The 57,671-nt window shown below is 32.0% G+C and carries 61 protein-coding genes and 2 tRNA genes (2 of these 63 cut by a window edge); 34 read left to right on the top strand and 29 right to left on the bottom strand.

Going from position 1 to position 57,671, the window contains the following annotated elements; translation table 11 throughout:
* Window positions 1–739 carry the 3' end of a Na+/H+ antiporter NhaC gene (gene nhaC, locus Q0829_RS00570; RefSeq protein WP_298538727.1) on the top strand. 746 nt of this gene lie to the left of the window's left edge, so the window shows 739 of its 1,485 coding nt (coding positions 747–1,485); its start codon lies beyond the left edge, outside the window; it ends in the stop codon at window positions 737–739.
* 58 nt (window positions 740–797) lie between these two features.
* On the opposite strand, the gene Q0829_RS00565 is transcribed toward nhaC, so the two are convergent.
* The gene (locus Q0829_RS00565; protein ID WP_298538725.1) at window positions 798–1,193 is read right to left on the bottom strand and encodes an acyl-CoA thioesterase; all 396 of its coding nucleotides are present in this window, start codon (window positions 1,191–1,193) and stop codon (window positions 798–800) included.
* A gap of 90 nt (window positions 1,194–1,283) precedes the next feature.
* Here Q0829_RS00565 and Q0829_RS00560 point away from each other — a divergent pair, with 90 nt between their 5' ends.
* The 3 genes from Q0829_RS00560 to Q0829_RS00550 all read left to right on the top strand — a co-directional run bounded on the left by Q0829_RS00560 (window position 1,284) and on the right by Q0829_RS00550 (window position 3,714).
* The gene (locus tag Q0829_RS00560) at window positions 1,284–1,913 is read left to right on the top strand and encodes an NAD(P)H-dependent oxidoreductase (protein ID WP_298538723.1); all 630 of its coding nucleotides are present in this window, start codon (window positions 1,284–1,286) and stop codon (window positions 1,911–1,913) included.
* Window positions 1,914–1,982: 69 nt separating this feature from the next.
* A complete protein-coding gene (locus Q0829_RS00555; RefSeq protein WP_298538721.1) occupies window positions 1,983–2,438 on the top strand; it encodes a thioredoxin family protein in 456 nt (151 codons plus the stop codon).
* A gap of 85 nt (window positions 2,439–2,523) precedes the next feature.
* Window positions 2,524–3,714 (top strand): DegT/DnrJ/EryC1/StrS family aminotransferase, encoded by a 1,191-nt coding sequence (locus Q0829_RS00550; RefSeq protein ID WP_298538719.1) that lies wholly within the window; start codon window positions 2,524–2,526, stop codon window positions 3,712–3,714.
* Between the two features lie 11 nt (window positions 3,715–3,725).
* Here the strand turns inward: Q0829_RS00550 and ribB are convergent, their stop codons facing one another.
* From ribB to Q0829_RS00505, 9 genes are all read right to left on the bottom strand, one after another.
* On the bottom strand, window positions 3,726–4,877 hold the full coding sequence (ribB, locus tag Q0829_RS00545; protein WP_298538717.1) for a 3,4-dihydroxy-2-butanone-4-phosphate synthase: 1,152 nt from the start codon (window positions 4,875–4,877) through the stop codon (window positions 3,726–3,728).
* Between the two features lie 69 nt (window positions 4,878–4,946).
* The gene (locus Q0829_RS00540; protein WP_298538714.1) at window positions 4,947–6,794 is read right to left on the bottom strand and encodes an LptF/LptG family permease; all 1,848 of its coding nucleotides are present in this window, start codon (window positions 6,792–6,794) and stop codon (window positions 4,947–4,949) included.
* Window positions 6,795–6,867: 73 nt separating this feature from the next.
* Window positions 6,868–7,503 (bottom strand): outer membrane lipoprotein carrier protein LolA, encoded by a 636-nt coding sequence (locus Q0829_RS00535; protein ID WP_298538713.1) that lies wholly within the window; start codon window positions 7,501–7,503, stop codon window positions 6,868–6,870.
* A gap of 53 nt (window positions 7,504–7,556) precedes the next feature.
* On the bottom strand, window positions 7,557–10,046 hold the full coding sequence (locus Q0829_RS00530) for a DNA translocase FtsK (RefSeq protein WP_298538711.1): 2,490 nt from the start codon (window positions 10,044–10,046) through the stop codon (window positions 7,557–7,559).
* Window positions 10,047–10,113: 67 nt separating this feature from the next.
* On the bottom strand, window positions 10,114–10,482 hold the full coding sequence (locus Q0829_RS00525; protein ID WP_298538709.1) for a diacylglycerol kinase family protein: 369 nt from the start codon (window positions 10,480–10,482) through the stop codon (window positions 10,114–10,116).
* A 9-nt stretch (window positions 10,483–10,491) separates the two neighbouring features.
* Window positions 10,492–10,992, bottom strand: coding sequence for a thiol peroxidase (tpx, locus tag Q0829_RS00520; protein ID WP_298538706.1), 501 nt, complete (start codon window positions 10,990–10,992; stop codon window positions 10,492–10,494).
* A 127-nt stretch (window positions 10,993–11,119) separates the two neighbouring features.
* Window positions 11,120–11,377: a hypothetical protein gene (locus Q0829_RS00515; RefSeq protein WP_298538704.1), complete on the bottom strand. Its 258-nt coding sequence runs from the start codon at window positions 11,375–11,377 to the stop codon at window positions 11,120–11,122.
* Entirely contained in the window at window positions 11,358–11,672 is a 315-nt protein-coding gene (locus Q0829_RS00510) for a thioredoxin family protein (protein ID WP_298538702.1), read from the bottom strand. Before Q0829_RS00510 ends, Q0829_RS00515 begins: the two co-directional genes overlap by 20 nt.
* 87 nt (window positions 11,673–11,759) lie before the next feature.
* Complete coding sequence (locus Q0829_RS00505; protein WP_298538700.1) at window positions 11,760–12,398, bottom strand: peroxiredoxin; 639 nt, start codon at window positions 12,396–12,398, stop codon at window positions 11,760–11,762.
* Between the two features lie 273 nt (window positions 12,399–12,671).
* Here Q0829_RS00505 and Q0829_RS00500 point away from each other — a divergent pair, with 273 nt between their 5' ends.
* From Q0829_RS00500 to Q0829_RS00485, 4 genes are all read left to right on the top strand, one after another.
* The gene (locus Q0829_RS00500) at window positions 12,672–14,915 is read left to right on the top strand and encodes a response regulator (RefSeq protein WP_298538697.1); all 2,244 of its coding nucleotides are present in this window, start codon (window positions 12,672–12,674) and stop codon (window positions 14,913–14,915) included.
* Between the two features lie 103 nt (window positions 14,916–15,018).
* Window positions 15,019–16,188 (top strand): PLP-dependent aspartate aminotransferase family protein, encoded by a 1,170-nt coding sequence (locus Q0829_RS00495; protein ID WP_298538696.1) that lies wholly within the window; start codon window positions 15,019–15,021, stop codon window positions 16,186–16,188.
* A 1-nt stretch (window position 16,189) separates the two neighbouring features.
* Entirely contained in the window at window positions 16,190–16,906 is a 717-nt protein-coding gene (bshB1, locus tag Q0829_RS00490) for a bacillithiol biosynthesis deacetylase BshB1 (RefSeq protein ID WP_298538694.1), read from the top strand.
* Between the two features lie 59 nt (window positions 16,907–16,965).
* Window positions 16,966–17,041, top strand: a tRNA-His gene (locus Q0829_RS00485).
* A gap of 95 nt (window positions 17,042–17,136) precedes the next feature.
* Here the strand turns inward: Q0829_RS00485 and Q0829_RS00480 are convergent.
* Entirely contained in the window at window positions 17,137–18,189 is a 1,053-nt protein-coding gene (locus Q0829_RS00480; RefSeq protein ID WP_298538692.1) for a M28 family metallopeptidase, read from the bottom strand.
* A 171-nt stretch (window positions 18,190–18,360) separates the two neighbouring features.
* Between Q0829_RS00480 and Q0829_RS00475 the strand changes: the two genes are divergently transcribed.
* Window positions 18,361–18,445 (top strand) — tRNA-Ser (locus Q0829_RS00475).
* Between the two features lie 99 nt (window positions 18,446–18,544).
* On the opposite strand, the gene Q0829_RS00470 is transcribed toward Q0829_RS00475, so the two are convergent.
* The 9 genes from Q0829_RS00470 to Q0829_RS00430 form a co-directional block, all read right to left on the bottom strand.
* The gene (locus tag Q0829_RS00470) at window positions 18,545–18,685 is read right to left on the bottom strand and encodes a hypothetical protein (RefSeq protein ID WP_298538690.1); all 141 of its coding nucleotides are present in this window, start codon (window positions 18,683–18,685) and stop codon (window positions 18,545–18,547) included.
* A gap of 50 nt (window positions 18,686–18,735) precedes the next feature.
* The gene (locus tag Q0829_RS00465) at window positions 18,736–19,575 is read right to left on the bottom strand and encodes an NAD(P)H-binding protein (RefSeq protein WP_298538688.1); all 840 of its coding nucleotides are present in this window, start codon (window positions 19,573–19,575) and stop codon (window positions 18,736–18,738) included.
* Between the two features lie 86 nt (window positions 19,576–19,661).
* Window positions 19,662–20,066 carry a DUF5367 family protein gene (locus Q0829_RS00460; RefSeq protein ID WP_298538686.1) on the bottom strand — a complete coding sequence of 135 codons (405 nt, stop codon included), beginning with the start codon at window positions 20,064–20,066 and terminating at the stop codon, window positions 19,662–19,664.
* Window positions 20,067–20,153: 87 nt separating this feature from the next.
* The gene (locus tag Q0829_RS00455) at window positions 20,154–20,648 is read right to left on the bottom strand and encodes a DUF1772 domain-containing protein (RefSeq protein ID WP_298538684.1); all 495 of its coding nucleotides are present in this window, start codon (window positions 20,646–20,648) and stop codon (window positions 20,154–20,156) included.
* Complete coding sequence (locus tag Q0829_RS00450; RefSeq protein WP_298538683.1) at window positions 20,632–20,922, bottom strand: hypothetical protein; 291 nt, start codon at window positions 20,920–20,922, stop codon at window positions 20,632–20,634. Before Q0829_RS00450 ends, Q0829_RS00455 begins: the two co-directional genes overlap by 17 nt.
* A gap of 181 nt (window positions 20,923–21,103) precedes the next feature.
* Window positions 21,104–21,958 (bottom strand): AraC family transcriptional regulator, encoded by an 855-nt coding sequence (locus Q0829_RS00445; RefSeq protein WP_298538680.1) that lies wholly within the window; start codon window positions 21,956–21,958, stop codon window positions 21,104–21,106.
* A 445-nt stretch (window positions 21,959–22,403) separates the two neighbouring features.
* Window positions 22,404–23,258 carry a cupin domain-containing protein gene (locus Q0829_RS00440; RefSeq protein WP_298538679.1) on the bottom strand — a complete coding sequence of 285 codons (855 nt, stop codon included), beginning with the start codon at window positions 23,256–23,258 and terminating at the stop codon, window positions 22,404–22,406.
* Between the two features lie 93 nt (window positions 23,259–23,351).
* Window positions 23,352–24,170, bottom strand: coding sequence for a LytTR family transcriptional regulator DNA-binding domain-containing protein (locus Q0829_RS00435; RefSeq protein ID WP_298538678.1), 819 nt, complete (start codon window positions 24,168–24,170; stop codon window positions 23,352–23,354).
* Window positions 24,171–24,384: 214 nt separating this feature from the next.
* Window positions 24,385–24,645: a DUF2452 domain-containing protein gene (locus Q0829_RS00430; RefSeq protein WP_298538676.1), complete on the bottom strand. Its 261-nt coding sequence runs from the start codon at window positions 24,643–24,645 to the stop codon at window positions 24,385–24,387.
* A gap of 243 nt (window positions 24,646–24,888) precedes the next feature.
* On the opposite strand from Q0829_RS00430, the gene Q0829_RS00425 reads away from it, so the two are divergent.
* From Q0829_RS00425 to Q0829_RS00410, 4 genes are read left to right on the top strand one after another with little or no spacing between them, the layout of a single operon-like run.
* Window positions 24,889–25,215 (top strand): DUF6249 domain-containing protein, encoded by a 327-nt coding sequence (locus Q0829_RS00425; RefSeq protein WP_298538674.1) that lies wholly within the window; start codon window positions 24,889–24,891, stop codon window positions 25,213–25,215.
* A gap of 8 nt (window positions 25,216–25,223) precedes the next feature.
* The gene (locus Q0829_RS00420; protein ID WP_298538672.1) at window positions 25,224–25,736 is read left to right on the top strand and encodes a sigma-70 family RNA polymerase sigma factor; all 513 of its coding nucleotides are present in this window, start codon (window positions 25,224–25,226) and stop codon (window positions 25,734–25,736) included.
* Entirely contained in the window at window positions 25,720–26,031 is a 312-nt protein-coding gene (locus tag Q0829_RS00415; protein ID WP_298538670.1) for a hypothetical protein, read from the top strand. Before Q0829_RS00420 ends, Q0829_RS00415 begins: the two co-directional genes overlap by 17 nt.
* Window positions 26,028–27,668 (top strand): DUF4932 domain-containing protein, encoded by a 1,641-nt coding sequence (locus Q0829_RS00410; RefSeq protein WP_298538667.1) that lies wholly within the window; start codon window positions 26,028–26,030, stop codon window positions 27,666–27,668. Before Q0829_RS00415 ends, Q0829_RS00410 begins: the two co-directional genes overlap by 4 nt.
* Window positions 27,669–27,952: 284 nt before the next feature.
* On the opposite strand, the gene Q0829_RS00405 is transcribed toward Q0829_RS00410, so the two are convergent.
* The 3 genes from Q0829_RS00405 to folE all read right to left on the bottom strand — a co-directional run bounded on the left by Q0829_RS00405 (window position 27,953) and on the right by folE (window position 29,883).
* On the bottom strand, window positions 27,953–28,354 hold the full coding sequence (locus Q0829_RS00405; protein WP_298538666.1) for a DUF2452 domain-containing protein: 402 nt from the start codon (window positions 28,352–28,354) through the stop codon (window positions 27,953–27,955).
* Between the two features lie 166 nt (window positions 28,355–28,520).
* Window positions 28,521–29,150, bottom strand: coding sequence for a flavin reductase (locus Q0829_RS00400; protein WP_298538664.1), 630 nt, complete (start codon window positions 29,148–29,150; stop codon window positions 28,521–28,523).
* Window positions 29,151–29,184: 34 nt separating this feature from the next.
* Window positions 29,185–29,883, bottom strand: a complete 699-nt coding sequence (gene folE, locus Q0829_RS00395) for a GTP cyclohydrolase I FolE (RefSeq protein ID WP_298538662.1) — start codon at window positions 29,881–29,883, stop codon at window positions 29,185–29,187.
* A 401-nt stretch (window positions 29,884–30,284) separates the two neighbouring features.
* Here folE and Q0829_RS00390 point away from each other — a divergent pair, with 401 nt between their 5' ends.
* Window positions 30,285–32,093, top strand: a complete 1,809-nt coding sequence (locus Q0829_RS00390; protein ID WP_298538660.1) for a PDZ domain-containing protein — start codon at window positions 30,285–30,287, stop codon at window positions 32,091–32,093.
* A gap of 97 nt (window positions 32,094–32,190) precedes the next feature.
* Here Q0829_RS00390 and tssO read toward each other — a convergent pair whose 3' ends face one another.
* The 5 genes from tssO to Q0829_RS00365 are packed head-to-tail and all read right to left on the bottom strand — an operon-like array spanning window position 32,191 to window position 37,187.
* Window positions 32,191–32,709 (bottom strand): type VI secretion system TssO, encoded by a 519-nt coding sequence (gene tssO / locus Q0829_RS00385; RefSeq protein WP_298538658.1) that lies wholly within the window; start codon window positions 32,707–32,709, stop codon window positions 32,191–32,193.
* Window positions 32,710–32,736: 27 nt separating this feature from the next.
* Window positions 32,737–33,894, bottom strand: a complete 1,158-nt coding sequence (locus Q0829_RS00380) for a hypothetical protein (protein ID WP_298538657.1) — start codon at window positions 33,892–33,894, stop codon at window positions 32,737–32,739.
* Between the two features lie 4 nt (window positions 33,895–33,898).
* Window positions 33,899–34,888, bottom strand: coding sequence for a PKD domain-containing protein (locus Q0829_RS00375; protein ID WP_298538655.1), 990 nt, complete (start codon window positions 34,886–34,888; stop codon window positions 33,899–33,901).
* A 23-nt stretch (window positions 34,889–34,911) separates the two neighbouring features.
* Window positions 34,912–36,747, bottom strand: coding sequence for a type VI secretion system baseplate subunit TssF (locus Q0829_RS00370; RefSeq protein WP_298538653.1), 1,836 nt, complete (start codon window positions 36,745–36,747; stop codon window positions 34,912–34,914).
* An 8-nt stretch (window positions 36,748–36,755) separates the two neighbouring features.
* Window positions 36,756–37,187 carry a GPW/gp25 family protein gene (locus Q0829_RS00365; protein ID WP_298538651.1) on the bottom strand — a complete coding sequence of 144 codons (432 nt, stop codon included), beginning with the start codon at window positions 37,185–37,187 and terminating at the stop codon, window positions 36,756–36,758.
* Window positions 37,188–37,389: 202 nt separating this feature from the next.
* Here Q0829_RS00365 and Q0829_RS00360 point away from each other — a divergent pair, with 202 nt between their 5' ends.
* The 18 genes from Q0829_RS00360 to Q0829_RS00275 all read left to right on the top strand — a co-directional run bounded on the left by Q0829_RS00360 (window position 37,390) and on the right by Q0829_RS00275 (window position 54,328).
* On the top strand, window positions 37,390–38,013 hold the full coding sequence (locus Q0829_RS00360; protein WP_298538649.1) for a C40 family peptidase: 624 nt from the start codon (window positions 37,390–37,392) through the stop codon (window positions 38,011–38,013).
* 32 nt (window positions 38,014–38,045) lie between these two features.
* Entirely contained in the window at window positions 38,046–38,969 is a 924-nt protein-coding gene (locus tag Q0829_RS00355) for a hypothetical protein (RefSeq protein ID WP_298538646.1), read from the top strand.
* Entirely contained in the window at window positions 38,966–39,841 is an 876-nt protein-coding gene (locus Q0829_RS00350) for a TssN family type VI secretion system protein (protein WP_298538644.1), read from the top strand. The genes Q0829_RS00355 and Q0829_RS00350 overlap by 4 nt, the downstream gene beginning before the upstream one ends.
* A gap of 248 nt (window positions 39,842–40,089) precedes the next feature.
* The gene (gene tssD / locus Q0829_RS00345) at window positions 40,090–40,476 is read left to right on the top strand and encodes a type VI secretion system tube protein TssD (RefSeq protein WP_298538641.1); all 387 of its coding nucleotides are present in this window, start codon (window positions 40,090–40,092) and stop codon (window positions 40,474–40,476) included.
* Window positions 40,477–40,620: 144 nt separating this feature from the next.
* Window positions 40,621–41,016: a type VI secretion system tube protein TssD gene (gene tssD / locus Q0829_RS00340; protein WP_298538639.1), complete on the top strand. Its 396-nt coding sequence runs from the start codon at window positions 40,621–40,623 to the stop codon at window positions 41,014–41,016.
* A 410-nt stretch (window positions 41,017–41,426) separates the two neighbouring features.
* On the top strand, window positions 41,427–43,211 hold the full coding sequence (locus tag Q0829_RS00335; protein WP_298538637.1) for a phage baseplate assembly protein V: 1,785 nt from the start codon (window positions 41,427–41,429) through the stop codon (window positions 43,209–43,211).
* A 15-nt stretch (window positions 43,212–43,226) separates the two neighbouring features.
* Window positions 43,227–44,216 carry a hypothetical protein gene (locus Q0829_RS00330; protein WP_298538635.1) on the top strand — a complete coding sequence of 330 codons (990 nt, stop codon included), beginning with the start codon at window positions 43,227–43,229 and terminating at the stop codon, window positions 44,214–44,216.
* A gap of 32 nt (window positions 44,217–44,248) precedes the next feature.
* Complete coding sequence (locus tag Q0829_RS00325; protein WP_298538633.1) at window positions 44,249–44,734, top strand: DUF4280 domain-containing protein; 486 nt, start codon at window positions 44,249–44,251, stop codon at window positions 44,732–44,734.
* Window positions 44,735–44,758: 24 nt separating this feature from the next.
* Window positions 44,759–47,812, top strand: a complete 3,054-nt coding sequence (locus Q0829_RS00320) for a hypothetical protein (RefSeq protein WP_298538631.1) — start codon at window positions 44,759–44,761, stop codon at window positions 47,810–47,812.
* Between the two features lie 4 nt (window positions 47,813–47,816).
* Window positions 47,817–48,806: a hypothetical protein gene (locus Q0829_RS00315; protein WP_298538629.1), complete on the top strand. Its 990-nt coding sequence runs from the start codon at window positions 47,817–47,819 to the stop codon at window positions 48,804–48,806.
* 73 nt (window positions 48,807–48,879) lie between these two features.
* Window positions 48,880–49,272 (top strand): hypothetical protein, encoded by a 393-nt coding sequence (locus tag Q0829_RS00310; protein WP_298538627.1) that lies wholly within the window; start codon window positions 48,880–48,882, stop codon window positions 49,270–49,272.
* 14 nt (window positions 49,273–49,286) lie between these two features.
* A complete protein-coding gene (locus Q0829_RS00305; protein ID WP_298538625.1) occupies window positions 49,287–49,979 on the top strand; it encodes a hypothetical protein in 693 nt (230 codons plus the stop codon).
* A gap of 190 nt (window positions 49,980–50,169) precedes the next feature.
* Entirely contained in the window at window positions 50,170–50,781 is a 612-nt protein-coding gene (locus tag Q0829_RS00300; RefSeq protein WP_298538623.1) for a hypothetical protein, read from the top strand.
* A gap of 5 nt (window positions 50,782–50,786) precedes the next feature.
* Window positions 50,787–51,050 (top strand): hypothetical protein, encoded by a 264-nt coding sequence (locus Q0829_RS00295; protein WP_298538621.1) that lies wholly within the window; start codon window positions 50,787–50,789, stop codon window positions 51,048–51,050.
* A 10-nt stretch (window positions 51,051–51,060) separates the two neighbouring features.
* Window positions 51,061–51,720 carry a hypothetical protein gene (locus Q0829_RS00290; protein WP_298538619.1) on the top strand — a complete coding sequence of 220 codons (660 nt, stop codon included), beginning with the start codon at window positions 51,061–51,063 and terminating at the stop codon, window positions 51,718–51,720.
* A gap of 71 nt (window positions 51,721–51,791) precedes the next feature.
* Window positions 51,792–52,481 (top strand): hypothetical protein, encoded by a 690-nt coding sequence (locus tag Q0829_RS00285; RefSeq protein ID WP_298538617.1) that lies wholly within the window; start codon window positions 51,792–51,794, stop codon window positions 52,479–52,481.
* Between the two features lie 76 nt (window positions 52,482–52,557).
* A complete protein-coding gene (locus Q0829_RS00280; protein ID WP_298538615.1) occupies window positions 52,558–53,181 on the top strand; it encodes a hypothetical protein in 624 nt (207 codons plus the stop codon).
* Between the two features lie 52 nt (window positions 53,182–53,233).
* Complete coding sequence (locus Q0829_RS00275; protein ID WP_298538612.1) at window positions 53,234–54,328, top strand: WG repeat-containing protein; 1,095 nt, start codon at window positions 53,234–53,236, stop codon at window positions 54,326–54,328.
* 90 nt (window positions 54,329–54,418) lie between these two features.
* On the opposite strand, the gene Q0829_RS00270 is transcribed toward Q0829_RS00275, so the two are convergent.
* On the bottom strand, window positions 54,419–55,282 hold the full coding sequence (locus tag Q0829_RS00270; RefSeq protein WP_298538610.1) for a hypothetical protein: 864 nt from the start codon (window positions 55,280–55,282) through the stop codon (window positions 54,419–54,421).
* Window positions 55,283–55,802: 520 nt separating this feature from the next.
* Here Q0829_RS00270 and Q0829_RS00265 point away from each other — a divergent pair.
* The gene (locus Q0829_RS00265; RefSeq protein ID WP_298538608.1) at window positions 55,803–57,590 is read left to right on the top strand and encodes a phage baseplate assembly protein V; all 1,788 of its coding nucleotides are present in this window, start codon (window positions 55,803–55,805) and stop codon (window positions 57,588–57,590) included.
* A 6-nt stretch (window positions 57,591–57,596) separates the two neighbouring features.
* A protein-coding gene (locus tag Q0829_RS00260) for a hypothetical protein (RefSeq protein ID WP_298538606.1) crosses the window boundary here: on the top strand, window positions 57,597–57,671 show its beginning. Its footprint extends 1,287 nt past the window's final position; the window shows 75 of its 1,362 coding nt (coding positions 1–75); the start codon lies at window positions 57,597–57,599; its stop codon lies beyond the right edge, outside the window.

Raw genomic sequence — 57,671 nt, 5'->3', positions numbered from 1 at the left:
CAAAAGTGCGTTTACGATATCACCTTGGTTATTTATCGTTCCAATAATTGTTATTGGGCTTATTATCAAAAAAACACCTCCTTTAATTGCTTTGTTAGCTGGAACATTATTAGGTGCTATTGCCGCAATTATAGCTCAACCAGATATTGTAATGAATATTGCTGGTAGTGAAACACTGAATTTTAAATCTGCGTATATAGGTGTTATGAAAGCAATGACCGTGGACACTGCTGTAGAGACCTCTAGTAAAGAATTGAATGACCTATTTACAGCTGGTGGAATGTCTGGAATGTTGGGCACTATTTGGTTAATCGTATGTGCAATGGTCTTTGGCGGTGTTATGGATGCTATTGGAGCACTAGCCAGAATCAGTAAAGCTCTATTAAGTATGTTTGATTCTGTATTTGGATTATTTGCCAGTACCGTTGCCAGTTGTCTTGCATTAAATGTTACTGCTTCAGATCAATATTTAGCGATCGTAGTACCTGGTAGAATGTATGCAAAAGCGTTTAGGGATAAAGGGCTTGCTCCTGAAAATTTAAGTAGAACCTTGGAAGATTCGGGAACAGTAACTTCCGTTTTGGTTCCGTGGAATACTTGCGGAGCTTATCAAAGTGGTGTTTTAGGTGTTCCCGTGGTAGATTATTTCTTTTTTGCAGTCTTCAATTGGCTAAGTCCTTTTACTACATTACTTTTTGCAGCTTTTAGAATAAAAATCAAACAGTTAGGAGATAAATAACAAAAGCTTTATCACTATAAAAAATCGTATTCTTTAAAAGAATACGATTTTTTAATTTTCAGCTTTTATCAATAATTGGAATAGGTTTTTTATCATTATCAATAGCTACAAACTTGAACATTCCGGAAACGGCTATTTCACGATCATAATTATACATATCTTCTTTATAAATATCTACTTGTACTGTACAACTAGTTGTTCCTACCTCACTTACCTTAGCTACTAATTCTATAATCGTTCCTTGTGGAATTGGTTTTTCAAAATCAATTTTACCTGTAGAAATCGTTACTACTTTTTTTCTACTAAAACGAGTAGCGCATATAAAAGAGACCTCATCCATAAATTGTAAGGCAGTTCCACCAAACAAAGTCTCATAGTGATTGGTCGTATTAGGAAAAACAGCTTTAAAGATTCTAGTCTCAGATTTTTGGATCAATTCATCTATAGTATTCATATAATGTGATATAGTTTTTTCTTATCAGTTTGATGAATAAAGATACTTGTTATACCTGTATCTTTGTGGTATAATTTTTAAAAAATTAGAATGGAAATTATCGAAAGCCTACAATGGCGATATGCTACAAAAAAATTTGATAACACACGTATACTCCCTCAAGAGAAAATAGATATACTTACAGAAGCTTTTAATCTTACTGCTACTTCTTATGGATTACAGCCATTAAAATTGGTTGTGCTACATAATAGAGAAATTCAGAAAGAACTTACTGAACATTCTTGGAATCAACAACAAGTTGCAGATGCATCTCATGTATTGGTCTTTTGCATCGAAAATACTGTTGGAGAAGAATACATTACTAAGTATTTTGATAACGTAAAAGCGATAAGAAACACTTCTGATGAGATACTTAAACCCTTTAAGGAACAACTCGTTGATTCTTTTAAGAACAAACCTGCTGATGAGATTACCAATTGGGCCGCTAAACAGGCTTATTTAGCAATGGGTAATTTATTAACTGTATGCGCTACTGAAAAAATAGATGCTTGTCCGATGGAAGGTTTTATTCCTGAAAAATATGACGAAGTTCTTAATCTTACACAACGTGGTCTTACTTCGGTCTTAGTACTACCAGTTGGTTATCGTGCTGATGATGATATGTTTGCAGAGTTTAAAAAAGTAAGACGTTCCATTAATGAAACAGTAATTATTTTATAAACAATTACTTGGCAAGATATTTGGAGTATAAAAAATGTTATATTTTTGTCATACCCAAAACTTGATAATATGAAAAAAGTAGTGCTGTTTGTGTCATTGATAATTACCTCAGCTGTATTTGCGCAAGAGGATGATTTACATTGGTTAACAGATTTTGAAACTGCAAAACAAGTTTCTAAAGATACCAAAAAACCTATTCTTATGTATTTCACAGGTAGTGACTGGTGCGCTCCTTGTATCATGCTTCATGAAGATTTCTTTTCGACTCAGAAATTTAAAAATCAATCACAAAAAGTAGTTTTACTTAAAGTAGATATCCCTAGAAGAATGGATATAATTTCTGAAGAACAACTAAAAGCAAATAAAAAATTATTAAGTAAATACAACAAACAAGGTGGTTTCCCAAATATTATTGCACTTGATGATAAAGGCAAAATACTTGGTTCTCAAGGTTCTTATAGTTCTTCTTTACGAGACCCCAGTAGATACTTTAGTTTTGTAACCATGATTATCGATAACTATTAATTAAAAAGATAAGTTACACATTATATTATCAAAACTCTTTTCGGTATTTTTGCCGAAGAGAGTTTTTTAATTTAACACTGTACCTATGCCAGGATTCGAGCTATTTGGAACTGAAGAAAAGAAAGAAGTTCAAGATGTATTAGACAATGGAGTTTTAATGCGCTACGGTTTTGATGGTAATCGAAATGGACATCACAAAGCCTTAGAACTAGAAAGAGATCTAGCTTCCAGAATGCAAACGGAATTCGCTCAGGTGGTATCAAGTGGAACAGCAGCCCTAACTGTTGCATTAGCTTCTGCAGGTGTTGGATCTGGAGATGAAGTAATTATGCCGACTTTTACATTTGTTGCTAGTTTCGAAGCTATATTATCGGTTGGTGCTACTCCTATTTTGTGTGATATTGACGATACTTTGACTTTAGACCCTAAAGCAGTAAAAGAAGCGATTACATCAAAAACCAAAGTGGTAATGCCAGTACATATGTGCGGTTCTATGGCTGACCTTAAAGCTTTAAAAACTATCTGTGACGAACATAATCTGATTTTATTAGAAGATGCTTGTCAAGCTATCGGTGGAACTTTTGATAGTAAACCTTTAGGTAGTTACGGAGACTTGGGATGTTTTTCTTTTGATTATGTAAAAACAGTTACTTGTGGAGAAGGCGGTGGTCTGATCACAAATTCTAAAAAGTACGCTGAAAATGCCCATAAGTATCAAGATCATGGACATGATCATATTGGGAATGATCGAGGTGCAGAAACACATCCATTTTTAGGATACAACTACAGACTATCTGAATTAAATGCGGCTGTAGGAATTGCTCAATTAAGAAAGCTAGATCATACTTTAGATCTACAGAAAAAAAACTATACTATTCTTAGAGATGCGCTAACCGCTATTCCTGAAGTTACGTTTAGAAGAGTTCCAGAAACTGGAGTAGAAAGTTATGCTTTTTTAAACCTATTCCTTCCCACTGAAGATTTAGCGAGAAAAGGACACAAAATCCTTGGTGAACACGGAGTAGACGCCTGTTTTTATTGGTTTGATAACAACTGGCATTATTATAAGAAGTGGGAACACTTATTAGAGCCAAAATCTTTAAATAAACTTTCTGAAGAACAACAAACTGGACTTCAAAAAAATAATCGCTCTTTTAATGCGAGCGATGCCTGGATGGGTAGAACTATTTCATGCTTGATAAAAGTAAGTTGGTCTGAAAGTGATGTAAAAGAAAGAGCCTCAAAAATGATTGAAGCTCTACAAAGTATTTTATAAAAAATGACTTTCTAATAATTTACATATTCTACTATTTCTAGTCCGTATCCTATCATACCTACACGTTTTTGTTGCACGGTATTAGATACCAATCGTAATTTATGAATATTAAGGTCGTGTAAAATCTGAGCGCCGATACCAAAATCTTTAGTATCCATAACTATTTTTGGTGCTTTTACTACTTCTTCTCCTGTTTGGACTTCTTTTAAAGCCTTTAAGCGATTAATCAGATTAAAAGATTGACTTTCTTGATTAATAAAAACAATAGCCCCTTTTCCTTCTTTATTAATTCGGGTAAACATAGCATCTAATCGCTTATCTGCATTATTAGTTAGTGTTCCCAAAATATCATTATTAAACAGTGTCGAATTAATACGTGTCAACACTGATTCATTATCGGTCCAACTCCCTTTTGTTAATGCTATATGAATTTGATTATTCGTGGTTTGTTTATACGCTCTCAGTCTGTATTTACCAAAACGAGTAACTATATCAAAATCTTCTTTCTTTTCGATTAGTGAATCGTGTTGCATTCTATATGCTACCAGATCTTCGATAGAAACTAACTTAAGATCATATTTCTTAGCCACTTCTACCAATTGCGGGAGACGTGCCATCGTACCATCCTCATTCATTATTTCTACAATCACTCCTGCTGGCTGTAGACCTGCTAATCTGGCAAAATCTATTGCTGCTTCGGTATGGCCTGTTCTTCTTAGAACACCACCTTCTTTTGCTTTTAATGGAAAAATATGACCTGGTCTAGCTAACTCATGAGATTTCGTTTCTGAGTCAATCAGTGCACGAACAGTCTTAGCACGATCACTAGCAGAAATACCAGTAGTAACACCATTACCTTTTAGATCCACAGAAATTGTAAAGGCTGTTTCCATGGGATCCGTATTGTTATCAACCATCATATTCAGTTTCAGGTCTTCACAACGTTGTTCTGTAATAGGAGTACAAATTAGTCCTCGTCCGTGTGTCGCCATAAAATTGATCATTTCTGGAGTTACCTTTTCGGCTGCAGCCAAAAAATCTCCTTCATTCTCTCTATCTTCATCATCAACGACTATAATCACCTTCCCCTGACGAATATCGTCAATAGCTTCTTGTATGGTGTTCAATTTCAATTTGTTTTTGGTCTCCGTAACCTGTGACATAATGATAGAATTCTTAATTTGACAACAAAGGTAATTGATATAATTCTTAAATGGAACAGTATCCTCTAATTATCTGATTTTGTTCAAATCTTTGTTCATTTTATTTTTATAATAGAAATAAACAAATGGATACAATGGAATGCCAAGTATAAAAAATAACAATAATGAAGGTTTATTTATAATTCCTTTAAAATGAGCATAAAAACTTCTATGACTAACATAAGATTTAAAGTAAAACACTAGGTATGCTATAATCCCTAAACAATTAAAAAGCAAAAGCATAATTTTACTATCACCAGTACCTTTTGATATTAAAGTAATAGCGGTATTCACTAACACTAAGAGTATAAACAATGAAATTACTAATATTGAGTTTTCCTGAAAATCACTTTTATCCTTTTCAGCTTGTAACAAAATGTTTTCATCAATAACCACATCAATCTCTTCATCAACTAATGAATTTTCAACTTTGTTTTCTTTTGATTTACTGAATTTCTTCTCAAAAAAATCTCTAATAGGTTGAATTAGAATATCGAAGCTAACAAACCCTCTATCCCTAGTTGCTCGATACGTTAAAAATATACTCAGAGGAAATATGATGAATGTAGAAAGCCAAGAACCAACAAATGGTGGAACTCCTCCTTCTTCTGCCCCATTTTTTGCAAAAATTCCGATAAAATGATACGTAAGAAAAAGTACTACTCCGATCACAATTGGCAATCCTAATCCTCCTTTACGAATAATTGCACCTAACGGAGCTCCTACAAAAAATAACAGAACACAAGCAATACCCAATGCATATTTATCATGCAATGACATCTCGTACTTATTAAGCGCTCTTTTTTTTACTTCTAATGTTCTTTTGGATGTTTGTATTCTTCTAATAACCCCATCTACATTAGAAAATGCAAGGTTATAGATTTGTGATTTCTGTCTTACATTAAAGCGATCATTTATCAAATCTAATGTATCAACAGTTGCTTTTTTTAGTGTATCTATTTTTAGATTTCTATTTAGCTCTTTAAATCCATTTCTTCTATTTACATCTTCTTGTGTAGATACAACCTCATCATTTACTTGGATCGATAATGTATCTATTTCATTTTTAAGCCCACTTACATTTAGCATGTTATACCCTTTACTATATTGCTGAGCATCCATATCCACATTATCTAAAGAAGACAAGTCCATATTAAGAACATACTGCTTAAAATAGGTTTTAGCAAATGGCAGTTTTTTTCTTTGTTTAGGAGATTTCTGTTGGATTTCATCGTAATAATTTCCATCATTAAGTACCAACGTAATTAAGTCAGAATCAATGCTTCCCTTTAATTCACCGTCAGTGGCTTTTATTACTGTAAAATTACCTGCTCTAACTCCTTTTTTATGAATAATTACATCCTTAATAAATTGATCATTATCTCCATATTTTTCAGATACTCGTATGTTTATGTCTCCCAAATCATTGAATTGATTGGGAGTAATTACCATAGCAGGTTTGACTTTTACTATATTTTTCCTAAGGTTAACAAACTTTCTTTCTGAATTGGGAATTACTGTATTGGAAAATAAAAATGCTCCAATCCCAACAAAAAAGATAAACACCGATAAGGTTCTCATTGCTCTCTGTAAAGAAATACCTGATGATTTCATTGCAGCGAACTCATAGTTCTCTGCAAAATTACCAAAGATCATGATAGAAGTAAGCAATATAGTAAGTGGTAATACCATCGGTATTAACCTAGGCGTAGCGTATGTCAAAAACTTTATTATCACTGAAAAATCTAAATCTTTTCCTGCTAACTCTGAGATAAACAACCAGATTGTTTGCAATAAAAGGATAAACATGATAATAATAAAGAGTGGGAAAAAAGTCTTTAAAAACGTCGTTAGAATATATCTGTCAAGTATTTTCACCTATTCGCTACTAAAATAAATCCCGAAATCTTCGGGATGGGTATTGATTATAAATTAATGTCTAAATATATTACTAATCTAAACGATTGATGTAATAATTGCTATATTTTGATTCGTTAAAAACAAATAAGGTTTTAGAAAGCGGCTGATTTGTCTTAAAACTATTCACCGTTATCGTAATATTTGTTCCATTATTCTGCATAAGAATAAGTTTATAAATATGCTTTGTTTGCTTATCAATTCCTAATAAAATCTCTTTTAATTCACTCTTAGAATCGATTGGAATTAATTTTACAAACTGAATTTTTCTTCCTTGTACGTTTTGAACTATATCTAATTTAGAAGTATATCCATCTTCATAAAACGTAAGCATTTTAGAAGGTGTAACACTCGCATCATCTTCTGCACTTTGAGAAGAAATATTTATCTCCTCATCTTCAGGAATAATAATATGTAATTTCTTACCGTCATACATTTGTTCAGTCCCCATTAGATTCAATAAGTATTTATCTCCTAATAGAGTAACATCTCCTCTTGTCTCCTGAGAAACATTCTCTGCAGGGTTATTCAGGGCATATTTAAATCCTATAACAATATTATCATAACTTCTAACCTTAGTAGACACTTCATCTAAAAGTTGTTTTGCATCTTGCGCCTGAGCAGTAGCAATAAAAAGGGTAATAACTAAAAAAAATATTCTCTTTATCATCTATTTATGTCTATGTATTTAAAAATCTCTTTTATTCTACAAATTTACTATAATTACTCTGAGTCTAATAACTGTTTCAGAGCTATTAAATCAGTTATTAAAACTTGTCTGGCTTTACTTCCTTCAAAAGGACCTACAATACCAGCAGCTTCTAACTGATCAATCAATCTTCCGGCTCTGTTATAACCCAGTTTAAGCTTTCTCTGCAATAAAGACGCCGAACCTTGCTGCGCTGTGACAATAACTTCTGCCGCTTCATTAAAAAGTTTATCTCTATCTTTCTTATCTATATCAAGACTTGTGCCACTTTCCTCTCCTGAATATTCTGGTAATAGGTGTGCATCAGGATATGCTTTTTGACTACCTATATAATCAGTTATCCGCTCTACTTCTGGAGTATCCACAAAAGCACATTGAATTCTAACAAGATCATTACCTTGTGTATATAACATATCTCCACGACCAATTAACTGGTCTGCTCCTCCCGTGTCTAAAATAGTACGAGAATCAATTTTAGAAGTTACTCTAAATGCAATTCTGGCTGGAAAATTCGCTTTGATCATACCTGTTATCACATTAACAGAAGGTCGCTGTGTTGCAATAATAAGATGTATTCCTATTGCTCTCGCCAATTGCGCTAATCTAGCGATCGGTGTTTCTACTTCTTTACCGGCTGTCATTATCAAATCGGCAAACTCATCTACTACTAAAACAATATAAGGTAAAAACTTATGTCCATTTTCTGGATTTAGCTTCCGTGCTCGGAATTTGGTGTTATACTCCTTTATATTTCGAACCATTGCATTTTTCAACAAATCATATCGAGCATCCATCTCTATACAAAGAGAGTTCAGTGTGTTAATCACTTTATTATTATCCGTTATAATAGCTTCATCTGTATCCGGTAGTTTGGCAAGATAATGACGTTCTATTTTATTGAATAATGTTAATTCTACCTTTTTAGGATCCACTAACACAAACTTTACTTCTGCAGGATGTTTTTTATATAACAAAGAAGTCAAAATTGCGTTTAGCCCAACAGATTTACCCTGTCCTGTAGCTCCTGCCATTAATAAGTGCGGCATTTTTGCCAAGTCAACCACAAAAGTTTCATTAGAAATTGTTTTACCAAGAGATAAAGGAAGTTCCATTTCTGCTTCCTGAAACTTCGATGAGGCAATTGCCGATCGCATAGAAACTATTGTAGATTTTTTGTTAGGAACTTCGATACCAATGGTTCCTTTACCAGGAATTGGTGCTATAATCCTAATTCCCAATGCAGCCAATGACAATGCTATATCATCTTCAAGGTTTTTAATTTTCGAAATACGAATTCCTGCTTCTGGTACAATTTCATATAAAGTTACTGTAGGACCAACAGTTGCCTTAATCTGAGCAATTTCTATCTTATAGTTTTTCAGCGTCTCTACTATACGATTTTTATTTTCTTCGAGTTCTCCCTGATCAATAGTTATTCCTCCGTTTTGTATTGAGTAATCCTTGAGTAAATCAATAGCTGGAAATTTATAATTCCCTAATTCTAATTTTGGATCAAATTCTCCAAAATCCTTTACTAATTTAGCACTAAGATTTTCTACTTCTTCTTCTTCGACGATAGTCTCTACTTCCATCGCTATATCCTCTGGATTATCCTCTGACTTGATAATCAATTTTTCTGGAATCTCATCAGACTGATTCTCAGGATTTCCATAAAACTCGTTTACAGTTGTTTTTGTAGTCTCAGCAGATTTCTTACTTCCGAAAAGAGAGGTTTTTTCTTTAATTTTTTCTGTAACGGTATTCAATGAAAGATCCTTCGTGTCACCAAGAGATAAACTTTCTTTCTCTGCATCTTCCTTTTTGTCTTCTTTTTTATCTTCTTTTGGTAAACTCTTCGTACCATTAATCTTTTTACCTGACTGATAGTCTTTTGTGATTTCCGTTTGTGTCTTTTTTAAAGAAGCAGATATCTTTTCTGGAGTATATCTTAAACGAACTACGATATAGACAATAGCAAAAAAGGCTAATACCAATACGGTTCCGATAAACCCTATATAGTCCTGCATAAAGTCATTAACTTCATATCCTATGACCCCTGCAAGTAAACCGCTTTCTTTTTGTACAAATCCAAAAATCACTGAAATCCATAACATTACCAGTGTTCCCCAAAACCAGAACCCAGCTAGTTTCTTTCTGTTTAAGTCAAAAAACAAGTAGACCCCTGTAAGTGAAATAAGAACCGGAAGAATCAAAGCTGAAATACCAAAACCTCTAAAAATGAAAAAGTCACTTACTTTAGCACCCGAAATGCTAAGCCAATTTTTTGCCGAAGAAGTTCTATTTGGAAATTGAGAAATTTCACTTTGATCTATTTTCCAATTAAAGAAAAAAGATACAAATGCAAAGAATAATGCTATCCCCAAAAAAAATAAGAAACTACCCAAAACAACTTTTTGCTGTCTTGATAAAGTAAATCTTTCTTTTAAAGGAGTTTTAGGTTTTTTTGTGGTTTTCCTTTTTGTTGTTGCTTTTTTTTTTGCCATTTTTTGGGTGTGTTATCGCAAAAATACGAATATCTATATTGGAACGTAAAAATGGAAAAAAAATTTTCTATAATAAATAAGGAAGATAAATAATACAGCCTACAATAACCGCTATTACTGCAGCTATAAATACTGCTCCTGCTGCAATATCTTTAATGAAACCTATTTTATCGTGAAAATCAGGATGAATAAAATCCGCAATTGCTTCTACGGTAGTATTTAGCCCTTCGATACTCATCACAAGCCCAATGGCAAAAGTTTGTAAAATCCACTCAGTAGCAGTTATATTCATATAAAAACCTAAGGCTGTCATAATAATCGCTATGACAGCCTGTACTTGTATACTTGGTTCGGTTCTAAGTAATATCAATGCTCCTTTTAATGCATATCCACAACCTCGTATCCTACCCGTAATAAAATTAGAAATTTTACTCATATAAGAGAATTATGCCAACGTCTTTATGGCTTCAGCATAATTAGGCTCTTGCACAATCTCTGGTACTTGTTCAGTATGCACAATTGTGCCTTCTTCATTAACTACGATGACTGCTCTAGAGTGAAGTCCTTGCATAGGACCATCAATAATTTCTAAGCCGTAATCTTTTCCAAATTTCCCATCTCTGAAATCCGAATGATTCACTACATTTTCCAAACCTTCTGCTCCACAAAATCTAGCTTGAGCAAATGGCAAATCTCTGGATACACAAAGAACTTTGGTATTTGATAAGTTACTTGCCTCTTTATTAAATTGTCTAACCGAAGCAGCACAAACTCCTGTATCTACCGACGGAAAAATATTCAAAACAACTCTTGAGCCTTTATAATCAGAAAGTTTTGACAATGATAAATCTGTATTTACCAATTCAAAATCGGGAGCTTTTTCACCTACCTTAGGTAATTCTCCATTTGTATGTATTGCGTTTCCGCCTAGTGTTATTGCCGCCATAATAATTATTTGTGTTTTTTTTAGAGCTATAAAATTAGTAAGATTATATGGTATTTTACGTAAAGTTTTATGAAAATAAAAAAACCTTCTACTACAGAAGGCTTTTTTGCTTATATCAAGAAGTTTTTTAGGAATCAATAGACCCCATCACACGTTGCATAAAACTATTTAAGGCTTCTTTTTTAGAAGTACCATCTTTAATCATTTTATTCACTTCGATAGCTCCGTACATATTAGAAATTAATTCTCCTATTACATCTAATTCATCATCTTTTAATGAAGGAACTTCGGTTAATGATTCTAAAGTCTCGATGGTCTCTACAAGAAAATCCTCATCGTTTTCTTCTACAAAAGAAGTAAGATGTTTAATTATTGGTAACTTCATCTACTAATTCTTTTAAAACATCAAATTTATTAGTCTGTACCTGATTTACAAAAGTTCCATTTTTAAAAGTGGCAAAAGTAGGAAGATTATCTACTGTAGCCATTTTTCTGGATTCAGGATTTTTTTCTGCATCAACGATAATAAAAGTAGTATCATTTTTTTCTGAAGCTAGTTTCTTAAACTTAGGTTTCATTATTCTACAATTACCACACCAAGTAGCAGAATACTGAACTACCACTGTGGTATTATCATTTACAACTTCAGAAAGATTATCCGTAGTTAACTCTTGGATCATAATTTATATAATTATAAGGTTAAGAATAAACTTCTCTGAAGCGTACTTCAGAGAAGTTTTATAAAATCAAATCAAAAGATCTTCTTTTTAATGAGCAGCTAAGTAAGAAGCTACTCCATCTCTATTAGCAGACATTGCATCTTTACCTTCTTCCCAGTTTGCTGGGCATACTTCTCCATTTTTCTGAACGTGAGCGTATGCATCAATTAATCTTAAAAACTCAGCTACATTTCTTCCAACAGGCATATGATTTACGCCTTCATGGAAAACGGTACCTTCTTCATCAATTAAATAAGTCGCTCTATAGGTAACGTTATCACCTTCTACTGTAACAACACCAGTTTCTTCGTTATATGTTTCATTTGTGATATCTAAAATCCCTAACGTATTTGAAAGATTACGATTAGAATCTGCCAATATAGGATATGTAACACCTTCTATACCTCCATTATCTTTAGATGTATTTAACCACGCGAAATGAACTTCAGGAGTATCACAAGAAGCACCAATAACTATAGTATTTCTTTTTTCGAATTCAGCTAAAGCTTCTTGAAACGCATGTAATTCTGTTGGACACACAAAAGTAAAATCTTTTGGGTACCAAAATAGTAATACTTTTTTGTTGTTATTTTTTGCTTCTTCCAACACATTAAGTTTGAAAGTATCCCCCATATCATTCATTGCATCAACACTAAGATTTGGAAATTTTTTACCTACAAATGCCATTTTTTTTTATTTAAAAGTGTAATTAATTAATTTTTGAAGTGGCAAATATACACCTCCTAACCGAACCTTAACACAAGGATAATTTTAATTTTCTATATATTGATAGTTTTTGCCAATACATTAAAATTCCTTCAGTTATTTAAAATATTCTTACAAGAAAATGAAATACCTTACATAAATTACGGATAAATTGTTCTTTTTACACGATGATTAACACTTCATACAATCTATTTTTGTATTTTCGCTTTAACCATTGACTAAAAACTTAACAAGTTGAGAAACTTTCTTAATCAAGTAGTTATAATTTTTATAGTATTTATTTCGCTAAATACTTTGGCCCAAACTTCATTGGATGGAAATGATATTCAATCATATATTGAGGAAGCCGAAGTTCTATTAGAAGAATATAAATATGAGCAAGCTTTAGAAAAGGCTCAAATAGCATATAAAACTGCAAAATATAATGATGACGAAAAAAATCTAGCTAAGATTCATGATGTTATTGCGCGAGTACACGAATTGAATAATCAAGAAAGTATTGCTATTACTAATTATAGAACTGCACTTACTTATGCTTCCAGCTCAAAGACTACTTATCTAAAAGCTAAGCTATATAATAATCTAGGAAACCTTTTTATAAAATCAGATTCTACATTATATAAAGGAATTGAACATTACAATAAAGGTTACCAAATCGCCAAAGAGATCAAGGACACTACTAAGATGGTGAAACCTTTATTAAATCTTGCGGAACATTATATTAATAATGATGACTACAAGACCAGTGATGGGTACCTAACTAAGGTAAGAGCCTTGATTGGTTCGGACATGAATATATCTAGTCCTCAAAAAACCAAATTAAGCAACTTGCTTGGTAAATATTTTTTAAGAGTAAGAAGATATGAAAGAGCTAATGAACACGTAGAAAATGCGATAGCCTTTGCTGCTGAAGAAATTACTAACACCAATAACAACAAAATATTAATTTCTACTTATCATAAGGAGTTAGCGACTTCTTACATGACAAAATATAAAATTCACAAAAGCCAAAAAGAGTTCGAATTAGCAACTCCTTTTCTAGAAAAACACTATGAAAGTCTCTCTAAATCAAAAGATCTAACAAAAGAAATTGAGTTACTCAAAGCTACTATTGAGTTTGGAGTAGATCAGATGAAAGATCAAGTAGAACAAGCTAATAAGAAAGATGATGAAAACTATTCTAAAGAGATTAAATGGCAGATCAGTATTATTCTTGGTGTTGTATTAATTTTAATTTCTCTTGCATTTTTAATTAGTGCTTACAAAAATAATCTACAAAAGAAGAAACTAAACAACGATCTTATAGAAAAAAATAAGGAACTTGTAAATGCTAAGGAAACTGCTGAGCAGGTTTCCACTCTTAAATCACAATTTATATCCACTGTAAGCCACGAATTAAGAACACCTCTTTACGGAGTTATAGGTCTTACCTCTCTGCTTATGGAGAACCCAGAAGAGAAAAAGAAGAATGAATATCTGGAATCTCTAAAATTCTCTGGAGACTACTTACTCGCCTTAATTAATGATGTATTACAATTAAGTAAAATTGAAACTAATGAGGTTAAACTAGAAAAAGTTTCTTTTGACCTAAGATCACTTATTGAAGGGATTGTAAATTCGCTTCATTCTAAGCAAAAACACAATAGTAATACGGTACATATTGATATCGATCGCAATATAAAAACCACACTACTTGGTGATTCAGTGAGATTGTCACAAATATTAATCAACCTAATTGGTAACGCTCTTAAATTTACAAATAACGGAAACATCTGGATAAAAGTAAATTGTCTTGACTATCAAGATGACAACTACAAATTACGTTTTATTATAAAAGATGATGGTATTGGTATTCCTAAAAGTAAGCAGGAGACTATTTTTGATAATTTTGCACAAGTAAAGAATCAAAACCAGGAATATGAAGGTACCGGACTCGGTTTAGCTATTGTAAAAAAATTAATTCATCTTCATAACAGTGAGATTTTTATTAATAGTGAGGATGGAGTTGGATCTGAGTTTACATTTGATCTGAGTTACGAAAAAGCGGTTAAAGAACAAGATATTTCATCTAAAACAGGGGAAACAATCAGTATTGGAACAACCAATTTTAATATTCTTATTGTTGATGATAATAAAATTAATCAGATTGTAACCCAAAACATCCTAAAGAAGAAAGGATATACCTGTAATTTAGCTAGTAATGGTATGAATGCTATCGAGATGGTAAAAAGCGAAAGTTTTGACCTAATTCTAATGGATATCAATATGCCAGAGATGAATGGTTTGGACGCCACTACAGTTATTCGAACTTTTAATACACACATCCCTATTATTGCGCTTACTGCGGTAGAAGAAGGAGAAATTAGAGATCAAGCATTATCTGTGGGAATGAATGATGTAATCATTAAACCTTATGACACTCAACAATTCTTCCAGACAATCATGAAAAATATTTCGAAAGTGAAGTATATAAGTTAGATTCTAAAACTATCTCATCGAATAATTTATTCTGTTAAAGCATATCGTACTTACCACCGAATATATTATTTTAGAGCACAATTTCTAAGCTTATTACACGAACATGAACTCAAAAAACACAGGTTTTAATACCATTTGCACCCATATTGGGGAAATAGAAGACAAACAATTTAAAGGAGCGATATCACCCATCTATCTTTCCACTTCATATGCTTTTGAAGATGTAGATATTAAAAGATATCCTCGCTATTTTAACACTCCTAATCAGGAGGCATTATGTAAAAAAATTGCACGTTTAGAAAAAGGAGAATCTTCTCTTATTTTTGGCAGTGGTATGGCAGCTATAAGTACTACCTTATTGGCTTTTCTTAGAAAAGGTGATCATATAGTTTTACAGCGTACGCTATATGGAGGAACTGTCAACCTGGTAAATGAAGAATTCAGCAAATATGGTATAGAATATTCTTTTGTAGATTCTCAGGACATCAGCGGATTTGAAGAAAAAATTAAAGAAAACACTAAGGTTATATACATTGAAACTCCTTCTAACCCTTTATTAACTATAACAGATATTAAAGCTATATCAGAATTAGCGAAGAAGAAAGGAATTATAACAATGATTGATAATACCTTTGCTTCACCAGTAAATCAAAACCCTATAGAATTAGGTATTGATATTGTTTTACACTCTGCAACAAAATATTTAGGAGGACACAGCGATATACTTGCTGGAGCCGTAGTATCTTCAGAAAAGAATATCGAACAAATATTTCATTTAGCAAAAAATCTAGGAGGCAGTTTAAGTGATTTCACCGTATGGATGTTAGAACGAAGTATAAAGACTCTAGGATTAAGAGTAAAACAGCAAAACAAGAATGCCAAGAAAATGGCTAAATGGTTAGAAAAGCACGAGGATATTGAAGCTGTGTATTATCCTGGATTAAAATCACACCCTGATTACGAAATAGCGAAAAAACAAATGAAAGGTTTCGGCGGAATGTTGTCTTTTGAATTAAAAAAAGGATTGGATGCCAGTAAATTTCAAAAAGAGCTAAAACTTATAAAAAGTTCTATGAGTCTAGCTGGTGTAGAAAGCACCATCCTTTCGCCTACATTAACATCACATGCTTTACTTACAGAAGAAGAAAGAGAACATCAAGGAATTAAAGATGGATTATTAAGATTTAGTGTTGGCATTGAAGAAAAAGAAGACTTAATAAGCGATATACAACAAGCATTAGAAAAAATTAAGATACTAGAACTTGAACACTAATATGAAATTAGATATCCTGGCTATTGGAGCACATCCGGATGATGTAGAATTAAGTTGTTCGGGCACGCTAGCAAAAGAAATTGATAACGGTAAAAAAGTTGGGATATTAGATCTTACCCGAGGGGAACTCGGAACAAGAGGAACTCCTGAAATAAGAGACCAAGAAGCAAAAGATGCTGCAAGAATACTTGGTGTATCTATTAGGGAGAACTTAGGTTTTAGAGACGGCTTCTTTACGAATGATGAAGCTCATCAGCTAGCTATCATTAAGATACTAAGAAAATATCAACCAGAAATTGTTCTTTGTAACGCTGTTAAAGATCGTCATATAGATCACGGAAAAGGAAGCAAATTAACTAGTGATGCTTGTTTCTTATCTGGTTTACGCAAAATTGAAACATCCATAAATGGTAAAACTCAAGCTGCCTGGAGGCCAAAAAAAGTATATCATTATATTCAATGGGAAATTCTTAAACCTGATTTTGTTGTTGATATAAGCGGATATATGGATAAAAAGATGGAGAGCGTAATGGCATACAAAACTCAATTTTATGATACAGACAGTAAAGCGCCATCTACCCCAATATCAAGTAAGAATTTTAAAGACAGTATTGAGTATCGAGCGGCTGATTTTGGAAGAATTATTGGTGTAGCACATGCAGAAGGTTATACCGTAGAACGCTATGTTGCAGTAGATTCCATTTTTGATCTAATATAATTTCATTTTTTGCTTTGTAGAAATATAAAAATGCCTTATTTTTGCAGCCGAAATTAAATGGTGGTTGTAGCTCAGTTGGTTAGAGCATTGGTTTGTGGTACCAAGGGTCGCGGGTTCGAATCCCGTCTTCCACCCTTTTAAAAAAAAAGACTCTGCTTATGCAGAGTCTTTTTAATTTATATATAATGGAATGGTCAATTAAATTCCTTAATGTTTATTAAAAACTTTGACTATTCGCTTCCAATACCATCTACTACTAATCTTTTTTCTCTATTCGCTACTTCCCAAGCCGTATAAAAAACAAGTTTAGCTCGCTTAGTCATCAGATCATATTCTATTTTATCAGCAGTATCCGTTGGCTGATGATAATCCTCATGAACACCATTAAAATAAAATATGATTGGAATATTATGTTTTGCAAAATTATAATGATCACTCCTATAATAGAATCGGTTAGGATCATCTTTAGCATTATATGTGTAGTCGAGATTGAGTTTGGTATATTTAGTATTTGCCTCTTCACTTAAATTATGTAATTCGGTACTCAATCTGTCACTACCAATTATATATATATAATTACTCTTATCATCACCTTCGTGATCTTTATCAATACGGCCAATCATATCGATATTAAGATTTGTGATGGTATTTTCTAATGAAAAAATAGGATTTTCTGTATAATACCTTGATCCATATAATCCTTTTTCTTCACCGGTAACGTGTAAAAACAATACAGATCTCTTAGGTCCTTGACCGTCTTTAACTGCTTTTGCAAAAGCCTCAGCTATCTCCAACAGACTAACAGTTCCGGATCCATCATCATCTGCCCCGTTATATACATTACCTTTACTATCTACTCCTACGTGATCATAATGAGCAGATATTACTACAACTTCATTAGGTTTTTCTGAACCTTTAATATAAGCCAATACATTTTCTGAAGATTTAATACCTCCTCTAAAATAACTTTCCGGTATTACCTGAAAATAATCATCATCGCCAATTGGTGATGGAATATTCATTCTTTTATATTGATTTTTTAAAAATTCTGCTGCCTTTTTCTGGCCAGGCTCTCCTGTATCTCTGCCTTCAAAATCATCTCCTGCAAACGTAAACAAGTATTCTTTAAGTTCTTCTGAAGTAATAGTTTCTGCATAGGACGCAACATCCAATGTAGCTTCTTTCGCTTTTGAAGAATTAGAACTACCAGTATTTGATGAATTCTGTGAACTGCCGCAGGAATAAAGAATTGATAAACTAAAAACAATTAAAATATTTCTCATTGAATTCTTTTTTTATAACACTATGCAATATACAGATTTAGGGGGAGATCATTTTGCGAATGTTTTCTTAAAAAAATTATCAAAAATTAATTAAAAAAAATCTTCATAGAATTAAAAAAGGTTATTATATTTGCACCCGCATTCAGGGAATACCTGATGAGACTAAACACTGGAGAAATGGCAGAGTGGTCGAATGCACTGGTCTTGAAAACCAGCGAGGGTCACACCTCCGGGGGTTCGAATCCCTCTTTCTCCGCAAAAACCCTTGTAAACAATTGATTTACAAGGGTTTTATTTTTGACGGATAATATCATTGACAAAAACCTGTATCTGATATTTTTTTGTATCTAAAAAGTTATTTTTTAATTACAGATCCAAAAACCAAATCTAAGCCAGCTCCAAGAGCTAATCCAATTGCAATATTATCGGTTAAAACACCTACTCCAAGCCCAATTCCTGCTCCAAAAATTAATCCTAATGCCCATTTCTTTTTCATATTACTTTTTTTAAAAAATTGTTAAACATCCGATTTAAAAAAATCATTTATTATACTAAACTCTTATGATTCCATACACCAGTTTTAGCAACTTTGGATGCATACTCGCTAAAGTCAATAGGCTTTCTACCTAAAACTTTTTCGATGTCATTAGAAATTTCTGCTAGTTCAGGATTTCCCAGAACCTCAGTAAATAGATATTCGATAAGCCAAATAAAATCTTCTGGCAGGTTTGCTTTTCGCATACCTTCTCCATATTCCTGTACCGTAATGGGAACAAAAGTGATGTTGCGATTGCTTGCCTTCGCAATTTCAGCAACGGCTTCTTTAAAAGTGAGTGTTCTTACTCCTGTTAATTCGTATATCTCGCCATTGTGTTTGTCTTCTGTTAGTGATTTGACAACAACTTCGGCAATATCATCAACATCCACCCAAGGGATATTTGCTTCTGCTTGTGGCAGAGCTACGAATCCATCTAAAATAGGTTCTAGTAAGAAGTTTTCACTAAAATTTTGATTGAACCAACTTGCTCGTACAATCGTAAAGTCTAATCCAGAATGAATAACCACTTGTTCACACAATTGCGCTTCTCGTTCGCCCTTACCAGAAAGTAGTACTAACTTTTTGACATTTGCGCGTTTTGATTTCTTTACCAATTGTTCAATAGCCTCCAATGCTCCAGGTACTGCCAAATCTGGTTGATAGGTAATATATATTTTATCCATTCCATCTACAGCCGCATCCCAATCTTCAGGCTGATGCCAGTCAAATGATGGGCTGTTCGACCTGGAACCAATTCTCACATTATGACCCAACACTTCTAGTTGTTTAACAATTCTTCTTCCTGTTTTTCCAGTTCCTCCGATAACTAAAATGTTTTCTGTTTTCATTTCATTTGTTTTTAAACCTGTCTATCGACAGGCAGATTAATATTAACATTCATTTCCATGAAGATGGAAATCTTTTGATTTTACTTTTATAAATAATGAGTTGATTCTCTTTTGAGATAAACTTTGATATACCAATACAAGGTTACCGTCACAATAAACTCTAGTCCAATCAACCAAAAACCGAAATCAATGAAGAAATCTGAATACGTGCCTCCATAGGGCAATATTGTAAATGGTACGGTTATGAGTGCATCTAAAATTGCCGATATGATAAAGAAAATCAGTCCTACCTTAAATCCATGAGCACTAATGTCTTTTCTGTAATACAATTTTGCTCCTAACCAAACCAGCGGGATTATAATGATTGACAACCATATATTGGCTTGCTGTTCTGCATCTTCTAAAAATTGCACATAATAGGACGATGCATATAAACTCACTCCAATTATCCATATGATAATTCCAATACTAATAGTTCTTAAATGTTTCATGACTGTTCGTTTTTTGATTATTATTATTCACTCCGTTACTTCAAATGCGCTCAGCGCAGGTTTCGCGAAAGCGTCTAAATGATTTTGTTATTTATTGTACATCAAGCCTATTAGTAATAGAGTAAAAGATGCAAAAGAGCACACTGTACGTACCATATGCCAACGACTCCAAGGTTGTTCAAAAGTTTTCCTTAAATCAGCTAGTTCAACTTTAGTAGCTGTTTCCAATATTGTTTTATCCAATATTTCATTGAGCGGAACATTTTTAAAAATCGTCACCAAGCCCACACCTGCAAAGAATAAAATGGCAGCTATCATAAAGGACACAAAAGAGATCTGACTTGTATTCTTATATAAAAATGCATTGACAAATAATAGAATTGTTGGACCGAAAAAGACAATTAAAAAGCTACGGTTAATGATGACTCTATTCATCGCTTGAAATGACTGCAAAAAACCAAAGTCCCCCAGTCTCCCAATCCCAGGTGTTATAGCATTAGACCACGTAAAACATAATCCTGCAGTAAGTCCAGTAAATAAGACACTTAGCATCAATACGATGATTTTAAAGTTGATTTCCATTTTGATTGTTTTGTGTGGCTGATATCCACGTTAGCAAATCTTGATATTCCTGTGAAGTAAGTTTGATTTTCTTGCCTTTTGGCATTCTTTTTTTAATGAATACTTGTTTATAGACATCATCCACCCATGGATTCATATTATCTAAAGTGAACACACGTCTTCTATTGCGCTTGTTATGACACACGTTACATTTATTCTCTAGAATTTGAAAAGCCTTCTCTTTAGAGGTAGTTGTGACTCTTCTTATGAAAGCATACGATTGAGGTTGTAACATAACTGCCTCAATAGGTTTATAAACATCTTTAGAATCACTTAAAAGCGATAAAGAAAATGCGATTGCAAGCTATAATAGTATTGTCATCATCAAATAGTTTTATTGTTTGATGATACAAAGGTGTGACTATCTGGATCGATTCATTTATTCGAGAAGAAGTATGATTTGTTCGAAAAGTGCTTTACTTGATTTGGCTAGGTCTGTAGCCAAATTTTTTAGCAAAGGCATTTGAGAAGGAACTTAAGCTATCATAACCAACCTGCCAAGCAGCCTCTTGCACCGTGGTCTGCTGTTCGCTTATAAGCTTGTGAGCAGCAGAAAGACGTTCATTATGAAGGTATTTAAAGACAGGAACTCCAAAAACTGCTTTGAATTCTTTTTTGAGTTTGGTAGTATTGAACCCTATTTGTTGAGAGATTTCGGTAAGAGAAGGTGGATTTTCAAGATTAGAAATTAAAATATCTTTTACCTCATTAAGCTTGTCTCGATATTCGGTCTTTGAGTCTTCGTTGTGCATTAATGCTAGCCGACCAAAGAAGTGAGAAAGTAACGCCGTTATCTGACTTCGAAAGAACATCATCTTGGTTTTTCCTGAATACTGATTAGCGAAAATAGCGTCTACGATACGCTCCATTTCTGGTGTCATAAAAAAGCTAGGTCCTTCTACATAATTATCTTTGGGATTCACTAACTCCTGAAGTAAATCTCTAAATATTTCACCTTCTTGATTTGGTAGTTTATCAATATTCTGTAGGGCTGTGGCTATAACAATGCATTGAAGGTCTTTATCTGAAGAAATTGTATGTTCGAATTCTACTTTATCATCTGCATAAAAGGATAAAGCTAAGCCTTTGGTATGCTGAAATTTTTTACTTTTCCCGTTATAATTAACTGCTAAATCCACATTTCCTGAGCCATAAAATGCTACAGCAATAAGTGGTTCTTCAAAACGACAAGCGTCTACTTCCACAGATGTAGCTTTGGCCTCTTCAACCAAAATTACAAAGTCATTTATATGTATAAAATCTCTGGTCATATATTGACTATAAAGTTAAGAAAATTATATGATCGTATAATTTAAGAATTAAAAGAGCATAAGATGTTTACTATAAAACCTAGACAAAACATTCAAACCTTCGGAGTTATAATTTTCAAATACTACTTTTCAAAAAAAGTGCTATAGTGGTTTAATGAAATTTTATTATCCATCATTCTTTAGAACTTATGTTTGGAATATTGTTCCGTGATATAATTGAATCTTAAAAGAACATCAAAACAAGCTAATATTTAACAAGTAATATTAAGCATTGAAAAAAAGTAATATTCTGTAGCCTATGCATAAAAAGCCCTCACATTTCTGTGAGAGCCTAATTTTTACTAGTAGCGGGAACTGTGGACTCGAACCAGTAACTTTAGGGTTATGAGCCCTTACATTTATGTTTAAATCTATTAAAATGAAGTCGTATTTACCTTTAATTGACTTAAGCTCCTTTACCAAACATGATAAGAATTGCTTCTGCTGGTTTATCAGAATCATTCCACCATTTATGATTTACATTAGCAGGAATGAATATGGTATTTCCTGCTGAAACAGTGATACGCTCACCATCAACCTCACCCTCAATAGTTCCTTTAATCATAACACACATCATGGGAAACGGATTGGCTTGTTCGCGAGGGTCATTACGTACCTTATCTCCAGGAGAGACACTGTACCAAGCGGTACGTAATCCTTTTTCATAGTAAAACACGGTAAAATTGGAGCCATGTGCTTTACGTGTCGCTTTTTCATGAAATGGAATTATCTCCGGAAAACCTTTAGTCCAAAAATGAAACGAAAAGGCATTCAAATCACCATCGTCATCCACAGTGGGTTTATACCCATTTATTTCTCGAACACTCATTGGTGTATAATCACTACCAAAAGCTTTGCCTTGAGCTGTTAGTGCATTGATCTTTCCTTCACTAATAGCCTTTAAGGTTTCTAACTCAATCCGATAGACGTACGTTGGAATATTTGGCAACCCATCTTTGATATGGACCTCCCATTGTTTTTCAGTTTTCTTTTTACCAGTACTTTCAATGGTCCATTTCCCATTAACTTCCGGTACTTCTATCCCTACAATGCGTTTTTCACTAGCATGACGATCATTTTTATAATCGTTAACATAGGCTTTTATTATGCTTTCTGCCTCTTTTTCAGAAGTAGTTTTGATTTTATTAGTAATTTCTGGCATTACATCAGAAACGCTTGTTCCTTGAGCAAATATGTTCGTTGTTAATGTAACACAAAATAGCGCAGTCATAATAATTTTCATTCTTTTTGAAGTTTTCATTTGATTTATGATTTAAAATTTCACTTCACAAATGAATAACACAAAAGACTAAAAACTCAATAAACATTAGGCTTTGTGGAGAATGAACAGGTTTTAGGGGCGAGACTGCAATAAACTTAAAACAGTATTGGTGTATTTATTAGATACTGGAATTTCATCTTCAAATTCTTTAAGCTCAATTGACATATTTCTTCGCTTACTATTTTTTATTTTAAAGAAATTTGTATTGATTAAATATTGGCGGTGACAACGACATATTGGTGATATTGGATTCACAATTTGATTTTCAATATTCTTGAGACTAGAGCGAAATACGATTTTCTCTCTTTTATTATTCGACTTAATATGTATATCCACATAATTATCGTCACTCATAATATACATAACTTCATCAAGATTGAGCTCTATAGGCTTCACTCTAGGTGCAGTAATTTTATATATTTCTTTTGATGATAGTAACGTAATCTTTTGACGATTAAAATAACTTACAATTCCTAAAGTAAAAAAAGAAACAACTAAACCTATTCCGGAAACCCTTCCAATAACGTTTACATATTCCAATAAAGTAAAATCATTAAACTCTGCCAAGAAACTCTTAACCAGAAACATAACACCACTCACAAAAAGTATCATCCAGGTGTACCATAAAATAGCTTTACCTAATGTCCATTTTTGAAATAGTCTTTTAAAAATATTCGGAACAAGGAATTCCATTGTGCATATAGACAATGAAAAAATAACTCCCATAGCGATGATAATCAATTTAACGTACCAAATACCGTTATCGACTATAGCAAATGGTTTAAAAAGTATAATGAATAAACTAGCTGTAAAACCTAATAAAAAAACATTAACTATATTTTTAAAGTTTTTTTTAGGTCTAGGGAATGGTGTGTAAAAGAGTTTGAACATTACATAAAAATAATTTTGAAAAAGTCAGTTTTGCTTTTATGATTAAACTTATCCTTTTTCATACTCAAATGTATAAAATTATCTCATCTACAAATGTATCTAAATTGAAACATTTTAACCTTCAGAATTTTAATTTCTAAATACTAAAGTTTGATTAAAATGAAATATGGAGAGACATATCAATAATATATTTTCACCTTATTAAATAACACAACTATAAACGCTCCCACATTTTATCCGCATTTAACCTAAAAGTACCTAAGTGATCAAAACTACATTCAGATGGAGCTATAATAGACAAAAATGGTTCTTCTTTTCTATTTCTATAAAGATGATACACTTCCTCGACTATGGGTTCAAAAGTAAATTTAGCATTGTAAACTAAATTATTATACTCAAACTTCTCAATAAAAACATCATATTGTGCTCTTAGTTGGTTCATCCCGATAAGGACACCTGCATTTTCAGATCCCAATTAATCACCATGTATTGTACGTTAACTGATTTCATATTCTTTAGCAACTTGCCTAACATTCAATATATTTGAGTATTGAGGTTTAATTAAAAGTGAAACAAGTCGATGTAATTTTTTCTTACGAAAAAAGCTCAAGCTACAGGCTCGATATAATGATACAATGAAATACCTATGAATTTTTATTTTTTTAATGATTTGTAACCTTTTCATATTTTCTATCCTCTAAACAATAAAAACAGATTTATGATAACTTTTTGGCAAATCCCTTTCATGGTTTCAATTATTACTTGTGCAGTAGTTCTAGCATACTATTTAAAAAACCAACACAAAGAGAAAATAGAACTCATTAAAAAAGGCGAGAGTATTGTTTTTCAAGATGCTTTGGAACAAATGCGTTTAAACAGTCTTTCTAGAGGTATCATTGCGATTGCACTTGCATTGGGTGTAGTATCTGGATACCTGCTGGTTCATTACACAGTAATCATCCCGATTGTTGGGTATATCACAATGCTCTTTTTAAGTTTTGGTATTGGTTCACTGATTTTTTATAGAGTCATCAAGAATGATTAGAACCATCTATGTCAAAAGAACTAATAACTAGAGCTAAAAATGGTGACCGGAGAGCTTTAAACGAGCTTATAGATAACCATAAGGATTTTGCCTATACCATTGCACTGCAACATACAAAAAATGAAGATGATGCAAAGGACAGTGTACAAAACGCTTTTATTCAGGTTGTTAAGAACATAAAGGGGTTTCGAAAAGAAGCGCAATTTTCAACCTGGTTGTATAAAATTGTATACCGAGAAGCTTTGCGAATAGTTCAAAAAAGAAATACAGAATCTTATAGTTCAGAGCTCGTCATTGATACCTCTGAAACAATTGAAGAAGACGAATCCCAGTCTAAAGTAAAAGAACTGATGAGCACCTTAAATGAACAAGAATATCTGGTTACGTCGCTATTTTACTTAAAGGAAAAAAGTATTAAGGAGATTATACAAATAACCAATTTAAGCAAGTCTAATGTTAAAGTCATATTGCATCGTGCACGGATAAAACTAAAGCAGAAATACAATGAAACAAAAAATTAAAAATGACGTCTACAAAGCCTTATTACAGGAAGAAATCAAAGAACTTCCGGATGCTGCTGTAAGAGACATTATGAATAAAGTGAAACTTTCTGAGCGTCCTAAAAAAAGAGAAACAACTTCGATACAACTGCTGTACATTTTTTTGATTCTAAACTTAGGATTCATCATCAGTTGTATGGTGTTTAAAGTACCTCTTAATTCAAATACATCCGCAATAGCTATCGCAATTACCCTTACGCCATTGATGTTTCTGTTATTTAATAAAATAACATCAATTAAAACCTATAAACTATGAAAAGAATCATCTTCATTACCCTTATTATGCTATCGCAAAAAGCTTTAGCAGATCCATCAAGTTATCAATCTTACCAAGTAACGGTTAACGATATCACCTTTGTTATCGACCATAAGTTAGAGCTTTTTAATATAATTGCAATACAAGCTGGACACCCCAAAATGAGCTTAAGTAACATTCCTTATAAAGAAGAATGTATACGTTATTTTAAAGATGTCGAATCAAACAAAGCGCCTGAAATATTATTTGAAACCTTTCAGAAAGGTTGGGCTATAGATGACCCTATTTCTTTTTTACTATACCTTGATGATAAGTTTCAGCTTAAGGATGGACTTGATAAAGGCGTTATCGAACGTGGTGGCGGATTAAAACAATTGAACAAATTAGCTTCTGCGATGTCTACTTTCGCAAAAGCAAATGATTATAAGATATTTTTTAATGACATTAAGCGACCGTTTTACGAACAAATACTGCAGAATAGTGCCTACAATTTCAGAGATTTTACCATTATAGACAATATGGAAGCCTACTTTGGCCAGAAAAAGAATTCGTATAACATTTTATTGAACTTAACAGGAGGCTATGGAAACTTTGGAAAATCAATTACTAGGAATACTAAAACAGATTTATATGCAATCATTGAAACCAATACGCATTCTGGAAGTCTACCAACCTATAATCCGAGTATAGGACTAACTGAATTGATTATTCACGAATTCAATCACGGTTTCATCAACCCCATTTTTGACCAATACATTACTGAAGTACAAAAATCTGAACACCTTTATGAACCCATAAAGTCTTCGATGCAACAACAAGGTTATTGGGACTGGCGTGTAACGGTAAATGAGCATATTGTAAGAGCTGCTGTGGTAGAAATCACAAAGACCTATTACGACAATGAGCTATCGGAACATTTGTTCTATAAATTACTCAAAGTCCGGCGATTTATATATACAGACTTAATTTTAGGTGCATTAGATGACTATACTCAAAATCGTGAAAAGTACTTGAATTTTGACCAGTTTATGCCAACATTGTTAGAAGTTTTTAATAAAATTCCTGAAACTTATATTACAGAAAAACAAAATGAAGTTGAGGCAATACGGCACACTAACATTCCTGAAGTCCCCAAACCTTATGAATTTGCAAAAGATAGTACTACCTATTTTATAGTGAGTAGTAAAGAAGATGACGCTCTATTACAACAAAAAATGATAGACTGGGTAGATAGTTATCGCAAAATGTTTTCTGATAAAATTCAACTCATCACTGATAAAGAAGCATTAAAAAAAGATTTGAGTAATTCAGATATTGTACTTTTTGGTACACCATCTGGAAATTTAATGTTGCAAAAGCATCTATCAAATCTTCCAGTAGTAATAAAAGAAAACTTCATAATAACAAATCGTCAGATAAAGGCTAAGGATTTACAGTTAGTAACCTCTTGGGTAAACCCTTATAATCCTAAAAAAACGATGAGTATTTATACAGCGCAACAAGTAGAGCATATAGTAAACTTTAACTTTTCACCATCAAAGGATAACTTTCATTACTGGGTAGCTAAGAATCTAGTCTGCTTAGATAAGGGTAACTTTGAAAGCTATGGAAGATTATGGCGCCCTAACCTATATTAAATATGAAATATCAACTTACTATTATCTTCCCCTTATATTTTGGGTTTTTAAGATTTTCATAACCTAAGACACCTACAGACTTTAGGTTGGAGCATTTTTTGATTTTAGGTGTCTTTGGAATAAAATTCTAATAGGCAGCTAAAATCAAAAGATAATACAAGTCATAGATCAAAGAACTTAATTAAAAGTCCCTATCCTAAATCATAGATGATTGAAAATAATCATTCTTTCTCCCAAAAAAATCGTTAACAGAACGAACTTATCTTATTTTTACCAGTACTACACTATAAACGCTCCCACATTTTATCCGCATTTAATCTAAAGGTACCTAAGTGATCAAAACTACATTCGGATGGAGCTATAATAGACAAAAATGGTTCTTCTTTTCTATTTCTATAAAGATGATACACTTCCCCGACTATGGGTTCAAAAGTAAATTTAGCATTGTAAACTAAATTATTATACTCAAACTTCTCAATCAAAACATCATACTGTGCTCTTAACTCATCATACTTAGCTTTTACTTGTTTATTAACCTTATGGACATTTGTATTTTTCCAAGCTACGGTATCTGGAATGGTTATCACGGGAGCACCGACATCTGTTGCATAAGGTTTTAATGCTGCCTCATAACGATTTTCTTCTTCATTATAAACTACTTGATCTGGTTTTTTATCGCTCATCATTTATCTTTTTGAAATTTTATTATGTGTAATCTGTTTTTGTCGAGAACATTTAAATCTACCCTTTGGATATAAATAAAACTTGGATACACAATGAGTTGTACGATCCAGATCAGAATAAATAATCCAACATCGAAAAACAACTTAACTATAGTAAGATTCATTATATTTAGAAATCAGGTAATTCAGCTGCTCTGGCATAAGGGTACTCTGCAATCTTTTCCAAAGCATAATAGGTATTCAATCCTGAAATACCAACCGTATTAGTTATGCTTAAGTCCAAATCTAAATAATCTCCAATCATCTTTTCTGGAATTATTAAATGCTTTATTTCGCCTATCATTAAAATAGTACCGTTAAGACGAATATTTATAGCCTCTACGAATTGCAAACCTATCTTAAGTTGACTTTCTTTAACAAAAGGAGCATCAAATCCAGATATGTATTCTTCATTCAATCCACATTTTTCAAACTCGGAATCATTTCGATCTAACTTAGCAGAAGTATAATGGGCGTTTTTAACAAAAGATCTGTCCACATGGTTAATTGTATATTGGGCATTTTGCAAAATATTTTCATAAGTATGGCGAGGAACTTCTCCAACTGGTCTCATAATAAATCCCATAAGTGCAGGGTCACTTCCTAAGTGAATTACAGAACTAAATATTGCAACATTAGTTTTTCCATCATCAGCTATCGTTCCAATAAGGTTTGCAGGTTTAATACCTGATACAGCATTTATTATTTTAAGTCGCTGTACACGATCCATCGAAGTTATCTGTTCTTTTGTATAATGCATATTTAATAAGAGCTCTTTGTCTTAAATGAATAAATCAGTTATTTATGTAATTCTGCAGTTCTGCAATTTTATCTGCTGTATTGAAAACGCCTCCATAATACGAAGTTACTGTTGCAGAAGTATCATCCTTAATACCCCTAGAAGAAACACATAAATGTTTTGCATCTATAATAACAGCAATATCTTCAGTTTTTAAAATCTGCTTTAGCTCCATTGCTATTTGATTAGTCAATCTTTCTTGCACCTGAGGACGTTTAGCAAAATACTGCACAATACGATTAAGTTTTGACAATCCAATTACTTTGCCTGATGAAATATATGCAATGTGTGCTTTACCAATTATTGGCACAAAGTGATGCTCACAATTAGAATAAAATGTAATATTCTTTTCTACAAGCATCTGATTGTATTTGTACTTATTATCAAACAATGCTACCTTAGGTTTGTTCTTAGGATTTAATCCTGAAAAAATCTCCTCAATATACATTTTAGCTACACGATTAGGTGTTCCTTTTAGCGAATCATCTGTTAAATCTAATCCCATTACATCCATAATCTCTCCAAATAAGTTGGCTATACGCTCTTTTTTTTCTGCATCAGACATCTCAAAAGCATTCTTCTTCATTGGAGTTTCCATACCAGTACTGATATGATCGTCACCTATATCATCAATAGAAAAACCTTTTAAATTGTACCCATTAGATCTTAATAATGTTTCTGTCCCTATTTTCATTTGATTTTTATTGTATTTTGAAGATGTAGTTGATTTTTTTATTGAAATATCAGAAAGGAAATCATTAACATCATCAAAGTGATTAATAAACTTACAAAATCAAAGCTACGTAATTGTTTAACTTTTTACACTATTAGTTAAACAAAAATTAACATATTCTGTTTCTGAACGAAGTAATTTACACACTCTTCTGATGTTACAATCAATTTCCTCTACTAATATTTGTGCAATTAAGAGTTTGTTGTATTTTTGAGTTCTGTTATGATTTCAAAACTTATTTCTTTTAAACCATTTCAGGCCCCATTAACATTTAGAACTTTCCTAATTACGCTTCGGTTACTAATTATTTTTTAATTTTGCCGTTTACAAAAGCACGAATCTTTTAACCAAAACTACTATTAATGAAATCTTTTCGATTTTTTCTTTTTGTTTTATTTCTTTTTGTTTTTCAAGCTGGGTATACTCAGGTAAGAAATGAATACCAAATTTCTTTTAAAAATGCTGTACATCACGAAGCTCAAATTGAAGCAGTATTTACTAATTTGGAAAGTGGTACTATTTCTCTAAGAATGAGTAGAACTTCTCCTGGTAGATATGCACTACATGAATTTGCAAAAAATGTATATAATGTCAAAATCACAGACAGTAAAGGAAAGGATGTCACTGTAACAAGACCTAACCCTCATCAATGGGATGCATCTGGACATGATGGAACTCTTAATGTTTCTTATACATTGTTTGCAGATAGAGCTGATGGAACCTACTCACAGATAGACGAAACACACGCACACCTTAATATGCCAGCAACTTTTATGTTTGTTCCAACATTAAAAGATCGTCCGGTACAAGTTACATATCAAGTAAGAGAAGATCTTAATTGGAAAGTTGCAACACAACTGATTCCTTTAGGAGGTAACAAGTTTTTAGCTCCTGACCTACAGTACCTTATGGATAGTCCGGCTCAGATAAGTAATCACACCATTAAGGAATTTAAAGTAGCTTCTGGAGGAACTGAGTATACTATAAAACTCGCATTACTTCATCAAGGTACCGAAGAAGAAGCAGATCAATATTTCGAACAAATAAAAAAGATTGTTGAACAAGAAAAAGCGGTTTTCGGAGATTATCCAAATTTCGATTATGGAGAATATACATTCTTAGCTAGTTACATGCCTCAAGTTTCTGGTGACGGTATGGAACATCGAAATTCTACAGTCCTAACAAGCACAAGAAGTCTTGCAGATGGAGGAATGGAAAAAAATATTGGTACAGTCGCTCATGAATTTTTTCATGCCTGGAATGTAGAACGTATTCGTCCTAACTCATTAGAGCCTTTTGATTTTGAAGAAGCAAATATGTCTGGTGAATTATGGTTTGCAGAAGGCTTTACGAGCTATTATACAAATCTTATTCTCTGCAGAGCCGGTATTATGACACAGGATCAATATATAGAAAGTTTGAGCAAGACATATAATTATGTATGGAACTCTCCTGCCCTGCAATATTTCAATCCCATAGAAATGAGTTTTCAAGCTCCTTTTGTTGATGCAGCTACATCTGTGGATCCTACTAATAGAGACAATACATTTGTATCTTATTATTCATACGGAAGTATGTTAGGCCTTGCATTAGATTTATCCTTAAGAGACAAAGATGATTTAAACTTAGATGATTATCTAAAATTGGTCTGGACCAAATATGGAAAAACAGAAATACCATATACTATAGAGAATTTGTTTTTTACATTGAGAGAATATGCCGGAGAATCTTTTGCGGATGATTTCTTTGAGAAGTATATTTTTGATAGTCAAACTCCTGATTTTAAAAAACTATTAGGATCTGTAGCGATCTATCCAAAAACGAATAGTAAAGAGTCTTATTTAGGAGTAGAAATAGTATTTAATGAGGATGATAATGCAGTGATATCAAAATATGTAAAGAAAGGAACTCCTGCCTATGATATCGGTTTAGAAAAAGGAGATGTAATTGTAGCGATCGACAATCAATCTTTTTCTGATATCGATCAATTTAATGAGGTTTTAAAAAAATATAAACCCGGTAAAAAAGCAACTATTGTTTATAGAAGGTTAGATAAAGAGAAAAAAGCACTTGTTAAGTTCGGCGTTAATCCTCAAGTAGAAATTACTCAATTCTCTAAACCTAGTAAAAAAGCTTTACTAAAAAGAGAAAATTGGTTAAAGGCTAAATAATTCGCTATAATCTTACTAATAAAAAAGTGTATGAAAAAATCATACACTTTTTTATTTACCAGCTATTTATCATTTTAGCTATATACCAAAAATTCTATCATCTTCTAGATGCCCTGCATAAATCCAGATCAGTTTTAGCTTTTTCTAATTGATCCCTTGTTTCTCTCAATGCAGTCTTATATTCTTCTAGTTTTTTAACCTCTTCCTCCTGTTTTAACAACAAGGCTTTCATCTCTTTAATTTGCCTGTAAGAACTTACAATATTCACATACATTTTATATGCGTATGTAGTATCTTTCGGATCAATAGTTTCACTCAGATCCCCTATTTCAGACTCTAAAGACCTATTGATATAATATAAATCTTCTTTTTTATCAGGTCTACTCAAAGAATCTATCAATTTTTCTATTGTAAACATTCCTTTAGAAAAGTCTTTTTGAAACTTAACCCTTTTTTCTATGACAGCCTTACGCTCTCGTAGTACTTCATTTTCCTTAAAAGGAACTCTATCAAAATCAAAAAAGAATGCTGTAACAATTAATGCGACTGTAAATAAAAATAGTAAGGCAAATTTTAAAACGCTATTTCTTCTTTCTTTACTGTTTTTTGGTTTCATTTCTGTAAATTATAATTTAAATACACATTAATCTAATAAGAAGCTGCGTCTGTTTTTAACATCTGGTTTCGCAATAACTTCTTCCTTAACAAATATATTAGAATCTGATTTTTTCCCAATATAATCAAGCTCATTTAATTTTTTAAATAATGAGAGCATTAATTTTGTAAAACTCGATACATTATGTAGCGCCTTATTAATATCGGTATGTTGATATTCCAGATCCATCATTTCTACCAATACATTCTCAAACGCCCCTTGATTAAGGTCACACCAATCTGATAAATAATTTAACAACTCTTCTTTTCCTGTACCCACATAAACATCCATATGATTTTTGATTACCCTAGCAAGCGACATAAGCTTTGTAATCATAGTAACAGGTGGAAGATGTCTATCATACAACCTAAATTCTGGCAACATTCCTCCTAGATACTGCAAAGTACCCTGTGTTAGTGTTAACACCATAGTCGCAAGCTCATTAGACTGTTTTTTTTGATAGATCTTCTGAATAATATTCATAGAATATTTCTCTATAGCATTAAAAAATGTATGTATTTCTGTATAGATATATCTAAGATCTTGATGACTTTGGATAGAAACACAAGGCGGAATAAAATCTTCTGCCAGAGACGCTACTCCATCTTGAAATTCTATTTTACCAATTGTAATATGATGCTTTCCAAACTCTTCTTCATTTGCTTCTGCCATATTAATAACACTGAGGCTATATTCCGGTAACACATGCGGATGTCGTGGTGGCTCCTCTTCGGGATCTGCATCCCCAACGGGAATTCTACCATAAGGATCCACACTAAGCACTATATAACACTCTTCCTCGGTACGATTGATCTTATATTCTGTATTGATTATACTTCCTTTTTGTTCTAAAGAAGAAGATATTTCTGGTGTAATATTTATGATATAACCACCTTTAGTTATAGCCCTACATCTATTAAGCTGCACTTTTATGGTATCCTGACCGTCCATAGAAAACACCATATCCACTGCATCGTCGCCTGCTAAATCAGGTAATAATCCATAATTAATTCCATTAATATCTTTAGAACCTATTAGTTGCGAAAAATTGGTAAATGCATTATCCGCTTCAATAAAATGATTTTTATTGATCTTCATACCGTCAATCCAGTTGACACGATGATGATTTTTGTTCGTTAATTCCATCCTTTTAAAATATGCTTGTTTTAGAATATTTCAGTACAATATTCTTTATACAATTGTTATCCTCTCGGGTTAACTCTAATTCCTTTATTTTAATACCTTTTCCTTTGATTTTCTCACAAAACTCAATAAAAGTAGTTCGCTTTCTGTTCACTATTATTGGTAAGTCAAGATTTCTACATAGATACTCCTTAAAATCATTAACACTTGCTTTCTTTGCTGAAACAAGAATAAGTTTAGCTTTAAATGATTTTTCATTTATAAAAGGCGCTTTAAATTCATCTTTAGGATCTACATCAATAGAGCTATCCCCGATAGGATCCACCGGAATAGTAGATATTTCTCGGACTACTGTCTCGTCTCTTCGAACTCGATCTACTTTCTTAGGCAATACTTCTATAGTTTGCTTAGTAGCATATTTAAGCTCTCCATTCGGGATCAAAGTAATTGTCTTCTTACCCTCTGTACTATAAACATACTCAGGATTCTGCTCTTTAGAATTACCACCTACAGCATCTTCAAAATTCCATTCCCAAGATGTTGCATCTAAGGTATTATCCTGTACTTTTAGTTTTTCTCCAACTCTTATTTTTGGTGTAAGAATTTTAAACTTAGCTTTCTTTAAAGGATCTAAAACCTCTTCTTTCTCTAAAATAGTAATAGTCTGAATTTTAGGACATTTACCATTAACGATCAATGAAATCGTATATTCTCCAGGCTTCTTATAGGTATGAAAAAGTTTTCTTCTTGTATCCGTTGCTGTACTATCTCCAAAATCCCATTTCCACTCAAGTGCTCCTATTGTTTTATCTTCAAACTCAATAGACTCATCTACTCTAGCTTCAGTTTTACTGTAAGAAAATTCTATAATTTCGCAAGGAGTGTAATTAACGTATTTAAAGGCAAATACCGTTGCCGTTACCAGTATTGTTATGATAAAAAACAACACTACACTTTTATCCATATGATAATTCGTTGTATTACTTGATGTTTTCATTACTTATTGTTTTCAAAATATTATTAATCTACTATTGTAATCTTATATGGAAAAACATTCAGGGATTGCTGTTCTAAAATAGACAAAATATTACTTTTTAAAGAATCCCACTCTTCAGATGAAGTCTTTTCTTGTTGGTTTACCAAAAGCGTAACTTCTATACAAGGAATAAGACCTTTAGAAATATGAATATCGGTTTTAAAACCTTTAGATACTTTTACTTCATGTACTTTATTACTACATAATTCATAACAAAGTGCTTTGACATCTTCTCTAGTAACAATTCGGTTTCTAGATAACAAAGCTCTTCGATATGCATTAAGCCTTTCTTCCATTCCCAGGTTATTCTTTCCCTGAAATGTAGAAGTTAGGAACATACTTCCCTTTTGCTTAAGATCAGTTCCCTGATAAATATTTAGTGAATTACCTGATTTAATTTGATTTGCATCTTCACCATTAGTCACCCAATATTCTACCAAAAGTGTATCTTTCTTCTTGTACGGTTTTACCGAAATATAATTTGTCTCTTCTGATGATTTTTTCATATCAGATACTTTCTTTTCTAATAAAGAAATATTCTGATTTAGTTCGTTTATATTAGATTGCAAAAAATCATTTCCAAAAAAAGAAAAAGAAGCACTTTCATCTTTTAATAATTCAATCAAATGTATCAAGTACTCTCGTGCTTTTCTATAATCTAATTTACTTACATTATCCCTTCTAATAACATAAGTACCTTTATCATCTGTTGAGGAATCATTTTCCCTTAACCTATACTCCTTTCCCGAAGTATTAGAAATCGATTTTATATCAAGGAACAATTCCTGCGTACTTATTGGAACAATATCTATATAATCCTTTAATTGATATGAAATACTTTCCCACTTTCTATTAAGCGCAGGAAAAGCATTAAAAGTACAATAGACACTTTCTAAAACTGAATCACTAATAATCCTTGGAAACTCAATCTTAATCCAACTAAAATCTCCTAAATCATCATGATCTTTTAGATTTATAAAGTTAGAAAATTCTTCTGGTATTTTAGCCTTGGAGCTTAATGAAATATTTGATTTTATAGAAATAAAGTGTTTTTTATACAGCTTCTTTATCTGCTGTTCTATATTTCTTGTCTTATTTGGCTTATAATCAAATATGGATTCTAAATTTATACGTCTTGAAACATTACTATTATAATATCCCGGAAAAACCTCTACTGACTTACCATCTATATAGAAACTTGCATTTTTGAGATGATGATAAAAAAGTTCGTTCTCTTGTACATCTAACAACTCAAAGTAAAAGGACACATCCTTTAACGCAATTTTTTCATGCTCTGATGCAACACCTAAATATAAAGTAGAACTCGGTAAAGAACTTCCTCTATTTAAAGACAAAGAGCTTGTCGTCTTCCTCTTACCTTCTAATTCGAAAATCTTATCCCCACATATCATCCGACTAATAGTAGCATCAATTAATTCGTTTTTCTGAATTGGAGAAAAATATATATTTTTTAGTTCAGTACTCGCATTTTTTGTCTTTACTTTTTTCTTATAATACAATAAATGTTCTGGCGTGATTGTCGATTTCTTCTCTATTGGTTCAGAATACACTATACCATGTGCGGGTCTCGATCCATATAAAGTCTCCGGAGTCATTAATTGAATCAATCGCTCCGTTATTCTAGTCTGAGAATTATCAATTTCACCAGAAATTTTTTCTATTTCCGATGCACAAGCGCCAATAAGAAGAGATACAACAGGATCAAAAGAACTTTCTATTTCATTAGGAGAAACTCCCCAAAGAGAAGCAGCCTTTTTAATCATTCTGTTTTTAATCTGAACTTTATTTTCTATACTCATAAACCCTTTTAAAATGAAAGTGGAGCTATATAAAACCTTTCTAGGCAAGAGAATTGCTCATTAGTTCTACTAACAATGCCATTCACCTTTATTTCTACACGTTTCTTAATTCTATTTAAACTTCCTCTGTTTTTAAATTCTTCTTGTTTTATAACCACGTCTACAGTTACTTTTTTGAGTCTTCTTTCTTGAGAAACAATACTTTCTACTAAAGACTCAGAAATTGTATTTCGTAACTTATTTGTACTGGTAAGATTATCAAAATCCACATTCCAAATAGAACACCCAAATGATTCATCAAAAGTACATTCTCCAAAATATGAAGTCGTAATCAAATGAATATAACCAACAATAGATTGTGTAAGATCACAATTATCAATTTCTTTATTCTTAATAATTTTAAACGTGTCTAAAGGCAACTTATAATAAGAAGTAATCATAAATAATAATTTGTGTGCTTTAATAAACTTCGTTAGCAAATGCAATTTAGTAAACATTTTATTTATCAGCACTTCATAATTCAATAAACTAACTAAAAAAATAACATTCTTATATTTTCTCATTTTATTTTAGCGTTATCAATACATGAAGGGTAGAAAATAAACATAAGTTTTTTATATTTGTGTAAATTTTATTTTTCAAATGAACACACTTTACAAAACTTTCTTTTTATTTATTATCATTGTTGGGGCAATGAGTTGTGGGGGTTCTAAAAAAGCAGAACAAGAAGCATTAGCTCAGGCTAGAAGAGATTCTATTGCCTTAGCAAAACAAAATGCCGTCCTACCTATTCAAAAAAAATACGGAGCTATTCTGGGAATTCCTCCTAAAAAAATAAACAACGTTCCCTTATTTGAGTTTATTGACGATTGGATGAATGCTCCATATAAACTTGGTGGAAATACTAAACAGGGCATTGATTGTTCTTATTTTACTCAATATATTTTTCATGATATATATGGTAATTTAATCGAAAGAACCGCACAAAAACAGTTCGATGCACCAGACACTAACAAGTTTAAAGGACTGCATAATCTAAAACAAGGTGATCTTATATTTTTTAATAATAAAGGATCAGAACGTAATGAAATTACACATGTAGGATTTTATCTTGGTAATAATCGATTCGTACACTCTACCTCTAGAAGGGGAAATTCTGGTGGTAATGGCGTACAAATTAGCGACCTAACAAAACAACCTTGGAAAAGAATGTTTGTCGCAGGAGGAAAAAAACCTAAATTCAACAACAATACTACCGAAAACTAAACAAAAGAACATTCTTTACACCAACTAAACGAATGAGTGACAAACAGGTACAAGATGTATATCAAGAGCTAATAAGTACATATCAAAATCTAAAAGCGGAAATTTTCGTGACTGAGATTTTAGAAAATTCTGATTTAGAACTAACGGATATTGACATTTTTAATAAAAGTACTTTTTCTAGATCTTACAGACGGGATGTGATTGATTTCAAAGTGGATTCATATTCTGGAAATACAGATAAGCTACAATTTAACTTGGCCAGAAACAGTCTTTATGACACACTGCCGGAAGGATTATTCCATGAACCTGTTAAAGCTAAAAGCAACATTTCGTTTACCGAATTACATCAAAAACAAAAAAAACAAGAAAAAGACGCTCGATCCTTTTTCTCTCCCTTGGAGAATGAATTTTTTAACCAAAAAGTCAATATAGAAAAAAGCGAACGAAAATTAATTAATGAATTCGCCAATTTAAAGACAGATTTTCTTTTGAAATTTTGGAACTTAGATCCGGACATTCCTACAGACTATAGTATTAAATTATTGCAATTACTGCCATACGTTCACAAAATATCTGGTGAAATTGAACTAACTGCTTTAAGTTTGGAAAAAATTATTGGTGAGAAAGTTACCATTGAAAAGAAGTACAAAACGGTAGATAAAAACATACACGAAGTATCAGATGAACATCAACTTGGTGTGGATCTTGTTTTAGAACTAAAAGAAACAATTATCGCCTATCCTTGTTGGGAAATCACTATAGGCCCTGTAAACGAAAAAAATATTGATAAATATATCGTGAGTGGCGCTACTAAAAAATTTATTACTATCTTTTGTGACTATTTTATCCCTATGGAAATAGACACAAAAATTAATGTAACATACTCGAGCAAAGAAGAAACATTTGTATTACATGAGACTAACAGTCCCAGGATGGGTCTAACAACTATGATATGAATTTGATATTACAATCTGCAGCATTAAATGCTGATTTTTTTAAGGTGGGAATAATACTATTAGCCGTTAGCGTTATACTAATGGGTGTTGTTGCCGGGTTAAAGAAACTTTTTGTCAAAAACAAAAAGAAATTCCTGCTATATATGCTGGTAGTTCTTTTATTGTTTGCCGCAACAGCTTTATTAAGTAACGAAAAAGTACTAAATGATATCCCTTTAAATAGTTTTATTGGATTTCAGGTTATCTTTTTATGCTTAGGTTCATTACACGTATTAGCTATGCGTAAATTTTTTCCAAATCTATTAGACGACAATCCTACTAAATTTTGGCCAGAGTTCCTATATACTGTAGTAACCATATTTGTAGGTTTAATAACATTTCTTTTTGTAGTTGGTATTTACAAACCAGAATACAAATATATATTCGCTGCATCCGCTATTTGTTTTCTTGTTCCAATAATGATTGTAAAACTTTATGAATTTGCAGTGTCAGTTCCGGTACCTATATATAAGAAATGGTTCTACCCTATTGATAAGAAAATGAAAGACCCAAAAGATGACGAGCTTATAAATCCACTTGTTATTTCGTTTGAATTTAACAAAGGAGAAAATATCCAAGAATTGAGCAACTTTAGATTAAAAGCTCCTGAAAAGATGGAATTCGGCAAGCTTTTCTACTTCTTTATTAATGATTATAACGATAGACACCCTGAGGGAGAAATAGAATTCCTGGATGATAAAAACAATCCTTATGGATGGATTTTCTACACCAAACCAAACTGGATGGGCATGCAAACTCATGTAGACTTCACCAGAACTATAGAAGGAAACAACATCAAAGAAAATGATGTGATTATATGCAAGAGAGCATAAAAACAATATGTTAAAATCTTGTTAAAAAAAGATCTCAAAATCAATCGTTGAGATCTTTTTTTATTTAGATAAACTTCACGACAAAGTGCAAATTCCCTGAAAACAGTGTAGTCCTTTTCCTTCTTAATTAGCTGTCATTATACTACTTAACAATATAACAATAAAGACCTTAAATATATTTTATTATCTTTACCCTGTACAAGTTACATTTATTATATTATTAATTATTAATTTAAAAATTATTTATTATGTCTTTTAAAGCAAAATTAAAAGTTGGTGGCAAAGAGTACAATGTATTAACCACAAGTTACGGCCTTAATCAAGAAACTGATGCAACGGGTCGTCCTTCTTCTGTAACAAGAGGTGGTAAGATTTTTATCGCTGTAGAGTCAACTTCGGATACAGGTTTATCTGATTGGATGTTTAACAATTTCGAAATGAGAAGTGGATCAATCGTATTCTTAAAAAGAGATACGGAAGCTACATCAAAAGAGCTTGTTTTTACAGATGCTTACGCAGTTAAATATACAGAAGAATTTGATTCTACTGGAAAAACTCCAATGATTGAAAAGATAGTTGTTTCCGCTAGAGAAATTAAGCTTGGGAACGGTGAGCATATAAATGAGTGGGTATAATTCATATCGGTTTATATAAGATTTATGTTAAGGGAGTGGTTTTTTCACTCCCTTTCTTATCTTAAGTCATCATTTCCTCTTTTTACATTCTTGTAAACAATAATGGAACTGATAAAGTAGTTATTAATATTAAAATTATTACTTATGTCATTTTTAGCAAAATTAGATCTTGATGGGGAAGAGATAAACATTTTGGATTGCTCTTTTACCTTCAGACAAGACACAGATTACACGGGGAGACCTTGTGCAAAGCCACAGGGAGGACAAGTTAGTTTACTTATAGAATCCACAGCAAGTACGGATTATCTTGATTGGTGTATATCACCATCAATTACCAAAAATTGTAAAATGACCTTTTTTAGAAGAGATAATATGTCTAGCCTTAAAAATGTCGAGATTAAAGATGCCTATTGCATTGAGTACACTGAGCATTTTAATGCAGAAAGTGCAAAACCTTTGCAAATACATCTAGTACTCTCTGCAAAAGAAATCTCTATTAAAGGAACTACGTTTACCAATAATTGGCCCTCTAAAGCCTGATGTTATAGGCACTGTGGAGAAAAGCCTTAAAAAAAGTTGCGGAGATAACTAAGGAATTCAGCTAAAACATAACACTCTTTTTGGTTTATGAATGGTTGGATATCGAAAATATTTAAGTTAATCTCTAAAGATCAATTTAATGAGAAAACACCTATATAAGTAAAGGTGTTTTCTCATTAAATTATGACAACACTTATATGGAGGTTAATTATATTAAACATCTTCAACGCGAACTTTTATCTAAACTTTTTTCTTTTCCAGAGAACAAATGAAAAAAAAGGATCCTATTTTTAACGAAAAAACAAGAGGTTACTAAGCTCTAATTTAAAAACAGTAACTTTATAAAAACTGAGTAACACGGTATTATCAACTTTATAAAAGCTGATGAATTACTAAAAAAATAAAAACGTATGGCATTACAATCTACTACACAAATATTTATTGGCGGGTCACCTATAAATGCTTACAAACGATTAATGCTACATCAGGAAATTGATGCGCACCATGTATTAGAGTTAGTTTGCAGAATGGATGTACTGGAAAACATTACTGGAGACATTGCATCCCAAACCAAAAATTATCTTGGACAGATTATTACAGTTCAAATATCATCAATAGGTACGCTTTCTGGCTATCGAGAATTCGAATTTAAAGGCGTGGTTACTGCAGTAAACAGCACGATGGGATTCCATCAGCAAAATGGTGATTTGGTAACCATAAAAGCACATAGCTGTAGTATTATTGCTGATGATGGACCTCATTACAATTCATTTAATGATGTAGATTTGGCAACGGTTTTAGATGAAACCTTTAAAGGATATGATCAATCCAAATTGGAAACTATTTTTAACCCTTCTGGTTCTGACAATATTCATTACAGTGTTCAGAACAAAGAAAGCGGTTTTGAATATGCTAGTAGACTGGCGGCTCAGTATAGTGAATGGTTTTACTATGACGGAAGTGCTTTAGTATTTGGTAGACCCGAAGATCAGGAAGAAGTTACACTGACGTATGGTCATGATTTACAAGAATTTTCATTAGACCTAAAACCGTCCTCAAATAGTTATAAATACTTCACCAATGATTATCTGACAGATGGACAACATGAAAAAGCTACTAGTGCTATAAGTTCTGGAGTAAATGGATATAATGGTTTTACTAGTAATAAAGGAGATGAAATCTTCCCAAATGAAACGAATGTATACCTAAACTCATACAATGACCCTTCTCTAAAACAAAGATTAGACACCCATGTGGAGCAGCAGAAAAAAGCTGAAGAGATAAAGCAAGTGGTATTTAAAGGATCAAGTGATAACCCAGGTGTGAAAATTGGACAAGTCGTAACCATTCAGGGAGATGGAGCAAGTTACGGAAGCTTTAGAATTACCAGTGTTACACACACTAATACAGAGAATGGACGCTATCAAAATAGATTCGAAGGAGTAACCGCTGATTTGGATGTATATCCAAACACCAACCTAATGGCGTTTCCAAAAAGTGAAACGCAGGTCGCAATTGTAAAGGAAAATAGCGATCCAGAAGGAATAGGAAGAATTCGTGTACAGTTTCCTTGGCAAAAACAAAATGGTGAATTAACACCTTGGTTAAGAATCGTCACACCTCACGCAGGTGGAGAAAAAGGGTTTCATTTCATTCCGGAGATTGATGAAGAAGTGTTAATTGGATTTGAAGGAGGGAATGCAGAAAGACCATATGTATTAGGTACGTTGTATACTGGAGGAGCTAATCCTGCTAGTTGGAATACACAAAACAATGATATTAAAGCGATTAAAACAAGGTCTGGCCACTTAATAAAACTAGTAGACACTAATGGAAGTGAAAGAATTTTAATTAGTGATAAAAACAGTAACTTAATAAGTATTGATACTGCTAATAACAATATTGAGATTTCTGCCTTGGAAAATATGACTTTGAACGCTAAAAATATTGAGATCAACGCCCAGGAAGAAATTAAAATGAATGCTGGTACTAATATGATTGCTAGAGTTACGGAAGATCTTTCTATCAACGCTAAAAATGGTACAGAAATGATAGAAAAAAATAAAACTTTAGTAGCTAAGGAAATTTTAGAAAATGCTGATAAAGTTCGTATCGAGAGTGCTAAGGAAAATATGGAGCTGGTTAGTTCTAAGCAAGTAGATGTTCAAGCAAAAGATAAAATCAAACTATTTTAGTAGTAATCATAGGTAATGGCTCGACTGGATATTGGAACTAGTATTATAGAAGAAACAGAGAATGATAAGCTTGATCACTTTTCTTATAATCCCTTAGGAGTAGCGAATACCTATGGTGTTGTATTAATTTCGGAAGATGAGAAACAGCAAAGACTTCAGATTCACTACGAAATTGACGTAATATGTTTAGATGAAACAGAAGACAATCATTTCGAGTTTGAAGTTTTTAAACATCAGGTATATATAAATGAAAAAACTCCCGATATTCTCATAGACGAGTTATCAGAACGATGTGGTAAAGTAATGTATCCATTATTACTTAAGGTAAATAGACAAGGGCTAGCTGTTGGTATACTGAATCAAGAAGATATTATAAAAAGATGGGAAACAGAGAAAGATAGTATCAACCAATCCTATAAGGGAAAAGAAACTGATCTGTTATTAAAAAATATGGATATTGTGGTTAATAATACAAATCAATTAACTGATCTCGTACTGCAACGAGATTGGTTTATAAAACTGTTTTTTTCTCCTTTATACAATATCAATTTAACTGATAAAAAAAAGAATAAGATATCATTTCCGTTTATCCCCTACGCTCCTGGAGTAATCTTTGAAACAAAAAACAAAATGAGTACGCATTCTAATAAAAAAAATGATATCGTCATTAAACAAAAAGGGAAGTGTATTGATCCAAGAAGTGAAAGAGATATATTAAGAGGAAATCTGATTTCCATTGATAAAATTAAAAAACCGGTTAAAGGTAAATTGGATCTAAAATATCAAATTTATAAAGATTCATCAATAGCTGATGCCATTACAGGAGTTTGTAATTTAGATTTCCCTTCAGGTAAAATCAAAAACATGACAGTGGAGATGTACAATTTAAAAAACAAAACTCCCCTATCATCCGCTAAGAGAGCTGCGCTTTTTGAAATAACTGAAGAAGAAGAAAAAAACGTACCTAAGAAGAAGAAAAAACGTTTCTTTTTCTTTGGAAAATAAAACAACAATAGCACTAATATAGACTAAGAAATATGAGTACAGGACATGTAGTAGTAGATGGAGCATTATGTAAGTGTCAATTTGGTACGACGCCTGATACGTTGGTTGTACAAACACAAACTAAAGCATACATTAATGATGGACAAGCAAGTAAGAAACTAGTTGCAAACACTAGGGACATCGGTATACCATTACAAGCCAAAACTTTTGGTCAATGTAAATTACAACCTAGTTCTAGTGGATATCTACCTTGCGTTCCTGCAATTACCCAATGGCAAGATTTTTACGACAAAGTAATTTTGTCTAATCAAGGACAAATACTTACTGAAAAGAGCAAAGCTATGTGTGCAATCTCTGGATCACCTAGTGTAGAATTCACTTGGCATGGTCAAACAGCTGCACCTGGTAGTAGTTCTGTCGAGGAAGCAGATGAGGAAGTCCAGAGTCATCTGAACCCTTTGGTAAACATGAAAAAAATGAAAAGAGTATCTTATCTAAGACTTGAAAACGAATCTTAACCAAACGTAATTGTTATTGATATTATGGCAGTAAAAAATAAAATACAAATATCAGGAGATGTTATTATTGATCATGATCAGTATTTAATTACAGCAAAACCTAATGGATTAATAAAATTAAGTTTAGAAGAACTTGGTGATAATGAGGAAAAATCCGAAACAATAAAATGGCTTTCTCATTGGTTTCACGGTACACCAGATATTATAAAACAAGACACTCAATTTCATCTGAAAAATAAATTAAACTTAAGAGTTGAAGAAGTTTATTCTGGTGGTGGTCTTGGATGGATAGAACCCTTTAAGGATGGTGACACACCATTATGTAAAGCTCCACATGGATACTTTTTTAATTGTATGGGTTCTAGAAGTATTGATAGAATCGAATGGAGAGAGTATCAGACTGATGATAATGGACCGCTAGTAGATTTAGATGAAGGCAAGCATTATGGACAGGGAGTTCAATTACATATATACACTACAGGTCTTTATGGACAAGAGCTACAGGTATATCTAAGAGATGTTCGTAAAGTAAATGCAGATTTAACAGCTGATACAGATTTTAAAGACGATAGTAAAGACAATATAAAAGAATATTTTGGTGCAGAAGTAGATGTATATATAGATGAACAAGGAAATAAAGTACAGAAGGCAATTATTACTATTAATATAGAGCATCGTTGGCGAGTATTGGCTAGTGGTTGGTTTAGTAGTTATGGTCTGGATATAGTGCCTATTGTTAGAACTACCTTAGACAATGTTGATCACGGAGATTTTACTGGCAGCAAATATGAATTACCTGTCGAAGTACCAATTCGAGGGACTAAAATAGAAGCTCCAGAAGTGGTTAAATCAGGCAATAACCCAGTTATCATTGAAAAAATCGAAACTAATCCCGCAGAATTCCATCCTTGTAGATATGAGAAAATATTAGTATCATTTGAAGAGGACAATGAGGAAAAAACTTTGACTTTATATGATAGCAAAGATCAAGGAAGAAAAGATGAATTAGAATACCCCATAGTAGTTGGAACAGATCAAAAACGAAAAAGGTTTAAAATTCAATTAGAAGATGTTAATACCGATGATTGTCGTTTTCTTGGTAAAAATAATGAACATAAAAACCACGTAATTGATATTACATCATTACAGAAAAAAATAGATAATGGATATGGTACAAGAAGTAAACAATGGCGAGGTGGTAATACTGAAGATCTAGCCAAAGAAGTTGGATTACCAACTGGTGAAGTGAAAAATAAAAAAGGCGATACTCTTATAAATGGAGAAATAAAAACTGAAAAATCTGGTGATCAGAACGACGATAGAATTATTGATGCCAGTCATATAACAAATCAACTTGACATTGTTGGTAAAATAATGAAGATAAATGGAAAAAAGTCTTTTAATATTTTAGAAAAACATCGCCCTTTTATATTAGAACAGCCTACTGATGAATTATTAGAATTGGAAGTAGGTTACGATTTCACTTTTGGAGGGAGTAAACATTACGTAATGGGGTTATTAACTTCTATGATCCCTAATCGACAAGCTGCAATACAAAAATACCCTCTTGTTGTAGAAACCTGTGCCCGAACACATCCATTGGATATATTGGTAGTGCCAGACACTAAATGTACCATTCAATTAGCTTTTAACTATGACCTTAAACAGTATAACTTGGTTAGAGAGGCTTATCATCAAAAGTGGAAACGTAGAGAATTGGAAGCTGAGGACGTAAAAAAACGATTAGAAGCGAAGAGAGATAAGTCTCAAGCAATTCATATGGATAAATATCTTGCCGCGGAAGAAGCAAAAGGAAAAAAGAAGAAAAAATTAAAAAGAGAGGAAGAAAAATATTTTAATAAAAAAGTAGCTAATAAAAATAAAAAAATTAAAGAAGCTAATAAAAAATTAAAAAAAGCTAAATCAAAAACTAGTAAATCGGGTCAACTTAGTAAAGCTATTGATTTACTTGAAATGGATGATGCTATAGAAAACAAAATATTAGATATAGAGTTTACTGCTATTGTTGAGTTTGATCGCCCATATGGAGCTATCGAAGTTACTCCTCATTTTGCGGAAATTGTAAACTTCCTTAAAAAAATTGTTGATATCAAAGAAATGGTTGAGGGAATTATTAATGGAAAAAACTCAGATACAACAAAAAAATCTCCAAAAGGCAACTCAAAAAGGACAGACAATCTAAAAAAAGCACTAGATAAAAAGAAGAAAACTGGAGTAAAGAAAAGTAATTGGAGTTTCGAATTTTTAGATCCATCTATCGCAGTATCTTTTAGTTGGCATGCAGAACGACCAAAAGACCTAAACAAACCTGTAATGGGCACTATGTTTACTGGAGTAATAGATATGAATCCGCTTTTTGGATTCCAAATAAAATATGACGTCTATCAATTATTATATAAAATTAAGCATCCAGCAGTCTTAGCTATTGTTGCAACTTTGGATGTTCTAGATGAACTTGCGGGAGATAATTTCGATATAGACCTAGATCTTATTGTTACTTCAGAAATAAGCGGAACTATGATGGGAATGATAAATACTGTTCCTGGTAGTAAGTATATTGATCGCTTAAAGGAAGATGAGGATGATACACCTGCAAAAGTGGGTGGAGCTGTTAATATAGTTTTAGAAGGCAAGATACAGGTAAACGGAGAATTCGAATCATTTATGTTTGGAAAGTATAATGCCTATGGAGAAGTAAGTGCTAGTGTAGAAACGGGTATTTCAATGGAGTTTGTTACAAAAGCGAACCAAGAAATGTTATATATCGAACCAGAGATAAAATTTGAAGGTCTAATTCTAAAAGGAAATGTAAAGGCAGGAATAACTAAAGTTCAAAAAAAGATAAAGGAAAAAGATCGTAAATCAGATGATGATTATGAGATGCTAGAAAATGAAGCTAAGCAAACTACCGAAAAACTACCCTCTTCGGGTGATCCAATAGAAGCATTAGAAAAAGAACAAGGAATTCATTATAAGACACACGGAGAAATAATTGTGTTAGATCCTTATGAATGGGAAATAACAAAATGGCAAATACCGTTATATAAATTCAAATGATAAAATGAAAAAAATTGTCAGCGTATCACTACTTATTATCTTAAGTTTAACTAGTTGCGCACAACGTAAACAAAAAAATAATTTTTCTCCTGATATGGATATCAATGCAATATTAGAAAATGATCCTTATATAGATCAACTACAAAAATATGATTATGAACCAGAATACGTAATTAAGATAAGATCTCATTATGCTTATGAAATTAGAGTAAACGATATGCCTGCTGCAAATAATTTTAGCACATCAACAGGTACGATATGGTATCCTATTAATGACAATATATTAAAGAAAGGTAAACAATCCCTGTCGATTCATATTTACCCTAGATATACCGATGATGAAACTCAAAAGACACACCTCGAAGATCCATCTGATTACGATTTTGAATTATGGATAGAACAATCTGCTTGGGTAAATGGTAGTAAAGAAGAACCTAAAACCGTATTACAATATGAAATTCCTAAAATAGATGAGAATGGTAATGAAATAGATTTTTATCAGTTACGATCACATCATGAAGAGTTAACATTTAATGCCACAGTACCTTATATTCTTACAGGATGGAGTGATAGCAAAGTGTTTAAGAAAAAAGATAGTGTTGAATTAGAAAAAAGAGTTGTAGAGTTCTATAAGAATTACAGACAACTAATGGTTGATAAAAAACCATTAAAATTAGAAATATTAGGGTTTAAACAGGCTTATGAAATGGCTCAATCTACATATACTGATAAAGATAAATTATTTGAGGATAGAAAAAAATATATTAATGATTTTGCTAAAGAGAAATTTATAATGGCAAGATTAGAAAATCATAAAATGATTTATTATGGAGATAACCGTGTTGTAGGATTAGTCTTTAAAAACAATCCTGATAAAGGGGAATCTGCTATTGCTAAAAAATTTCTCAATGAAAGTGGACAGAGAAGAATAACATATTATTCTTTATTACTTCACCAGCCCAAAGGATCAGATAGTTTAGAGATTATACGATAACTCTAAATTTTCAAACAAAAAATGAATTGTGACTTCAAAAAAGAAGAAAAAAAAGAAAAGAAAAATAGGCTGTATGTCTGTAATTATTACATTGATTGCAATCATTTTTACCTTTCTTAATTTTAAATGGTATACACAAGATAGGTTTTGGATAACATATTATGGTACTCCCCATGAGATGGTAGTGGTAGCGTTAGATTCTTTTAAGAGTTATAGACGATATGAATATAGTCATACTTTAAAGTTTGTTGATACAGTAAATTTCTCAGATGATCATATAGATTTTGTTTCTATCGACTATAGAATAAATGTAGGTAAAAGAATAGATGTTAACGTTTTAGATAATAAAGCCGCAGTTACTGAAAAACCTAGTATCCCGTATTCCATATTCTGGGGAGTATTAATGCTTGGTTCTTGGTATCTTTTCTATAATACAGTGTTGTATAAATTCTTTAGTAATGATTAAATATAGCGTCTTAAATGTTTGATTCTATTTTCGACTTTGTTCCTTATTTCATAGGCTTTGTTGTTATTTCCTTGATCTTATCTTTAAGAAAAAAAATAAAACAATTTACTGTTACAAAAGATTTTGAATTATCAAACATTAAGGATATAACCAATGGTCTGGTAAAGGTGGAAGGGACGATATCTTCATTGGAAAACCTTATTTCTCCTCTAACAGAAACCAAATGTATAGGATATGTTTATAAAAAAGAAGAGCATAAATATATAAGAGGAAAAAATGAACCTTCAGGTATCCAAGGTGCTCTTCCTAATGGTTATACAAAATGGGTAACAACAGAATCTTTAGAAAAATGTTCTGATTTTTATATAGAAGATGATACAGGTAAGATAAAGGTGATTTCTAAAGGTATAGTAATGGGGATAAAAAGCCATGAAACTAAATTTACAGAATCCAGAAAAATACTTCACGAAGAATATTTGATACTCCCGGATGATCATGTATACACGGTCGTAGGAACTGTTTCGAAAGATAAAAAAGGAACATTGATAATTAAAAAAGATAAAGAAGAAAAAAAACTTTCCATATTAGATGTCAAATATGATGAGTTGGTTAATGATATTTTGATACCCAATCTTAAACAATTTGGGTTTGCTTTGTTAATTCTTGTGTTGTTTGGGTTTTTAATGTATTATTTTAGAAACTCATAGATTTCAAAATGAGTAATAAAGCATAGTTTACAGAATTCACCAAAAAGAAAGTGGAATCAATTACAAAATCAATAGAGTAAAAAGTATTATTTAGATAATTCAAATAAATTTGATAGAGTAAGGTTAGAATTGTTAGATTCAATTATTTCTCTATTGGGATATGTAAAGATCATTCAAAAAACGTATTGTGATGAAAACTTTAAAAAAAATAGGGCTTATATTTTCGGGAATAGCACTAATCGTTGTATTACTAATTTCTTACTTACTTTTTAAAAGAGAAACCAAAGAATGGACAGAAAATATAACTGTTGCTCCAAATACTGAAATATCAATAAACCTAATGAGTTCTCAGCGAGGATATTTTGGGGGTCACGGTCTAGGATGGGGTGGCGGAGGTCAAAAAAACTTAATAGAATTTGAATATGACAGAGTACAATATGAAGATGAGATGCCCTATACTCCTATTTCTATCAAATATTATGATAGGCATTTTTACATCATATATTTTGATAGAGAAACAGATTTTAACAAGATAAGTTTCAGATTTTTTAAGTCAACCAATGAAGGAGAATTTAACGAAATTGAAAGCAGTCAATTTCCAAAGCAGATCGCTATCCAAAATAGGTGGTTTAGTAATCAAGAAAAACAAAATAAGATAGAACAATTACAACTAAACGAAATAAAAGGTTCTCTAACAGCAAAAGTATGGTATCAATTGGAAAAAGGAATAGATTATTATGAAATGCCATCTTATATTCCTTTAGACTTTTTAGAATCATATAGAGAGAAGTATATAAAATGAGCGTAATGAATTTGACAAAACAAAAAGTAATTTTTCCTCTCATAGTATTACAGATTGTAAGCTGTATATGGTATCTATTACCTTCTATGAGTCATACTCATGTTCCTGGAGGATTCATTAGAATGCTCATTTTTGGAGGAATTGCATTAGTATTATTAGTGATAACAACCATTTTGTATTTCATGTATAAACCTACTGGATTATTATGGAAAATACCTTTTGTAATTTCTATTGGAATGATCCTGTTAGCTTGGTTTTATAGTAAATAAGAAGAAAAGAATGAAAATTAATAATATAAAACTCAAAGTACTTTTTTCTTTTATAGTAGTAGTATTGATAATTAGTTGTCAGCCAACATTGAACAAAGGAAATTTAAAAATTGATGACATACCATCTAATTTTAATGTTCATAAATTCTATGAAGAATCTTTAGTATACGATGCTAGTGCAGATACAATAAAAGTAGGTAACCCTTTCTCTGGCGGATCTACTCAATTTGGTATTCAGTATAATCAAGGACATTATATGCTTGGCAGAAAAGTAGCAGAATTTTATAAAATTCCGTTTGAACGGATACATATGAGAGTAGATAATGAAGATCAACTTTCGAGTATTTGTGCAGTGGGTTTTTACGTTGATCTAGAAACCATTCTGAAGTCAATTAAAAGAATAAATGAAGTATATAGTAAAATTGAGATCAGTAAAAAGTTTAAAAATAGTTTCAAAGAAAGTTTTAACCCTTATTTTTGGAAAAATGAGGATAAGCAAATTTTATTATTTTGGAATGAAAATGAAGAGAAAAACTCAAATTCGGATATAACATATAAAGTTTATCTGTATATAACAGATTTGGAAACTTCCTTATCCATAGGAAACTATGAGCATGAAAAAGATTGGAAGTATTATATTCATTATGATGAAGAATCAGAATTTTATTAATGTTAAAAGTCTAAATAAATAATTAGAATTTAATAATAATGTGTCTTCATTTATATATCATAAATAAAACAATGAACTCCTCAATATTACTATTTTTCTTATTTCTAATACTCATAATAATTATTGGAGAATCTCAAAAGCGCAAAAAAAGGAAAAATAGAACAAAACCAATAATCTCAGATATCAAAGATATATCTAATGGATTTGTTGAAGTAAAAGGAAAACTTACGCAGATTAAGAAAATGACCTCTCCAATAACAAAATCAGAATGCATTGGATACAGTTATTCTGTTATGCGCTTTAATTCCTCAAGAAAAAGAAGTAGGAGTTCTATAGATAGAGGAATATCTGAATTAAAAGAGCGTGATAGGCATATGAAATGGAAGACAATATCTTCTGATACAGCATGTAATGATTTTTACATAGAAGATCAGACAGGTAGAATCAAAGTAAAAGCTAAAGACATTTCGATTTCACTTCTTCAGGTTAACCAAACAGATAAAAAAATATCTGGACATACGCATACCGAGAACTTGTTGCTTCAAGATGATAAAGAATATATACTAATCGGTACAGCAACATATAACAAAAAGAACGAATTGATCATTAAAAAAGATGAGAATGAATTTTCTATTAGAGACCCATATTTTGATAAAATATACAAAAGTGATTTGCCTGATAAAATCAGTAAATATGGTTTAATTTTTATGTTGATCTTAATTGGGTTACTATTTCTGTTCTTAAATAACTTTTTCAAATAGTTATCTTACAATTTATTTTTAATTGTTCGTTACAATCATATAGTTTAATCTTTTTTACTCCTATCGCCTATTTTAAATGAAAAATAAAATTTTTAACTTCATAAAATCATTACTTTTTATACTTCTGGGTTTAGTACTTATTGATTATTTCGGAGTTATCCTTGGAGCTATCATTTTATTTATATTAACCATCCTATGGTTCTTAATACCAAATAAAGTAGAAAGAACCATTATCAAATTAAAAAAAGAACTTCCTATTTCTCAAATTAGAGATATTCAAAATGGATTGGTTAAAATTAAGGGTACTATTCAAGCTATCGATCCACTAATATCAGAAATAAAGAAAAAAGAATGTATTGCATATTCTTATAAAACCGAAAAGAGTAGGTATACCAGATCAGGAGGAGTAGGAAAAAGTAGAACAACATTTTCAACACTATCAAACAATGTATTTTGTAACCCCTTTTTGATAAAAGATCAAACTGGAGAAATAACAGTGTCATGTGAAGATCTAGAAATTCGTTCTTGGTCAAAACCAAAATCAAATAGAGAAGCTAATAAAAGATATACAGAACAACGCCTAAAAAATAATAAAGAAGTTATAATAATAGGAAAGACTATTGACACCGATAATGGAAAACAGATTGTTGTAGATCCTGAAAAAAAAGTTTTTGTATTATATGATGTACCCCATTCTTAACTCCATTAAACCGGTAAAAAACTTAACAAAACAACTAACAACAACAATAATAATGAAATACAAGAGTATCGTAATAATCTTTAATACTATAGCCATTTTAATAACATTTGCCAGCTGTTCTCAAGATTATACTGATGGGCGATATCAGGTTTTTAATAAAGAAAACTCCTTATATAGTTACCTAGATGAGAATAATGAAGAACAAGTCACTCAGCTTACATTTAGTGAAGGACTAGCAGCAGTCAAACTACACGCTATTGATTCCAGTGGTTACATAAATAAAGAAGGAGAAATCATTCTAAAAACTAATGCAGATAATGTATATAATTTTTCAGAAGGAATAGCTTGTGTAGAAGTTGATTTTAAGTTAGGCTATATCAACAAAAAAGGAGAATATATCGTAGAACCTAAATTCGAAGGATTAGCTCACAAATATAACAACGGAATAGCCTTGGTTAGTATTAACAATCTTTATGGCTTTATTAATAAAAAAGGGGAATACATTGTAGACCCCAAGTTAGATTATGCGCTGTCATTTGAAGAAAATGTGGCTCGTGTGGTAGACACAACCAGCTTTTTGTTTTCCTATATAAATGAAAAAGGAAAAACAATCATTAAACCTCAATTCGAAAAAGCGGGCAATTTTACTAATGGATGCGCCGCGGTTAGTATTGATGGGGATTTATATGGGTTTATAAACAAAAAAGGAGAAATATTTATCAAACCTCAATTCGAGCAAGTTGGTAATTTCATAGGTGAATTAGCACCTGTACGTATAGATGATCAGGGAGGCTACATAAATAAACAAGGAAGCATTACAATCCCACTAAAATTTGAAGATGTTGCTAATTTTGAAGATGATCTTGCTAGAGTAAAAATCAATGATAAATGGGGTGCTATAAATACTAAAGGAGAATTTATAATTAAACCAGAATTTGATAGATTATACCCTTTTAATAATGGTATTGCTCGTATGGTACTCAATAGAAAATACGGATATATTAATAAAAAAGGAGAAATTATAATTGATCCTGTTTTTATAGCTGCTGAAGATTTTGAGATTGGAGTAGCATACGTAGAAGATGGTAAATACATTGGTTACATAGATCGTAAAGGAAAGTTTGTCTATAAAAAGGCTAAAAACTAAAAGAAAATATAACTATCAAACAGGTAAATTAAAGGTACTTTCTGATAAAGAAAACTAGACTATACCTTAGTAAAAGGTTTTATTCTCGTCTTATTGTATCATCATAGTTAACGGTATCGAATACGTACTTAACATAACCTCACCACTCTTATTCTTTGCTGGACTAATCACCTTCAGGTTATTAATAATTAGTTTGAGATCATACGTTAGCGTTTCGTCTGGAGATTTTGCCTTTATATTTTTAATCTCCCCATCTTTATCTATAGCAAAAAAGACAAATACCTTAATTCTCTGATGATTATTTAATGAATCGTACTTTTTCAAATCCAAAGCATCCACAATACTGTTTCGAATAGCCTTATTTAAACAACCACTACCCTTCTCATCCTTACATCCTTCTAAAACGGGATATTCTGTAACTACCGAGTCTTCCAAACTTCTTTTCTCTACTTTTACCTTCTTAAAAACAGAATCAATCTTTTTTTCGACAGCTTTATTCTCTTGTCTATGCTCAATTACAGGTAAAAAATCAACCTTCTCGTCTTCAGTTTTTCGTACCTGAAGTTTTATTCGTTCTATAAATCCAAATACTATTTTTTCTTCGACATCAACAGGCATCAGTGTTAACAATTGCTTGTTCTTCAAAGAAATCAGATTTTCTCCCTCTATTGTACGCCAAATGGAATTTTCAAACTCTTTAATATTTCTTTTCATCTCTTCGTGCTCACCATCATAAATAAATAAAAAATGACCATCTCCTTTAAAATGTAGTATGGTTTTACCCAACTCCTCAAGTATTTTGATTTCTCTTTTATCTTTAAACTTATTTTCGGGAACTATAACCTCTTCAACTTTCCATTTACCAGCTATAAAATCATTATCAACTTGTTGACCTAAAAGAATATAAGAATTAATAAAAAACACGAATAAGCAACCGATACACTTGGAAAACATTAAATAGTTATTTTAGTTAAGTACAATAAGCCAAGAAAGATAACAAATCCTATAGATACTCCTCTTACTATTAAAAAAATTCTGAACCCTACAAAAGGATGTCATGAAAGGTTATCTCACTACATAACTTACACAAGAATCAAACTCAAATGATGACAAAAGATTTCTAATAATTATACCCGCACAAATTTTTTTCGAATAATTAGGGTAACAATTATATGAGTAACTGTATATAAGTTTGACGACACGATTTTAAGGGGGAAAACACCCAATTTTATGTAAGAAAACACAAAAATAACATTGTTAACTATAACACTTTTAAAAAATTAAGTATTTTTATAATAGATTGGTTAAATACAATTTTTGACACTTTTTAGACAATTCTTATATATCAGAACTCTTCCCAAATCGTTCGAATTGTTTATGAAGTTAACTATACTAGTGAATAGTACACTAAATATAAATACATATAGGATTTTAGTATTAGTGCACTCTATAAAACAGAAAACAACGAGAAATTATGGCTCTGCAATCAAACACACAAATATTTATAGGTGGATCTCCAATATCTGCATATAAAAGATTAATGCTCCATCAGGAAATTGATGCACATCACGTTCTTGAACTTTTATGCAGAATGGATGTATTAGAAACTATAGCTGGAGAGATCGCATCAGAAAGTAAAAACTATCTAGGCGAGATTCTCACGGTAAAAGTTTCTTCTCTTGATACTGCCAATGGATATAAGGAATTAGAATTTAAAGGAATAGTAACTTCTGTTAGCAATACCAAAGGATTTCATCAGCAAAGTGGTGATATGGTTTCTATAAAAGCACATAGTTGCAGTATTATAACCGATGATGGACCTCATTATGACTCGCATAGTGACGTAGGACTCTCCGAAATATTAGACAAAACGTTTCAGGGATATGATAAATCCAAATTAGAAACCAATATTAGCCCACAGAATTCTGAAACTCTTCATTATAGTGTACAACATAATGAAAGTTCCTTTGAATATGCCAGTAGGTTAGCTGCACAATACAGCGAATGGTTTTTTTATGATGGAAGTAAACTGGTATTTGGAAAACCGGAAGATAAAGATACTACAGAATTAAATTATGGACATGATCTACAAGAGTTCTCTTTAAACCTCAACCCTACTCCTAATAACTTTAAATATTTTACCAACGATTACCTAACAGATGAGCAACACGAGATGGCAACGGCTCAGGTAAATTCTGGTGTAAATGGATTTAATGGATTTACCAGCGAAAAAAGTGATGCAATCTTTGCAAAAGAAACCAGTGTATATGTTAATTCTTATTACGACCCTCAATTAAAAAGGAGACTAGATAAACACGTAGAGCAACAAAAAAAAGCTACAGAAATAAGACAAGTTCAAATCCATGGCACAAGCGATAACCCTGGAGTAAACCTGGGACAAGTCGTGAAAATAAAAGGAGAACAAGCGGATTATGGAAATTTTAGAATTATTAGTGTTTCGCATAGCTCTAATGAAAATGGAAAATATCAGAACCGTTTTGTTGGTGTAACAGCTGATCTGGATGTATATCCTAACACTAATATGATGGCCTTTCCAAAAAGTGAATCACAAGTAGCCACTGTAATGGATAATGCTGATCCAGAAGGTATGAGTCGAATAAAAGTACAATTCCCTTGGCAAAAAGCCAGCGGAGAAGAAACTCCTTGGCTACGTGTGTTAACTCCTCATGCTGGAGGTGGAAAAGGTTTTCAGTTTACACCAGAGAAAGATGAAGAAGTTATCGTAGGTTTTGAAGGTGGTAATGCAGAAAGACCATATGTTATGGGAGCCCTTTTTACAGGTGGCAGTAATGCAGGTGACTGGAAAACCGAAAAAAATGACATCAAAGCTATCAAAACTAGAGGCGGGCATACATTATCTTTCTCCGATGAAGATGGAAAAGAGACCATTACGATTACCGATAAAAACGGCAACTCAATTATTTTAGATACTTCTAAAAAAGAAATAAACATCAGCGCACCAGAAAAAATTAATTTTTCATCAAAAGAAATTAATATCAATGCTTCAGAAACTGTAAACATTGATGGTACCAATAACGTAAATGTTACTTCCAAAGAAATTCTGAATGATGGAAGTGCAAAAGTTACTGTTAACAGTGGTGCTAAAGTAGAAATTGGTGCTCCGAGTACATTAGTAGAAGGAAAAGCTGAGTTAAAACTTACCAGTAAGGGTATGACTGATATTGATGGTACAGCAATGACTAATGTAAAAGGAGGATTATTAAACCTTAATTGCGGTTAATACACCATGAATAACGAACATAATCCCATAGCGCAATTAATTACTACAATCCAACAAAAATGGATTGATGAGGTAAGCCCT

This window comes from uncultured Aquimarina sp. (assembly GCF_947492405.1).
Classification (GTDB): Bacteria; Bacteroidota; Bacteroidia; order Flavobacteriales; family Flavobacteriaceae; genus Aquimarina.
This window is presented reverse-complemented; position numbering and strand designations above follow the sequence as displayed.

Excerpts from the sequence above, each read along its gene's own strand:
- folE (WP_298538662.1), bottom strand. The coding sequence starts at position 29,883 with ATGAAAATAGGGACAGAAACATTATTAAGATCTAATGGGTACAATTTA.
- Q0829_RS00410 (WP_298538667.1), top strand. The coding sequence starts at position 26,028 with ATGAAAAGAATCATCTTCATTACCCTTATTATGCTATCGCAAAAAGCT.
- Q0829_RS00325 (WP_298538633.1), top strand. The coding sequence starts at position 44,249 with ATGAGTACAGGACATGTAGTAGTAGATGGAGCATTATGTAAGTGTCAA.
- tpx (WP_298538706.1), bottom strand. The coding sequence starts at position 10,992 with ATGGCGGCAATAACACTAGGCGGAAACGCAATACATACAAATGGAGAA.
- Q0829_RS00420 (WP_298538672.1), top strand. The coding sequence starts at position 25,224 with ATGTCAAAAGAACTAATAACTAGAGCTAAAAATGGTGACCGGAGAGCT.
- tssO (WP_298538658.1), bottom strand. The coding sequence starts at position 32,709 with ATGAAACCAAAAAACAGTAAAGAAAGAAGAAATAGCGTTTTAAAATTT.
- Q0829_RS00275 (WP_298538612.1), top strand. The coding sequence starts at position 53,234 with ATGAAATACAAGAGTATCGTAATAATCTTTAATACTATAGCCATTTTA.
- Q0829_RS00535 (WP_298538713.1), bottom strand. The coding sequence starts at position 7,503 with ATGATAAAGAGAATATTTTTTTTAGTTATTACCCTTTTTATTGCTACT.
- Q0829_RS00505 (WP_298538700.1), bottom strand. The coding sequence starts at position 12,398 with ATGGCATTTGTAGGTAAAAAATTTCCAAATCTTAGTGTTGATGCAATG.
- Q0829_RS00435 (WP_298538678.1), bottom strand. The coding sequence starts at position 24,170 with ATGTTCAAACTCTTTTACACACCATTCCCTAGACCTAAAAAAAACTTT.
- Q0829_RS00380 (WP_298538657.1), bottom strand. The coding sequence starts at position 33,894 with ATGGAATTAACGAACAAAAATCATCATCGTGTCAACTGGATTGACGGT.
- Q0829_RS00370 (WP_298538653.1), bottom strand. The coding sequence starts at position 36,747 with ATGAGTATAGAAAATAAAGTTCAGATTAAAAACAGAATGATTAAAAAG.
- Q0829_RS00265 (WP_298538608.1), top strand. The coding sequence starts at position 55,803 with ATGGCTCTGCAATCAAACACACAAATATTTATAGGTGGATCTCCAATA.
- Q0829_RS00310 (WP_298538627.1), top strand. The coding sequence starts at position 48,880 with ATGTCTGTAATTATTACATTGATTGCAATCATTTTTACCTTTCTTAAT.
- Q0829_RS00440 (WP_298538679.1), bottom strand. The coding sequence starts at position 23,258 with ATGAAAACTTCAAAAAGAATGAAAATTATTATGACTGCGCTATTTTGT.
- Q0829_RS00425 (WP_298538674.1), top strand. The coding sequence starts at position 24,889 with ATGATAACTTTTTGGCAAATCCCTTTCATGGTTTCAATTATTACTTGT.
- tssD (WP_298538639.1), top strand. The coding sequence starts at position 40,621 with ATGTCATTTTTAGCAAAATTAGATCTTGATGGGGAAGAGATAAACATT.
- Q0829_RS00480 (WP_298538692.1), bottom strand. The coding sequence starts at position 18,189 with ATGAGAAATATTTTAATTGTTTTTAGTTTATCAATTCTTTATTCCTGC.
- Q0829_RS00295 (WP_298538621.1), top strand. The coding sequence starts at position 50,787 with ATGAATTTGACAAAACAAAAAGTAATTTTTCCTCTCATAGTATTACAG.
- Q0829_RS00375 (WP_298538655.1), bottom strand. The coding sequence starts at position 34,888 with ATGAAAACATCAAGTAATACAACGAATTATCATATGGATAAAAGTGTA.
- Q0829_RS00415 (WP_298538670.1), top strand. The coding sequence starts at position 25,720 with ATGAAACAAAAAATTAAAAATGACGTCTACAAAGCCTTATTACAGGAA.
- Q0829_RS00290 (WP_298538619.1), top strand. The coding sequence starts at position 51,061 with ATGAAAATTAATAATATAAAACTCAAAGTACTTTTTTCTTTTATAGTA.
- Q0829_RS00555 (WP_298538721.1), top strand. The coding sequence starts at position 1,983 with ATGAAAAAAGTAGTGCTGTTTGTGTCATTGATAATTACCTCAGCTGTA.
- Q0829_RS00280 (WP_298538615.1), top strand. The coding sequence starts at position 52,558 with ATGAAAAATAAAATTTTTAACTTCATAAAATCATTACTTTTTATACTT.
- Q0829_RS00550 (WP_298538719.1), top strand. The coding sequence starts at position 2,524 with ATGCCAGGATTCGAGCTATTTGGAACTGAAGAAAAGAAAGAAGTTCAA.
- Q0829_RS00495 (WP_298538696.1), top strand. The coding sequence starts at position 15,019 with ATGAACTCAAAAAACACAGGTTTTAATACCATTTGCACCCATATTGGG.
- Q0829_RS00320 (WP_298538631.1), top strand. The coding sequence starts at position 44,759 with ATGGCAGTAAAAAATAAAATACAAATATCAGGAGATGTTATTATTGAT.
- Q0829_RS00315 (WP_298538629.1), top strand. The coding sequence starts at position 47,817 with ATGAAAAAAATTGTCAGCGTATCACTACTTATTATCTTAAGTTTAACT.
- Q0829_RS00445 (WP_298538680.1), bottom strand. The coding sequence starts at position 21,958 with ATGACCAGAGATTTTATACATATAAATGACTTTGTAATTTTGGTTGAA.
- ribB (WP_298538717.1), bottom strand. The coding sequence starts at position 4,877 with ATGTCACAGGTTACGGAGACCAAAAACAAATTGAAATTGAACACCATA.
- Q0829_RS00525 (WP_298538709.1), bottom strand. The coding sequence starts at position 10,482 with ATGAGTAAAATTTCTAATTTTATTACGGGTAGGATACGAGGTTGTGGA.
- Q0829_RS00470 (WP_298538690.1), bottom strand. The coding sequence starts at position 18,685 with ATGAAAAAGAAATGGGCATTAGGATTAATTTTTGGAGCAGGAATTGGG.
- Q0829_RS00455 (WP_298538684.1), bottom strand. The coding sequence starts at position 20,648 with ATGGAAATCAACTTTAAAATCATCGTATTGATGCTAAGTGTCTTATTT.
- Q0829_RS00400 (WP_298538664.1), bottom strand. The coding sequence starts at position 29,150 with ATGCATTATACAAAAGAACAGATAACTTCGATGGATCGTGTACAGCGA.
- Q0829_RS00405 (WP_298538666.1), bottom strand. The coding sequence starts at position 28,354 with ATGATGAGCGATAAAAAACCAGATCAAGTAGTTTATAATGAAGAAGAA.
- tssD (WP_298538641.1), top strand. The coding sequence starts at position 40,090 with ATGTCTTTTAAAGCAAAATTAAAAGTTGGTGGCAAAGAGTACAATGTA.
- Q0829_RS00460 (WP_298538686.1), bottom strand. The coding sequence starts at position 20,066 with ATGAAACATTTAAGAACTATTAGTATTGGAATTATCATATGGATAATT.
- Q0829_RS00270 (WP_298538610.1), bottom strand. The coding sequence starts at position 55,282 with ATGTTTTCCAAGTGTATCGGTTGCTTATTCGTGTTTTTTATTAATTCT.
- Q0829_RS00330 (WP_298538635.1), top strand. The coding sequence starts at position 43,227 with ATGGCTCGACTGGATATTGGAACTAGTATTATAGAAGAAACAGAGAAT.
- Q0829_RS00390 (WP_298538660.1), top strand. The coding sequence starts at position 30,285 with ATGAAATCTTTTCGATTTTTTCTTTTTGTTTTATTTCTTTTTGTTTTT.
- bshB1 (WP_298538694.1), top strand. The coding sequence starts at position 16,190 with ATGAAATTAGATATCCTGGCTATTGGAGCACATCCGGATGATGTAGAA.
- Q0829_RS00335 (WP_298538637.1), top strand. The coding sequence starts at position 41,427 with ATGGCATTACAATCTACTACACAAATATTTATTGGCGGGTCACCTATA.
- Q0829_RS00285 (WP_298538617.1), top strand. The coding sequence starts at position 51,792 with ATGAACTCCTCAATATTACTATTTTTCTTATTTCTAATACTCATAATA.
- Q0829_RS00305 (WP_298538625.1), top strand. The coding sequence starts at position 49,287 with ATGTTTGATTCTATTTTCGACTTTGTTCCTTATTTCATAGGCTTTGTT.
- Q0829_RS00355 (WP_298538646.1), top strand. The coding sequence starts at position 38,046 with ATGAGTGACAAACAGGTACAAGATGTATATCAAGAGCTAATAAGTACA.
- Q0829_RS00560 (WP_298538723.1), top strand. The coding sequence starts at position 1,284 with ATGGAAATTATCGAAAGCCTACAATGGCGATATGCTACAAAAAAATTT.
- Q0829_RS00465 (WP_298538688.1), bottom strand. The coding sequence starts at position 19,575 with ATGAAAACAGAAAACATTTTAGTTATCGGAGGAACTGGAAAAACAGGA.
- Q0829_RS00365 (WP_298538651.1), bottom strand. The coding sequence starts at position 37,187 with ATGATTACTTCTTATTATAAGTTGCCTTTAGACACGTTTAAAATTATT.
- Q0829_RS00565 (WP_298538725.1), bottom strand. The coding sequence starts at position 1,193 with ATGAATACTATAGATGAATTGATCCAAAAATCTGAGACTAGAATCTTT.
- Q0829_RS00350 (WP_298538644.1), top strand. The coding sequence starts at position 38,966 with ATGAATTTGATATTACAATCTGCAGCATTAAATGCTGATTTTTTTAAG.
- Q0829_RS00530 (WP_298538711.1), bottom strand. The coding sequence starts at position 10,046 with ATGGCAAAAAAAAAAGCAACAACAAAAAGGAAAACCACAAAAAAACCT.
- Q0829_RS00510 (WP_298538702.1), bottom strand. The coding sequence starts at position 11,672 with ATGATCCAAGAGTTAACTACGGATAATCTTTCTGAAGTTGTAAATGAT.
- Q0829_RS00450 (WP_298538683.1), bottom strand. The coding sequence starts at position 20,922 with ATGTTACAACCTCAATCGTATGCTTTCATAAGAAGAGTCACAACTACC.
- Q0829_RS00300 (WP_298538623.1), top strand. The coding sequence starts at position 50,170 with ATGAAAACTTTAAAAAAAATAGGGCTTATATTTTCGGGAATAGCACTA.
- Q0829_RS00515 (WP_298538704.1), bottom strand. The coding sequence starts at position 11,377 with ATGAAGTTACCAATAATTAAACATCTTACTTCTTTTGTAGAAGAAAAC.
- Q0829_RS00360 (WP_298538649.1), top strand. The coding sequence starts at position 37,390 with ATGAACACACTTTACAAAACTTTCTTTTTATTTATTATCATTGTTGGG.